Raw genomic sequence first — 57,671 nt, 5'->3', positions numbered from 1 at the left:
TTCTTAATATAGTTTCGGTGGGTTATCTGAGATGGTGGTCGGTTACTTTTGAAAATTAGTGCGCGACTCGGTGTGGCTGGCACCGCTACTCGAGTAGCGTGCTGTGTCACCGGACGACGACGACCGGCGTCGGAGATCGCCGGACGACCTTCTCTGCGACGCTGCCGAGCAGCACCCGAGAGACTCCCTCACGGCCGTGACTGCCGATGACGATCGAGTCGTACCCGCCCTCCGCAGCCTGGCCGACGATCACGTGCTCTGGCTCGCCGATGAGCAGTTCGGTCTCGAGGTCCCGACCCTGGTCCGCCGCCGTCGCTACGGCCTCGTCGAGTGTCTCTCGACCGCGTTCCTTGGCACCCTCTGCGTTCGGAATTCTGTCTTCGGGCTCCTCGAAGGAGGCCCAGTACCCCCGCGGTGCCGGAACCACGTACAGTGCAGTGAGGGCGGCGTCGGGGAACGTCTCGAGGGCGTACTCGAGTGCCTTCTCTGAGGGCGTCGAACCGTCGTACGGGAGGAGGATCTGCTCACTCATACGCGAGTGTACGTGGTGGAGCACCATAGAGGATGAGGACGTCTCCTATACGATGGGAGTCGGGTAGCAACGAATCCGTCCTTCGTGCTCATCTCAAACCGCGACTGCGTGGTGTGGTATGATGACTCCAGTGAGGAAGAGAGAAATGCAGTGAAAGAGAATCAGCAAGCTTAGTCGTCGGCTTCGGCCTCGGCTTCAGCTTCTACCACGGGTTGTGCCGCGGGCGCGACTGCGTTGCGGGTTTCGAGCCATTCCTCGGCGTCGAGCGCGGCCATACTTCCCGTTCCGGCAGCCGTAATCGCCTGTCGGTAGTCCGGGTCCATCACGTCACCGGCACCGAAGACGCCCTCGACAGCCGTCTCGGTCGTCATTCCCGGTTCGGTCCGGATGTAGCCCGCGTCGTCGAGTTCGACGGCCGTCTCCGCGAGAAACTCCGTGTTCGGGACGTGGCCGACACCGTAGAAGATGCCGCCGACGTCGACCGTCTCGCGATCGACCTCACCCGACTCGAGTTTCGCCGTGGGGTGGCCGTCGGGGTGGCGGACCAGCGTCGCACCGGTAACGCCGTCCGCCTGAGAACCGTGGATTTCGAACAGTTCGGTGTTCCAGCGGAACTCGATCGCGTCGTGGTCGCGGGCACGTTTGGCCATGATATCCGACGCGCGAAGCTCGTCGCGTCGGTGGACGACCGTCACGCTGTCGGCGAACTTCGCGAGGAAGAGCGCCTCTTCCATCGCCGAATCGCCGCCACCGATGACGAGCACGTCGTCGCCGCGGTGGAACGCGCCGTCACAGGTCGCACACGTCGAGAGTCCGTAGCCCATCAGCTCGTCCTCGCCGTCAGCGCCGACCCAGCGGGCGCTCGCACCGGTCGCGACGATCAGGGCTCGCGTTCGGATCGTCTCGCCGCTTGCCAACTCGAGTGCGAACGGCTGCTCCTCGAGTGTGGTAGTCTCGACGGTCCCGTGGGTGAACTCGGCACCGAAGCGCGTGGCCTGCTCCTTGCCGTTCTGGATGAGTTCCATGCCGCCGATTCCCTCGGGGAAGCCGAGGTAGTTCTCGACCTCGGTCGTCAGCGTCAGCTGGCCGCCGGGTTCGGGCCCCTCGAGGACGAGTGGCTCGAGGTCCGCGCGAGCGGTGTAGACGGCAGCCGAGAGGCCAGCGACGCCGGAGCCGACAATCACGACATCTCGAACGGCAGTCTCAGTTACGGGTGTGTCCGTGCTCATTCAGTGTAGTTTTCGACGAGGGTTTGCAGTCGGTCAGCCGGCAGCGCACCGGTGTGCTGTTCGACCTGCTCACCGCCGGCAAAGAGGGCAAGCGTCGGAACGCCGCGGACGCCGTACGCGCCGGCGAGTTGCTGGTGTTGGTCGACGTCGACCTTCGCGATCGTTGCGGCTGTCTCTGCCGCAAGGTCGTCGAGGACCGGTTCGAGCATCTTGCACGGCCCACACCAATCTGCGAAGAAGTCCACGAGCACGACATCGTGCTCGGCGACAACATCGTCAAGGTGATCTTTCCCGTCGATGTGAAGCGGTTCAGTCGGAGAGTGGGCCGCCGATCCGCTGTCGATATCAGTTGTCATCACGCCAGTCTATGGGCTGGTAGCGTTTAAAAGTTTTGCACGTATTGTACAATATAGGACAGAGTAGTAGCTGCCGCTGAGCGGCGACACAACGGAGTGGATACTCGAGTCCCACTCGAAACGAGACGGGAAGGCTGTCCTTTCAAACGGCGTCATGGAGGCGCGAGCGTGGCGAATTTACCCAGGAGGATCGGTAAGAGGTGATAGTGAGCCAGGCAGGAGTCAACACGTCCAACAGTGGTTCGAGTGAGGCGGTAGTGTCCGGGAGGGGCAAGACAGGGGCGACACAACTGGAGTTGGTTACAAATACTGCAGTCGCTGGAGAGACCGCCAGATTAGACCGTCGAAGCGCTCAATCGTGTGGGTGGAACCGCTTGACTGCGCGGTCGACAGCGGTTGTCTGCCCGAGGAACGTCACACGGTCGCCATCGCGCAACTCGTGATCACCCGTCGGAACCTCGGTCGCGCCGTCCCGATGGGTGAGCAGGCCGACGATAACCCCCTCGGGGATTTCGGCGTTGAGGTCGGCGATCGTCTTCCCGACGAGATCCGTCGCCGTCACCTGGATTTCCTGGACATCACCGGTTCGGCCAAGTTCGTTCATCCACGCCGACAGCGAGGGCCGTTCGATGACGTTCTCGAGTGACCACGCCGTCGCCATCGACAAATCAATGGCCCGGACGCCGAGCGATTCGAAGGCACCGACGTTGTCCGGCTGGTTGACCCGTGAGGCAACCGTTTCGACGTCGAACGTCGTTTTCGCAAGCTGGCAGACCAGCAGGTTGACGTCGTCGTCGGGTGTGGTTGCGATGACCGTTTTCGCACTGTCAGCAGCCGCCGACTCGAGGACGTCGGCGTCAGTACCGTCGCCCTCAAGTACGGTGAGCCCGCGTTTGCGGGCCGCCTTTACTGCGTCGGGATCGTGGTCGACGAGCAGTACGTTCTCTCCGTCCTGTTCGAGCCGTTCTGCGAGGGAGAGTCCGACTCGTCCCCCGCCGATGAGTATCGTGCGCATTGGTGAAACCTCGAGGTACTGTGCGAGCTGTCGTGCGAGGCCGGCCTGAAGGACGACCGTCGCGAAGATGATGAGAAAGACGGTGCCGGCGAGCAACTGCGCCTCCTGTGGCCGGCCGAGCGCCTGCAGTTCGACGGCGAACAACGTTGCGACGCTGGCCGGGATGATTCCCCGCGGGCCGACGGCGCTGAGGAACAGCCGCTCGGTATCGGTAAACCGCGCGGTAGTCGTCGAGAGATAGATGACGGCGGGTCGAAGCACAAGGGTGACTGCGACGACGATAGCAAGGCCAGCCAGCCCGAGCGCGCGGATGTCTGCGAAGTCGATCAACGCCGCTAGCGCGACGAAGATGAACGAGAGGACGACGACCGAGAGATCGTCGAGAAAACCGATCACGTCCTCGTGATACGGGAGATCCACGTTTCCGAGCACGAAACCGGCCATCGCAGCGGCAGCAATACCCGTCTCGCTGGCGATCGTTTCGGCCCCGGCGTAGGCAACCACGATCCCGGCCAGCACGATCAGGCGAGCGTGCAACGGCGCTGTGCAGGGCCGTGAGCCACCGTAGTCGAGGACCAGCCAGACGAGTCCGGCGATGACCGCGCCGAACCCGAGGCCGACGAACAGCCGCAGGACGAAGTCACCGACGAGTGTGGCCGGCGTTCCGTTCCCGGCGATGAGGACCTCGAAGACGACGACGGCCAAAATCGCCGCCGTCACGTCGTTGAGAATACCCTCGCCCTCGAGTACCGCTGCGACGTGATCCCGCACGGTGACAACCTGGAGGATGGGACCGATCACTGTTGGCCCGGTCGCGATCAACAGCGCGCCGACCAGCAGACCGACCTCGAGGCTCGTCTCGAGAAATACGACGACTGCGGCCGCAGTTCCGAGCCAGGTGATCGCAGCGCCGACGGTGACGAGTCGGAAGAGTGCCGTCGGACTCTCGCGGAGTTTCGCGAGCCGGAGGTGGTAACCTCCCTCGAAGAGGATAATCGCGACGCTCACGCCGACTATCGCCGAGAGGCCGCCGCCGAACGTCTCCCGAGAAACGAAGCCGAACACCTCGGGACCGATGGCAATCCCCGCGACGATCAGAAAGAGGACGCTCGGTATTCGAAGGCGATCCGCGAGGACGCGGGAGGCGACCCCGAGGGCGAGCACGAGCGCAACGGTCGCGACGAGCATCACTGTCGAATCCGTCCGTCGATGGCGTCCGGATTAGTCGTGTCCGTACTGTACATCATCGAGTGCATCAGTCACCACTGTCAGGGTTTGGCTGCGTACTCGTCTCGTCCGCGTTGATCGACGTGACCACCTGATAGAGGATCATCGAGGCGACGGCGAACGACGAACCGACGAGCAGGAGAACGCTCACCAGGTCGAGCGCGCCGGTTCCCAACCAGTTCGCGAGTTCGCTGAGACCAATGCCGACGCTTGCGAACACCATCATCAGCCCGAAGTAGACGATTACCTCGTCCTCGTCGACGATCGTCGTCGCCGCCGAGCCGATTCTGGCACCGAGTGCGCTGCCGATCAGCAGCAAGGAAACGACCGTCAGGTCGACGCTGCCGGACATGCCGTACGTGAAGGTCCCGAACGCACCCGAGAACAGGCCGGCGAACAGGCTGGTCCCGACCGCGGCAGTGAGCGGCGTGCCGATCAGATAGTAGATCGCAGGCATACGGATGAACCCGCCACCGACGCCGATCAGCCCCGAGATGAGACCGACGCTACCGCCGGCACCCGTGATCGTCCACGCCGACGCGCGGCCACCCGAGGAGAGGGAGATCATCGGGGGAACAGTGTACGACTGGATCTTTTGCGCAATCGGGGGTATCTCTTCGTCGTCGACAGTGTCCTCATCATCGGCCGCCTCGTCCAGATCGTCGTCCAGGTTGTACGCCCGGCGCAAGAACAGCGCCCCGATTCCCGCCAGCAAGACGACGTACGCGACGCCCGTCACGAGGTCAGCAATACCCAGCGCTTCGAGGCCGAACACGAGTCGACTGCCGAGCTCGATCCCCACCGAGAGGACGACGAACAGAATCGCACCGAGCTTGTAGTCGACCTGTCCGATGTCGTAGTGTTTCAGGACGGCAATCACGGAGGTGCCGAAATAAAACGCCAGTCCGCTGCCGATCGCGACTGATGCCGGATAGTCGAGCAACAGCAGCGTCGGCGTGATCAGGAACGAGCCGCCCATGCCGAAGAATCCGAAGAGAACGCCGACCATGAAGCCGAAGCTCACGAACAGCACCAACAGGCCCGGACTGAGTCCCAGTATTTCCATTGATTATGCGTCCGTGATCGTTTCGAGGAGCGACATTGCAACCCGCTCGAGGACGCCGTAGCCGGCATAGAGGAAAACCGCCTGTGCGAAGATGGCGCCAACGAGGAGCGTGGCCTGTACTGGGCCCGAAAGGGCAGCGGATTCGATCATGCGTCTCGACCTCCGCTCGAGTTCGGTTGTGTGCGGATCATGGATTGCTACTCACCCATCACTACCCGAGTCTGGTGTATAACGCTTTTGGGAATACAGAACAATATTACTGCAGGCTATGTAACGGCTATCCAATGGGAATATTCTCATACGTTATGGAGATACAGCTACCAGAGTTGACTGCTGCAGAACGTGTGGCGCGCCACGTCAGGCCCCGGACAGGAACGACAGTCAGTTATCGGTCAAACCGGTCGCCACAGCAGACACATCTGTCGCGCAGACTAACCCACCGTATTGTCCCACCCAAACAATATTATATCGTCAACACCTACACCCGGTATGAAAGCGGTACTCGCTACTGACCTCTCGGCTGCCAGCGAGGCGACCATCGAGAACGAAACCTGTCTCGCGTGTCTGGGCCGAATCGGCATCGAGGAGATGCACCTCGTGACGGTCATCCCGTCGAACGTCCACGCGGGCATGCCCGCGATCGACTTCGAGAAACGGCGTCGGAACGCGATTCGAAACTACGAGGGTGTCATCGAGCGCGCCGGCTTCGATGTCGAGACGCACGTGGTCCGCGGAACGCCACACCGTCGGATCCGCGGAATCGCCGAAACGGTCGGCGCGAGTCTGACCGTCGTCGGCTCACGCGGGAAGAGTCCACTCGAGAACCGCGTCATCGGGTCGACGGCGCGCAACCTCGCGCGAACGACCGAGACCCCGCTGCTCGTCAACCGAATCGAGCGCGAGGCAGACGATCCGTCCGTCGTGAGACAGCACCTCTTCCAGCGGATGTTGTACGCGACTGATTTCTCCGAAAACGCCGATCGCGCGTTCGAGGCGTTCTCGTACCTCCGGCACGCAACGCAGGAGGCAACGCTCGTTCACGTCGAGACACCGAAGGATCCGGAACCCTCCGACGACGACCCCGACACACGACTCAACGAACTGGCAGCGCAACTCGAGGAGTGGGGGATCGAGACACGGATCGAACGTCGCCAGGGAGATCCCGCCGACGAGATTCTCGCCGTCGAAGACGCCGTCGATCCGACGACGATTCTGGTTGGCTCGCGCGGCCATAGTCGGCTCCGGCGGCTTCTCCTCGGAAGCGTCTCGGAGGATCTCGTCGCGCAATCGAACGGAAACGTCCTGCTCGTGCCACCGTCCTGACGCGAAGAGAGCCAACGTTCGGGCCTGCATCGGGTCCACGGTGCACGAGTAACTCCCCGGGCAGATGTAGTGACTCACCGATACAATACTACACCCACAGAAGGCACTGTACTGACCCACCCGAACAAACCCATATTGGCGAACAAGTGCCGAGCAGCGGTGATCGATAGTCGGCAGTTATCGTCGGTAGTGCACCGGTAAAGAGCCTGAGATACGTACTTGTCATGGGTTATTCAGAGTGGGATCTCCTCAGTACTGTTCTTAGAACTGTTCCTAGAATTGTGGATAGTGCACAACACCTTTGTACTGTCCCTGCCAACCCAGTATTGTATGTCAATAGAAATACCGAGGTCGGTGGAGTTCGATTACGACTGGGAGTACTCACCCCGAGTAGCGGCATTGTTCGGCGCGTTCTCGCTCGTTGCAGTACTCGGTTGGCTCGTGACAGTGGTTCTAACGGCGATACACCTATTTGCAATCCCTGCAATACCGCCTGACGCACCGGTGCAGGGAAGCATCGAAGTGATCACCAGCCAGTGGGCCTACGTCTTCGGAATCCCGCTCGCGACCCTGGGTGGTTTCTACTACCTGACGACGATCGGACTCGCACTCTGGTGGTTCGACACTCGACACCCGCTGCTCATCAAGATTCTGACGCCGATTACGGCGAGTGGCGTCGCCTTCTCGGCGTTCTTCGTCTACCTGCAGCTAGGCATCATCGGTGAAATCTGCCCGTTCTGTATGGTGTCCGCCGGGGCGACAGTCATCCTGTTTGCACTCGAGTTGGTGATTCTTCAGCAGAGTACGACGCCATCGCTGTCGAACATGGGGAGCGACCTCGGCCGGGTGCTCGAACAGACGAACTACGCGGTCGTGCTCGTTCCGGTGCTCATGGGACTGGTCACGCTCGCGGGGCTGTTCCTCGTGCCACTGCTTCCGCTGCCGGACGCCGTCCCGTTCGTCTGAATAGGTGCGTTCGGGAAATAATCGTATAGCGCCGGTACACTTGTTTTCACAACAACTGCTTGATACCGAGCAGCGACGGGAGTGACGTTCGAACGGACACCCATACAAACAGGAACCAGCCGGTCTTCGCACTCCGTTGTGGATAACTCGAAAGAAGCGTAGAACGATACTGTTGGGGGGGTGTAGGCTGTCGACTAGCCGATCGTCAGCACGCGATCGGACGAGGTGACGATCTCGAGAAGGTCCGACATCGTCGACATCGGACAGTACTCGCGATCCTCGCTGTTTCGGATTTCGAGACACGTTCCACACGCCTGCAAGTCGCCGCCGGCATCGACGAACGCTTCCATTCGATCACGAACATCGAACTGGTCGTCTGTTATCTCTTCGGCCTCGACCCCTTCTCCCAGAAGGAACACCGACACCTCGTGGCCGTCTTCGATCGCTGTAATCCCGAAGCGAAGCGCGTTCCAGGCCCGTTCCGGGTCTGCCGTCTCGAGAACGATTCCGATACTGTCGACCGACGAGTCGGACTGCTGTGAACTCATACAATTGTTTTGTGTTCCCAATACCATAAACATCCCGCTCGAACGGGAGAACGACCAGACAGTATCGAGAGCCGCCGTCGATCAACTCGTCTGGACCGTTATATCGCCGAGTTGTGACGATTCGTGGAACGGACAGATGGAGACGGACGTCTCCTCGGAGACGACGACACCCTCAAGAGTACGTCGAGAGGAGCCACGACAGTAGCCGATGGAGTGCTACTGCAGAAAGAACCGAAACACATCGCCAATCGGTACCGACGAGGCCGTGCGGCCGCACACTCAGCCCAAGAACGAGGCGTTCCCGAGGCAGTAAAGCAACGCTCCCCACCCCACGACCAAGCCCGCGATGACGACCAGGAAGTCGGCCAAGCACGTCCCGACGACGACGCAGTATCCGATCCCGAACGTCAGGAGCACAGTGACAGACCGAACACGACGTGACACCGCCGTTCGACTACTGGATCCATACCCGACCGTATTCCAGCCGTTACCAAATAACAATAACAGCGAGTTAAGAGTATCATAGATCGTGATACGAGCGTCTCGAATACACTGCCGAGAATACACCGACGCGAGTAACAGATTTGCACAGCGACTTGCAGAAAGAGCAACCCGTAAGATATGAGGCTGTAAACGACATAACGTACAATATATCGTCACGGACAACGGGCCAGAGGAGTCGTGTCGTGTTCGCCTAGCCGTCATCGGTACACAGTCACGCTCACCCGTCGAAGCGGAGCAATCGCAAGCCGATCAGGCTGACGAGAACGGTCGACCCCTCGTGACCAACCACGGCAACCGGGAGCGGAATCCCAGCGGTGAGGATCGCAATCACCATGATCGCGATCGCACCGAACGCAATGGCGAAGTTGATGTACAACGTTCGGCGTGTCTCCTTGCTGAGCGCGAACGCGTAGGGGAGCCGATCGAGTTTGTCCGACATGAGAACGATGTCAGCGGTCTCGAGTGCCACGTCGGTGCCGGCCCCGCCCATGCCGACACTGATGTCCGCCGTCGCGAGTGCTGGTGCATCATTAACGCCGTCGCCAACCATCGCGACGGCCTCGTGGCGTTCCTGAAGCGCCTCAACGTGTTCGACTTTCTCCTCGGGGAGCAACTCCGCGTACACCTCGTCGATGCCGAGTTCCTCGGCGATATACTGGGCAACTCGTTCGTTGTCGCCAGTGAGCATGACGATCTGGTCGACGCCGCGCTCGCGAAGGTCGTCGATCATCTCGGCCGCATCCGGGCGAATCGTATCGGTGAACGCGAGCCACCCAAGGACACAGAGTCGGTCGTCAGTTTCGCTAACGACGACGACACTCGTTTTCCCGTGGGATTCGAGGTCATGGACGGCCTCGAGTCCAGCCTCACGTCCGTCGATCGGTCGCCCGTCCAGGACAGTGTGGATGTACCGTGGGTTTCCGATGTGGATCGTCCGCTCCTCGACGGTCGCGTGAACGCCCTTGCCGACGACTGCTTCGAACTCGCTCGCCGCAGGTATCTCGAGTGAGCGCTCGGTGGCCGCCTCGACAGTCGCCTCAGCGAGATGGTGCTCCGACCGTGACTGGACGGCCGCCGCGAGCGCCAGCAGTTGATCGTCGGTCAGGGTTCCGTCTTCGATGGCAGCAGTTTCGAGGAGTTCACTGTCGACGGAGCCGCCATCGGTCGAGGCAAACGCACCCTCGCGTGCGCTCACGTCCGTCAGCCGGGTGTTCCCCTCGGTCAGCGTCCCTGTCTTATCGAACGCGACCGCATCGACGTTACCCGCCGTTTCGATGTGCTCACCTCCTTTGAACAGGACACCTTGTCGGCCGCCGGCAGAGATCGCCGAGAGGACCGCTGCCGGCGTCGAGATGATGACCGCACACGGTGACGCTGCAACCATGAGCGTCATCGCGCGATAGAACGTCGGTTCGAAGGCGTGGTTCAGGAGCGCAAGCGGAAGTGCGATCGCAACGACAGTCATCGCGAAGACACCGAGGACGTAGGGCTGCTCGAATCGATCGATGAGTTGCTGGGTCGGTGCGCGTTTCTCCTGGGCTCGCTCGACCATCGTGATGAGTCTGGAGATTGCTGACTCCGTGGCTTCTCGAGTGACCCGTACCTCGAGACTGCCCGTTTCGTTGATCGTCCCGCTGAACACCTCGTCGCCTGGTTCCTTCGCCACCGGCACCGATTCGCCGGTGAGCGACGACTGATCGACCGTGCTTTCGCCGGACTCGACGACGCCGTCGAGCGGGAGCCGATCCCCTGGTCGAACGACGAAGACGTCACCGACCTCGACCGATTCGACCTTGGTCGATACTTCTCTGCCGTCGCGAAGGATCTGCGCCGACTCCGGTCGCATCTCGACCAGTGATTTGATCGCGGTTCGCGAACGGCCGATCGCGTACTCCTCGAGAACGCCCGAGAGCGAGAAGAGAAACAGCAACATCGCACCTTCGAACGGCGCGCCGATATAGAGTGCACCGAGTGCGGCGACGATCATCAAAAGGTCAATCTCGACCGCGGGCTCCCCCAGTGCTGCAACGCTTTCTTTGAGTCCATACCAACCGCCGAAGACGTAGGCTACACCATAGCAGCCCCAGACGAGCCACGGTGGCGCACCGAACCAACTACCCAGGAGCCCGCCAACCATCCCGAGAAACGTAAGCACAACGAAGACTGCCTGTCGTCTAAGATTCAGGCGCTCTGCCAGCGTTGCCGGCGTGTCGTCTGCAACCAACGGAGAGCCCGAGACGGCATTCATATCACTAGTTCAGGCTCGTGTTGAATAAGCGTTCACGTGACGACCATCGTACCGCTGGCTGCGCTGTATATTGAAACTGGGGCTGGGAGTGGAACTGAGACTGAAACTCAAACTAGAACTGAACAACAATACACCCAACACAGGCGCTATCCCCCGAGCAGTGTCGCTGCTCCACTGCGACAGACGGGGCCCGCATATCGTGCCTCAAGGTGTCTTCCTAGATGTCGTGTTCGAGACACTACATCGCTCGATGGTCCGCTGCGCCCCAACGGATCGCATCACACCAGCAGCTGAATGTCGGATTCGGCCATGTGCTGGAGCGCAGTTGCTGCACCGACACCAGTCGTGACGCCGTCGTAAAAGTCGTCCTCGTCGTAGTCCATCAGTTCGATCGTCATCTGGCACGCCTGCAGATCGACGCCGCTCTCGAGTGAGAGATCGATCAGTTCCTCGATGGTCGCGGTTCCGTTTTCGTCGATCTTCTTCTCCATCATTCGCGTCGCCATGCGGTCCATGCCGGGGATCGCAGCAAGTGCGTTCGGCATCGGCATGTTGGGGTTGCCAACGGCACTCAGTTTGAGGTTCTTCGATTTCTCCTCGTGGAGGATGTCGAGTCCCCAGAACGTGTGGAAGACGACAACATCCCAGCCGAAGGCAGCGGCCGTGCTTCCGAGTATCAGCGGCGGGTACGCCATGTCGAAGCTGCCCTGGGTAGCGACGATCGTCAGCTTCTGTTGCTCGTCGCCGTCGTCCAGTTCGCTGAGAGACGCTTCGAGCTCGTCGACCCGCTCGCGAAGTGCCTGCAGTTCGGCGGCGTCGGACGCAGGGTCGGCATCGTCCGCTGACGGCGTTTGATTGTCCGTACTCATGTTATTCCGTTTTCTTGACGTAGTGAGTGTAGAGATCGTCGCCCTCGACCTGGTCGAGGAGTTCGACCCCGCTGGTCCCAGCCGCCCAGCCCTGAATGTCGCTCATACTGCCAGAGTCAGTCGCGACAACTTCGAGAAGATCGCCGCTCTCGAGATCGTCGATCGCCTGTTTGGTTTTGACGATAGGCATTGGGCAGGACTGTCCTTTCACGTCGAGCGTCTCAGTTGCATCGTATTCCGAGCTCATAGTTGATATCTGTGCTCTGTATTGGAGCTACCACACAATATTGCCCGCGTGTATAAAAGGATACCGATTATTGTACAGGTAGCGAACATCCGCAAAGTCCTCACGGAGTTGTTCTGCCATTTAGGGACCACTACACGAGCATGCGTATGAATTACCACGTATTTCGAAATGCATTGTATTGTGTGGTTTGGGGAAAACCATACGAAGTCTTAAGTGGATACGACCGATACTGGGAGATGTACACCATGGATGAGATGGACTTTCCAACGCCGGATGTCGAAATCGAATCGGTGACGCCAGCCGATCTGAAAGCGCGTATCGACACGAACGAGGTCGTGACGCTTCTCGACGCTCGAATGGAGTCAGAGTACGACGAGTGGAAGATCGACGGCGAGCACGTCGAGTCGATCAACGTTCCGTACTTCAACTTCCTCGACGAGGAGATCGACGACGGTATTCTTGAACAGATTCCGGACAACCAGGAAATCACGGTCCTCTGTGCGAAAGGCGGTGCCAGCGAGTTCGTTGCTGGCTCCCTCAAAGAAGCGGGCTACGACGTGAACCATCTCGAAGACGGGATGAACGGCTGGGCACGCATCTACGAGGCCGTCGAAGTCGAGCGCTACGACGGCGCGGGGACGCTGCTCCAGTATCAGCGCCCCTCCTCGGGTTGTCTCGGCTACCTCCTCCACGACGGCGACGAAGCAGCCGTCATCGACCCACTACGCGCGTTTACTGACCGCTATCTTCAGGACGCCGACGAACTCGGCGTCGACCTGCAATACGCGATCGACACGCACATCCACGCGGATCACATCTCGGGCGTTCGAAACCTCGCCGCAGAAGGCGTCGAAGGCGTCATCCCTGCGGCCGCAGTCGACCGCGGCGTCACCTACGCCGACGATGTAACGGTGGCCGACGACGGCGACGAGTTCCACGTCGGTGACGCCACCATCGAAACCGTCTCCACGCCCGGCCACACGTCCGGGATGACCTCGTACCTGATCGACGGCGAACTACTCGCGACCGGCGACGGCCTGTTCGTCGAGAGCGTCGCCCGCCCCGATCTCGAAGAAGGCGACGAAGGTGCCGAAGATGCCGCCAAACAGCTCTACGAGTCCCTGCAAGAGCGCGTGCTTTCGCTCCCCGACGAGACGCTCGTCGGCGGCGCTCACGTCAGCGACTCGGCTGTCCCCGCCGAGGACGGTACCTACACCGCACCAATCGGTCAACTCGAGGAGGACATGGCTGCGCTGACGATGGGCGAAGACGACTTCGTCGAGGTGATCCTCTCGGACATGCCGCCTCGTCCGGCCAACTACGAGGAGATCATCGCGACGAACCTCGGTCAACAAGAGACCAGCGACGAGGAAGCATTCGAACTCGAGCTCGGCCCGAACAACTGCGCCGCCAGCCAGGAGTCGCTGGCCGGTGACTAACTCCCTCATCCACCAGTCGAATGGTAACTGAACTCGAACTCTTCGCACCTGCGCTGTCCGAGTCGCTGTTTCCCGCCGGCATCAGCCGGTACGCCGTCGGTGGGCTCCTCGTCGGGCTCGGTGCCGTCGTTATCTACCTCGGCACCGGCATTTCGGCCGGCGCGAGTACGTTCCTCGAATCGACGCTATCGTACGTCTCTGACCAGTCACGGTTCCAGCGATACGTCGCCTCGCGGGACTGGCGCGTCGTCTTCACGCTCGGGATCATCGCGGGCGCGTTCGTCTATGCGGTGACGTTTCAGTCGGGAGTCGTCTCGAGTGGCCTCTACGAGTCAGGAGCGACGGGCCAAGTATACGATGTCGGCGGGATCACCCTCTGGCTGACTGACGTGCAGCCGTGGCGGCTGTTCCTCGGCGGGATTCTGGTCGGGATTGGCACCCGGATCGGCAAGGGCTGTACGTCGGGCCACGGCGTCTGCGGCGTCGGGTCAGCGTCGAAGACGTCGATCGTCGGCGTGATCACCTTCCTGATCGTCGCGATCGGGACAGCCCAGGTCGTGATGGCGCTGGGGGTGAGTCCGTAGAATGACGCAGAAACGTCATCCGCTGTTCATACCCTTGATCTTCGTCGGCGGCCTGATCTTCGGCTTCGGTCTCGGCTTCAGCCACATGGCTCGCCCGGAAGTCGTCCTGAACTTCCTGCAGTTCGAGGACTTCGGGCTGCTGTTCGTCATGGGCGGTGCAGCGGTCGTCACCGGCATCGCCTTCGCGCTAGTGCCGCGACTGTTCGACCGTGCGCCGCTAACCGGCGACATCTACGGCAGACGGCTGAAATCCTTCGATCGCAACGTCCTGATCGGCGGCGCAATCTTCGGCGTTGGCTGGGGACTGTCGGGTATCTGTCCCGGCGCGGCCTACGCCAGTCTCGGCGTCGGTAACGTCACGATCCTGTGGGCGCTTGCCGGTATGTTCGTTGGCGCATACCTGCAGGGCTATTGGCGAAGCCAGCGTGCTAGCACGAACGCACGCGCGACGAGCACAGACTGACGCCAGATCGTGGCGTACTGCGTTCGTCGCCTCATTTAGGCTTCCAAAACGCTGGGAGACCCCGTCTCGGTTTAAGTATCACTCGTCGGATTGCATAGCCATGGCAACCGCTTCGAGCAATGGGACCGACGCTGCCGGCAACGCAGCCTTCAGACACCACTACGAGTCGGTCCTCTGGAACAGTATGGATCGGCTGGGGATTACGGAGAGCACCGAGCACAAGATGATGGCAGCGGTTGTGTTACAATTCCTCTCGACGATCGCCGTATTCGCACTCCCGCTCGTGTTTCTCGGGCCCGGAGAGGCGTTTGCCGTCTTCCCGACGGCACAGATCGCACTCACTGCGATCGTTTTTCTACTGGCGATTATCGCATTCGTGAACACGATGCTCATCGCCAGGAACGATATTATCCACCCACTGCAGGAGATGCAGGACGTCGCCGACGACATCGCGAGCGGCGACCTGCAAACACGGCCCACCACCACCGACCAGGCAGACGAAGTAGGCAACCTGCAAACCTCGATCAGCGAGATGCACGAGTACCTCACGACTGTCGCCGACCAGGCAGATGCGCTTGCTCGCGAAGAGTTCTCCGCACCCGTTCTCACGACGGACGTTCCCGGCGAGTTCGGCGAGTCGCTCGAACAGATGCGAACCGGACTCGAGGAGCGCATTACCGAACTCGAAGAGCGCCGCGCCGAAATCGACCAGCAGCGACAGGACGTTGAACGACGAAACGCCATGCTCGAAGCAGACGCAGAGCGGTGTCAGGCGGTGTTAGAGCAGTGTGCCAATGGCGATTTCACACACCGAGTGACGATCGAGAGCGACCACGACGCGATGGTTGAGATCGGTGACGGGCTAAACACCATGCTGGACGACGTCGCTGGAACGCTCGAGAACATCCAGGCGATGGCGGACGAAGTAGACCAGGTTGGGACGGAGGTCTCGACGAGCGTCTCCGAATTGGAGCAAGCGAGTACGGAGGTCAGCCAGTCGGCCGACGAAATCTCGGCTGCAACGGACGAACAGAACGACCGCTTCGAAGCGGTACTCGCTGAGATGACCGACCTGTCGGCGACGATCGAGGAAATCGCGTCGACGGCAGACGGCGTCGCAGACCTGTCCGATCAAGCGGCCACAGATGCACTGTCTGGACGTGAAACGGCGAACGATGCAATCGAGGCACTCGAGCGGATCGAGCACCAGACGAAGACGATTGGCGACCGGATCGAGACTCTCGACGAGGATCTCACGGAGGTCACAGAAATTGTAACCATGATCGACGAGATCGCGGAGGAAACGAACCTCCTCGCAGTCAACGCGTCGATCGAAGCAGCGCGTGCAACCGACGACGGAAAGCGATTCGCCGTCGTCGCCCAGGAGGTGAAGTCGCTGTCAGCCGAAACCGGGATCGCAACCGAGGAAGTCGACGACATCGTCAGTGACGTACAGGACTCGGCACAGGACGCCGTCCGCGAGATCCAGACGATGCAACGGGAAGTCGCCGACGGCGCGGAAACGATCGAAGAAAGCCTCGAAATCCTTGAATCCATTGCCGACAGCGTCCAGAACGCAAACGACGGTGTGCAATCGATCAACAGCGCAACGGACGAGCAGTCCCACACCAGCCAGCAAGTCGTCGCGATGGTCGACGACGCAACCGAACAAAGCGAGCGAACGCTCAGAGAGACCAGTAGCGTTGCAGCAGCCGCTGAGGAGCAAACAGCGACGGTTTCAGAGATTGCCAGTTCCGCACACTCGCTCTCCGACACCGCCGCCGAACTGAACGGCCAACTCGAGTCGTTCACAGTCGAGCGACGCAACTGAGCGAGCCGTGTTGTGAGCGGAGCACCGTTTTTGGCGTGTGCGGAAACGGGGAACGCAGCGCCTGTGCAGGGATGACTGGGAAGCGAGCGACGGGCAACAGAAACGATTGCATCGGTGGTCTGTGAACACCGATCGAGTGTTCGAAGAGAGCCGCCGGTGAGGCGTGAACAGACAGGGGAGGAGAACAGAGAGACTCGGGACTCGAGTACGGAGGACGTGAGACAACAGCCGCCGTTAGGAGTATACGTCGCTCGTGCAAAGAGTACGCAGTGACACTGGAATCGACGGAACTCTACAAGGCTCCGCGAACAGCCGTCTCGCAGGATCAGGGGAAATTCCGCACGCATTTTAACTTCCCCGGGCGGAATCGTCCGTCGCACGAGGATCACGGCTACGGTCCGCTCGCAACGGTCGTCGAGTCGTATATGGATCCCGACACGCTGATTCCGATGCATCAACACCGCAACGAGGAAATCATCTCCTGGGTTCCCGACGGTGTGATGCGCCACGACGACCAGGAGGGGAACGAACTCGTCACCGATTCGGACCACCTGATGGTGATGGGAGCGGGGCAGTCGTTCTGGCACGAGGAACGAACGCTCGCGGACGATCCGCCGCTTCGGATGCTCCAGATTTTCGTGCGCCCGCACAGTCTCGAGTTGCCGGCGACGATTCAACACGAGCCGATTCCCGAACCGGTGGCCAACGAGTGGCGACACCTTTTCGAGCCGGCTGACGGTGGTGAAACCGCTGTTACCGACGGGACGGGTACCGACAGGGCGGGCACCGATGGGACGAACACTGGGGCACCGCTTACCGTCCGCAACGACGTCCACTTCTACGATAGCCATCTGGACGACGGCGCAAGCGTGGAACTCCCTACACAGCCTGGCTGGGATACCTACTTCTACGTCTTCGATGGCGCTGTCACCGTCGCAGATACGACGTTCGAGACTGCCGAGAGCGGGCTTCTCGTCGGCGAAACAGACGCGACGGTCACAGCACAGGAAGAATCGCTGCTCGTCGCGTTTGCCATCAATCCCGACGCCCCGATCACGCGACAGGGAACGATCGGACGCTAGAACGCGCAGTCGATTCGGTCAGTTGATCCGCTCGGTTGCGATCTCCGCACCCTCGACCAGCGCCTCGAGTTTCGCCCACGCGATTTCGGGGTCGACCATGCCGATCCCTGCCTGCGTTCCGAACCCGCAGTCCGGTGCGGCGATCAGCGACGTGGAGTCGTCGACCGCGTCTGCGACGCGCTCGAGACGGTCCGCAACCGTCTCCGGGTGATCGATGATATTCGTCTTCACGTCGACGACGCCGGGAATGAGGTCCCAGCCGTCCGGAAGCGGTTGCTCGGCGAACGCACGGTACTCGTGCTGGTGGCGCGGATTCGCCTGTTCGACGCTCAGACCGGAGATATCAGCCTCGTAAATCACCGGGAGAAGGTCGACGAGATCCGTATCGAGGTGGTGTGGCCCCTCGTAGCTCCCCCAGCAGGTGTGTAGCCGAACCTGCTCGGCGGGGACGTTCTCGAGTGCCTCGTTGAGCGCCTCGACGTGGAGTCGCGTAACGTCTTTGACTTCGTCGATCGGTGCATCCGCGAACGCGGCCGTGTGGCCGGCGGTGAGGAATTCGGGTGCGTCGATCTGGATGGTCAGGCCGTTCTCCGCGAAAATTTCGTACTCCTCGGCCATCGCCTCCGCGATGTCGAAGAGGTACGCGTCGTAGTCGTCGTAGTGGTCGTTGACGTGCGTCGCGGCGACGATACTCGGCGAGGCCGACGTAATGAACGTGTCCTCGACGGAAATACCGGCGTCGTCGGCCGTTTCCTGAAGCGCGTCGCGCTCGGCGAGTGCCTCTTCCTGGCCCGTGTACTCGATCTCGTCCGTAACGACCGGATGCATCGACAGATCGAGAACATCAGTTTTGAACGTCTCCTCGGCGTACTCCGGGAACTCCTGTAAGTCCGCCCAGAGATCCTGTTCGCGCTTGCCCTCGATGCCGCTCAGTCGGTCCGCGACGTACCAGTTGAACGAGACGCGCGACTGTTCGCCGTCGTTGACGATGTCGAGACCGGAGTCTACCTGTCGCTCGACGACTGCCGTCGTTGCCTCTGCAACCGTTTCAGCCCACTCGTCTTCGTCGACAGCCTCGCCGTTCTGGCGTGCTGTAAGCAGTTCTAGCAGCTCCGGTGGCCGTGGAAGGCTCCCAATATGTGTCGTACGAATTCGATCGTCGGTCATTGTGTACTTACCATAGTAATAGTTTAGAGGTGCATTATAACTCACGGTACTCACAAAGAGGGTAGGCAGAGGAGACAGTCGTACTCGAGTACCTGAGCAACCGGCAGCCGAGCAATCGAGCAGCCAGACAACCGGTAACGCAGCACCCGAACACCCAAACAGCCGAGCAGCCGAACGCGCGAAAGCGGTAAGATGGGAAGCAAAACCAGCAACTATGATCGCACAGCCGAGTTTCTCAGTACAGACTGCTCTTAATGACGTTTCTCTCACTACTGAGACAGGAAGTATCTGGACTCTGGGGCGGCGGCAAAGGAATCGCACTCGTCGCAGTCGCCGTCGGCTGGGGGCTGTTGAACGGGACACGGATGATCTACCCCGTTATTATTCCACATCTCGAGGACGCATACGGCCTGAGCCTCGCAGTCTCCGGACTGTTGGTGACGGTGCTGTGGTTCTTCGCGGCGATCGGACAACTGCCGGGCGGCATGCTCGCCGACCGATACAGCGAGGGAAAGCTCATGGCAGTCGGCACAGCCGTCGTCGCACTCGCGCTCGGGGTTATCGTCTCTTCGTCCTCAGCACTCGCTCTGTTTCTCGCGACGGCACTCTGGGGACTCGGACACTCGCTGTACCCGATTGCGAGAATAACGTTCCTCTCGAATCTCTATCCGGGACGGCTCGGAAGCGCACTCGGCGTCACCATGGCGACGGGCGATATCGGGCAGACAGTGCTCCCACCGATCGCGACGCTGCTCGCCGCAGCCATCGCGTGGCAGGCAGGGCTCGGGTTCGTCGCCCCGCTGCTCCTTCTTGCCGGCCTCGCCGTCCTCGCCACCTCGGTCACGACAGCGACACGCTCGAGCCGACCGGAACGGGACACAGCCGAGGCCGCCGGTCGTTCCGATGCCGACGCTACTGCCGAGGGCGACTCGAGTAGCCAGTCGCTCAGCGACCTGCTCGATGTCGTCGCGGAGCTTCGACGGCCAGCGATGGGACTCATGACGGGGATTCTGTTCCTCTATATGTTCATCTGGCAGTCGTTCACCGCGTTCTATCCGACCTATCTGACGAGGACGAAGGAGATCTCGCCAACGACAGCGAGCGTGCTGTTTGGCTTTTTCTTCGCGGTGGGGGTCCTCGTCAAACCTGCGGCTGGCGCGGCGTACGACCGGATTGGAATGCGAATCGCGCTGATCAGCATTCTAACGCCAGCCGTGGCTGGCTTTCTCCTGTTGCCGTTCGTCGACAGCGTCTGGCTGCTCGTCGGGATTACAGCGTTGATCAGCACGATGCTCGGGACCGGGGCGGTCACCCAGTCCTATCTCGCAGACTCGTTCTCCAAAGAGATGCAGGGCTCCGGACTCGGCGTCGTCCGGACGGTCTCTGCGTCGCTCGCCGCCGCAGGACCCGTCATCTTCGGCGTGATCGGCGATTACGGCTACTTCGATCAGGGCTACATCGCGCTGGCCGTGATCATGGCAGTCGTGATCGCACTCACGTTCTGGATGCCCAGTGAAACAGACGCTGCGGCCGCCCCCCGTTGACAGTAACCCTATCCGAACCGTTCCGCCGGGAAGAACGTCAGAGTTCCCGTATCATTGGGCGTATGATATTTGCTGGTCTCGCACAGAATAATGGGTCTCGAACGCCACTCCAGCGGGATTTCAGTTTCACTCCGGTTGGAGAGGATATATACCACTCACGCTGGTAGAGGGAGCTATCACCCGCTCGCATGCTCTCTACATATTTCGGCCATCTGGTCGCTGCCGTTCGAGACGATAACACGATCTACGAGTGTCGACACTGCGGTGTTTCCATCGATGACGACGAGGGGACGACGTGCCCAGCGTGCGGATCAACGGAAGTCGCACAGTACGAACTCGAGTAGATGCCGCGCTCGGGTGAACGGGAGTCCCCACTGAATCGGTCTACGGACCGATCACGTTGCTCACAGCGATCGGACGGGAACCGATCGCCGATGAGCGAGCGATGGGAAGCGGTAGTCGGACGGTGACACTCGAGACGGAGAGTCCACCAAAGAAGCAAACCGAGATTCCACGGGCGCTGAGCTAGCGCTGTTTACAGTCTGTGCACCGTGTTCAGGGCGTTGATTCGACCAGCACCGAACTCCGGGCTGCTGCGTCCTGGGACGAGTTCGGCACCGTGTGCGATCGCGTTCTCGACCTGGTTCGTGTGTGCATCTGGCTCGAGTTCCCGGACGAGTCCGACCAGTCCCGCAACCTGTGGGGCAGCCATCGACGTGCCGGCCTTCCAGCCGTAGGTCCCATCTGGTTCGGTCGAGAAGACGAGATCATCGGGGATGACAGTTTCTTCTTCCACTCCCCGGCCACCGCCGGGTGCACCGACCTCGATCTCGCTCGTCCCGTAGTTCGAGTAGAACGAGAGGTTGTCCTCCGGACCGCTCGCCGAAATCGTCATCACACCCTGGACGGTTCCCGGCAGGTAGAACAGCCCACCCCGCTGAAGGTCGGTCTCGGCGTTGCCAGCAGAGACCGTCGACACCGTCCCACGACGGGCGACGTCTTGCATCACGTTCTGGACGGCGACTCGAGTACCGTCGCTGTTGGCCTCGGATGGGAACGGACCCGCACCGAGGCTATAGTTTGCGACATCCGCGCCGATCTCGGCGGTGTAGTCGGCTGCGGCGAGAATATCTGCGAACGTACTGCTGTCTTCGCCGAGAACGCGAACGGAGACGAGTTCGGCGTCAGGTGCGGTTCCGGTGACCCCCTCTGCACCGGTTGCGGCTGCGGTGCCGGCGACGTGCGTGCCGTGATCGCCGGTGTCGCCGATGTGGTCGTCCTTTTCGCCGCCGTCGACGAACGAGACGCTCAACTCCTCGTTAAAGTTGCCAGTCAGATCCGGATGCGTGCCGTCGACGCCAGTGTCGGCGATGACGATTCGCGTACCTGCACCGGTCGCGTAGTCGTGAGCGTCGAAGGTGTCCGTGATCTCCTTGTCCCACTGATTCTCGGTGTAGTCGGCGTCGTCAGTCGTCTGTGGCTCCACCTCGGAAACCGGCCCGTCGTGTTCGACTTCAAAATTCTCCGTGACCCCACTGACGCCCGAAACGGAACGCAGGTCGTCCGCAGCGCCGTCATCGGCCGAGACAATGAAGACGGATCCGTTCGCGAGTTCCCGTGTGATCGTCGCGCCCGCGTTCTCGAGGCGCGAGCGCCCTCCCCCAGTGACGACGTACGTCGACGACGACTGTGCGCTGCCAGTTCCGATCATCCCGAGCGTCAGGCCCGTTGCTGTGATTCCCCGTAGTACCCGTCGGCGTGTCTTTCGTTGGTATGCCATACCACCTCATCCGTAAGCAATCGTGTATTATAATATCCGATGGTTGTCTCAGGAATTGAGAACGACATCAGATCGCTGCGAGTGGCACCATAAGCAAGAGACCGAGGATGGCCCCAGCGGCGAGTTCTGGCTTCCCACCGCGTGGCAATCGCTCGCCGATCGAGAGCGCCTCCGGAACGAATTCGGTGAGGACCAGATAGATCATCGCACCCGCAGCAAACCCGAACCCAATCGCGAGAAACCCCCGTGCCGTCTGAACGAACGCGAACGCCATAACCGCGCCCACTGGCTGGGGGAGACTCGAGAAGACCGCCCACCAGACGAGTTTCCAGTTGGCGACACCCATTGATCGCAGCGGGATGGAGATCGCCGTTCCCTCGGGGACGTTGTGAATCGAAATCGCGACTGTCATGAAAACAGCCAACAACGGCACGGAAAACCCGAGAATCGAAAACCCACCCTCGAGTCCGAGGTCGGCAAACGCGACACCGACCGCGACTCCCTCGGGAAAGCTGTGCACCGTCAACACCCCGAGGATGAGCACGAGTTTGGTGAAATCAGCCTGCTCGTACTCGCGCGGATCAATCTCGGCGTCGAGCAGCACGTCTCGCGCGATGACGACCAGGATCACGCCCGCCCCCATACCGAGGGTGATCTCGAGGACGGTTCCCTCGGCTAACCCCTCATCGAGGAGACCAAAAACAGACGCCGAGAGCATGATTCCCGACGAAAACCCCCAGAGGAGAACGGTTCGGCGGTCGCTGATCTCGTCGAAAAAGAAAAACGGGAGTGCACCGAGGCCGGTGGCGAGCGCCGTCACGAGTCCAGCGAAAAAGACCAGCGCGAGCTGTTCGACCAACACCATCTGGACAGTATCTATCGGCGGACACCATCAAAGTACCAGTGCCGGCGTAGTGGCTGTGCGGTCGTCGCTTCAGACGGGTGGACGGTGGGCCGTGGACGACAGCAACCGGATCCAACAGGAGTCGGTAGTGGCCGTCTCCGCCCATGCAGTCTGTTCAGGACTCCCACCAGGAGCGACACGGCTCGTCAGGCTCTGCAAAGCGAGATTGCACAATACTCACACAACCCTTATACGCACACGAGCCATAGACGTGTTATCAACATGTCCAACTCACTCTCTGAACAACTCCAGCAGGATATGCAGTGTGAAGGGCTGTTAGAGTGTATTCACGGCCTGAAGCAACTGGACAAGGACTGCTTTCGTGCGATGGTCGAAAGCGAAGAACCCCTGACGATCGACGAAGTCGCAGAGCGCGTCGACCGCGAACGATCGACTGCCTACCGCTCGATCCAGCGCCTGCTACAGAGTGGCTTCATCCAGAAGGAACAGATCAACTACGACCAGGGTGGCTACTACCACGTCTACTACCCAACCGACCCGGACCAGATTGCAAGCGACATGCAGCGGATGCTGAACGACTGGTACGCCAAGATGGGCCAACTCATCCAGGAGTTCGAAGACAAGTACGACGAAACGAGCGCCGACGTTCCAGCACAGAGCTGAGTCGGGACAGCACAGCGACGCGACAACTCGCTACGGCGAAGTGCGACACGGACGACGCGGACGCTAATTTCAGGCAGTCGTTCAGGAGTGTGACAACGAGGCGAACTTCTATTCGAGTACCCTCTCGCCACACCCCTTCGTCTCCCGTCGGGTAGTCGTCCAGACACCGTCGCTCTTCGCTGTAGGACGATTCGTACGTGCGCTACGACGGAACAGGTGAGTCACCTGACCAGTATATTTAATAACGGCCGAGTGATTATATTGGGTAGAATGAGCAATACTACTATCAGCCCAGCCGACGTCTCGCGGCGTCTCCAGACCGACGACTCCGCGCCGCTGTTCGTCCTCGACGTCAGGAACGAGGCCGAGTACGGCGAGTGGCAAATCGAGAAGAGCACCAACCTCCCGATCTACGACGAGTTACTCGAGTACGATTACTCGACACTCGAGTCGCACGTAGACGAGTTGCCCGAAGAGACGGAGATTGCGGTGATGTGTGTCGCGGGGATAACGTCGGCTCGAGCGGCGGAGTTCCTTCGGACGCACGGCTTCGACGCGAAGTCGGTCGCAGACGGGATGAACGGCTGGGGTCGCGTCCATCGCCAGTACGAGGTCGACGATGTGGACGGTGTCGTCCAGATCGTTCGCCCAGGGACGGGTTGTGTCTCGTATCTCGTCCACGATGACGGAGAAGCCGTCGTTGTCGATCCGAGCCAGTACATCGACGAGTATCTGAGCGCGGCCGACGAACGCGGGCTAGAGATTGTCGGTATTGCGGACACCCACGCCCACGCAGACCACGTTTCCGGTGCCCGCCGGCTCGCCGGCGAACTCGACGTGCCGTACTATCTCCACGAGGCTGATACAGGCGCACTCGACAGCGTTACGGAGCTCGTGGATGGAGAGTCGATTGCCATCGGCGAACGCGATCTGGACGTGATCTACACGCCAGGGCACACGCCAGGCAGTGTTTCCTTCGAGTTCGGCGATGCGTTGCTCAGCGGCGACACGCTATTCCTCCGCAGCGTCGGCCGGCCGGACCTCGAAGACAGTGCGGAGGATGCCGTCCGAACGGCCGCGAGCCAGTTGTTCGACAGCCTAGAGCGCGTGACGAAACTCGACGACGAACGAGTCGTGCTGCCCGGGCACTTCAGCGACGAGTCGATCAGACCACTGGCGACCGATCTCGGTGATTTGCGAGCCGAAACGACGAACCAACTCCTGAGTTACGTCGAAGCCGGCGACGAGGAGGCGTTCGTCGAGACGATCGTCGACAGTCTGGCCGACGAACCGGCGAACTACAACGAGATCAAGCAGATCAACTGGGGCAACGAACAACCCGGTAGCGATGTCGAGGAACTCGAACTCGGACCGAACAACTGCGCTGCGAACTGATAGGAGCTCTTCTCGATCCCTGTCGCTGCGTTCGATCGGCGAGTATCTCAGTTTCCGATGCTCGATACTCTCACCCGCCGGTACTCGAGTGCCTGTGAGTTTGATTTGGCTGGGCAGTGTCCAAGTTGTATGCGAACGGACACGGGAGTCGAAACTGAATCAGAGGCAACGTCAGTGACGAAATCAAAGACGGAGACGTCGGCAGAATCAGAACCACAGACGGTCGACTTTCTCGTCATCGGCTCCGGCTCCGGCCTCGATGTCGCGAGCGTCGCAGCGAATCAGGGTCAGTCCGTCGCCGTCGTCGAAAAGGGACCGCTCGGCGGCACCTGCCTCAATCGCGGCTGTATCCCCTCGAAGAAACTGCTGTACCATGCCGAGGTGCTGACCACCATCGAGCGCGCCGATGAGTTCGGCATCCACGCCGACGTCACCGACATCGAGTTCGCCGAGATCGTTCGCGACGTGACCGACGACGTGTCAGGGAGCGCCGACTCGATCGAGCAGGGGCTCCGGTCCTCGAGGCAGCACACCCTTCTCGAGGGCGAGGGGCGCTTCGTCGACGACCGGACGGTAGAACTCGTCAGCGGCCCCGACAGCGGTGTGCGAGTGCGCGGGGAGACCGTCCTCATCGCGGCCGGAACGCGGCCGGCGATTCCAGCTATCGAGGGAATCGACGACGTGGAGTATCTGACCAGTACGGAGGCGTTGCAACTCGAGACGCCGCCGGACGATCTGGTCATCATCGGTGGCGGCTACATCGCAGTCGAACTGGCACACTTCTTCGGGACGTTCGGAAGCAATGTGTCGATCATCGGCCGGCGACCGCGGTTGCTCCCCCAGGCAGACGAGGAGGTTGGGGATGCCGTCACCGAGCAATACGCCGACCGGTTCGACGTGTACACGGGCTACGAGGCGGTCGGTGCCTCGCAGGCCGGAGAGGGCCAGACCGGGGAGGGGATAACTGTCGACGCGCGACCGTACCCGCCGGCGTGGGACGATCCTGACGGCCGAGATGCGCTCACGGTGAGCGGCGAGACGCTCCTCGTCGCAGCGGGACGCCGGCCGAACACGGACACGCTGAATCTGGACGCAACGGGTGTCGAAACCGACGAGCAGGGGTTCGTCGCAACCGACGAGTACCTTCGGACGACGGCAGAGGGAATCTGGGCGCTCGGTGACATCGTCGGCGAGTATCTGTTGAAACATAACGCGAACCACGAGGCACAGGCCGTGGCACGAAACCTGTTCGGCGACGAGTTGGAACCGGTCGACTACACGGCGATGCCGTTCGCGGTGTTCGGCTCCCCGGAAGTCGCCGGCGTCGGGATGCGAGAACAGGAGTTGCGCGAGGCGGAACGGCCGTATGCGACGGCGACGTACCAGTACGGGGACACGGCGCGCGGACAGGCGATGCACGCCGAAGGGTTCGTCAAGGTCCTCATCGAGCCACGCGGCGAGATTCTCGGCTGTCACATCGTCGGCCCCGATGCGCCGACGCTCATCGAGGAGGTCGTGGTCGCGATGAAAGCGGGCACCGGAACCGTCTGGGACATTCGAGAGTCAGTGCACGTCCACCCCGCGCTGTCGGAAGTCGTCGACCGCGCGTTTTCGGGACCGTTTACTCGGCACGGGCCCGACGGGGCAGGTCATCAACACGGAGACGGGCACGGGCACGACGATGAACACGGCCACGATCACGGACATGACCATAACCACGACCACCAGCAGGATCAACAGACGCACCAGCACCAGCATGACCATGGGCATGAACACGACCACAAACACGGACACGGACACGACCACCAGCACGACGACCACCACCAGCACGAGGGTGAGCGCAACCACGATGACGAGCATAGTCACGAGCACAACCGCGACCGCAATCCCGATGAAACGTAAACAGACCACAGCAACAGACCACAGCAGCGGTCGTAACCCGTCCCAAAGCTAGATACTCGTCGCTCCCATACCAACCACGATACGAACAAACGTGGACTCCGATTCAGCATCCCGACGATCTCTTCTCGGACTCGCGGGCGTCGCCAGTCTCTGCTGTCTCGGCACCGGCACCGCCGCACTGGCCGGCGGTACGGCTGGTGGACTCGGACTCGCCGCCGGCTTCGGGCAACTCGCCGCGACGGGCATAACACTCGCCGTCGCCGGTCTTGTGCTTCGGTTCGCCACGACCTGCTCACCGGTGCGTAGCTGTCGAGACGAGTAGTCTGCTCTCGCCGACAGGAGCACAACCCAGCAGCGCCCCATCGAAACAACACTGGCATTGATATGCCACGCGGCCGTCAGCACCGGTATGTACACCGTTTTGCTCCCCGTCGACGAAACCGAACCGCGAGTACAGGCCCAACTCGACGCCATCCTCTCCCGCCCCGGCGTTCCAGACGAGATTGCAGTCCACGTTCTCTACGTCCGCAAGGAACTCGAGTTCGCCGACACCGAGGTCCAGATCGGCGAGATCAAATTCGACTACGAGGACGTCGACCAGCTACCGGAGACAGTTTCGACGGCACTCGAGTCCTGTCGCGATGCTGGCGTCGAGACGCGGGTCCATAGCGCGACTGGGAGTCCGCCGCCGGCGATTCTGGACGTTGCGGAGCAGGTGGAGGCTGACGAGTTGGTGCTTGGATCGCGAAAGCAGTCGCCGGTCGGGAAGGTGATTTTCGGGAGTGTGACGCAGGCGGTGATTCTGGACAGCGATCGGCCGGTGACGGTGGTTTCGGCGGCCGAAAACTGAGGTACTTACTCTAGGGTTGTGTTCAGAGAAGGTGATGTGTTGTCCCCAAGGTGGTCCGTGATTGTGTGTGTTGTTCGAGCTTGTTTATAGTAGGGACGGCTGTAGTATCGAGGATTGAGGGGGACGTACATGCGATCTGGCAGCCGAAATTTCGAATCAGTTGGGTTTGTAGATGTGCCGGGTACTCGAGTTGAGAAGAGACACGCATTTTGAGACGGGGATTGTGGCTGAGGCCAAGGTTACAAATCAACCGCCCCGCCTCCGCACTGTCCTCAAGAGGGCAGCGCAAAAATTACAGCGTCCCTGTCCCGCTTTCGCACAGCAGGATTCCAGGTGAAGCACACGAAACGGGGGTGAGATCAAATCGTACTTTTAATCACGAGATGTTCGAATCGTCATTTGAATGAATCTATATCTCTGAGGAGGGGAACAATTTTGTCTGCCGGGTGAATACCATCAACACCAGAGACCCATCATGGCACAGATAGATACCATAGATCGCCAGAAAGACCTCGCTTTCATTCTCCTCCACCATGCGGACTCTGTTGAAGGGGTGACACGGCTTCAGAAGTTGTTTTTCTTAATCCAAGAGGAAACTGAGTTTTCTGACATCCACGAGAAGGCTACGTTCGAGTTTGAGGCTTACGATTACGGGCCTTTCTCCGAGGAAATCTACAACGCTATCGAGTTCCTCTTGGCAGTGGATGCTATTGAGATGGTCTCACCCGATTCAGAGGTTGACGAGATACGGGATAATGAAGATCAAAGCCAGTATTCAGGGAAACAATTCGTGATGACTGAGAAGGGTCACAAAATAACCAAGAAACTAGAGGAAGCCATGGATGACAGTGTTGAATCTGAGATAGACGAAATAATCGAGGAATACTCTAATCTCGAACTCGACGAACTTCTTGAATACGTCTACAATCAGTACCCTGAATACACCAAAAACTCGAAAATTAAGGACGAAGTCTTGGACTGAGGATGTATTGGCCAGAGAAGTACCAGCTAGGGATTGTAGCAGAATATCTTGAAAAGGAAGGGTTTGAGTTTATGACGGAGTCGCGTCTTTACTCTATTCCAATCGATATTCTGGGAACCAATGGTAAAGAGACAGTATCAGTCGAACTGAAGACTAAAGATTTTAAGCGAGGAATTCAACAAGCTGAGAGGAACCAGACTCTTGTTAATTACTCATACCTCTCCGTTTGGGAGGAATATGCCACCGAGGACCTTGTCAGCCGAATTGAGCAGTGCGACATCGGTCTGTTATCTGTGAGTGATCAAGTGAAATGTTTATCAACTCCCAATAAGAATGAGACTAGTGACCACGCAACCTCCCGGATAAACGAATATATACTACGTGATGTTCGAAAATAGTCTCCATTACAATCATCCCGGTGAAGGCCCCTCAGTAGATCGATCCTCTGAGTATATCGACTCACTCATCATCCCGGCTCACTTCGCCATAGAACACGCAGAGCAGGTTTCAGGTCGTGTTTCAAATCTGGAGCAAGAATATTACATCAATCCTTACCTGCCAACTTTTCGAGAAGGGGATAACTTCCTCGAAGACTCCGGGAATCTGAAACAATGGAGTCACAGATTGGTGGATTTCTATGAAGATATCGTAGTTAGTAAAATACAGGAGGAAGGTAATCTACGTTATCAAGATCTTAGCCGTGAGAATCAAAGGAATGTCGTGGAAACGACTGTGGATTTCCAACTGGAGATTCTTGACGAGCATGCTGATTCAACACTCAAGAGGTACTCGCTATCGGATGCTGAATACGATTTGCTCCCAAAAGCGGTTATACCGTGGTACGTGAAACTCTCTACTGAGAAAGACCTCGAATACAACAAGCAGATCATCTCAGATACGGTTGAATATACAGATCATCCAGTAAAGCCGTGCATCTTTATGAAACGGCGTTTGGTAACTGACGTGAACTTCAGAGAAGGACTCGCTAACTACCTTGGTGATGCTCCAATCAATGAGGTCTTCCTCTGGATTGAAGGCCTCGATAAGAGAGAATCCAGTAGAGGTCACTATGTAAGCACAGTAGACTTGGTCAGTCGAATCTCCGACCAAGATGTTGCACCGCATTTTTTCTACGGAAGCTATTTCTCTAACCTGCTCTCGATATTTGGACTTCAGGGAACTGGGTTCGGTATCAATTACAGCGAGTCAGCATCAGAGAAGCTGAAATCACAGGACGGAGGAGGTGGTGGAGCCTCCCGCTACTACTTCGAACCAATCAAAGAATTCGTAGGTATCGCTGAGGCGGTTCAATTGGGAGAAGATCACACCGAACCGTGTGACTGCAGAGTTTGTAGAGACTGGATGGAAGGTTGGAAAGATATCTATGCGGTTGCAGATGAGCAGAAGCGTCTTGCTCAGCACTATGCCGCAATCAGAGAGAAGCAGCAGGATGATGTAGAAAAGAAATCACTACAAGATCTACTAGAAGAACTTGAGGAGAGGCAAGACACCTTTGGAGAGGCACTGGGAGAATCCGAATCAGTCGCCACCGCGGACCATCTGGAAGAATGGAGGGAGGGAGTGAAAATCTACGTCAAAAAAGTCGAAAACTGTTCAATAACTGAATTCAACCCCTAATATCATTCTTCATCCTCATCCTCATCTTCATCTGCTATATCAATATTAATCGTAGCGTCCCCGTTCTCTATATCCTCTGAAAGCGATTCGCTTACCCGTTCAAACAGCGTGTCCAAAGTCCCCGCATCAAGTTCGATCTCTCCAGATCTAATCACTGCCTCAAGTTCATCTTCAGTCAGTGGCTCACCTGATTCGAATTTTTCGAGGAGCACCTCAAGTTCCGGCTTCTTCCTCTTGACTGAGATTTCAACCGTGACTTCATCAACGAGATATCCCTTTTCCTCCTCTGCCCCTTCGATACCAGTCTCGAGCATGGAATCCACCGGTTCGTTGGTATCCTCAATTCCCAATATAAAGAACGAGATAGCGTCTGAAATACCATTTTGGAACATAGTGGACTCAACAAACTCTCGGAAAGCTTCCCCCGAAAGCTCGTCACTATTATTTGACAATCCACTTATGCCTTCATAGGTAGAGAAAACCTGTTCTCGATCGTTCCTATCCAAGTGGTGTAGTAAAATACTGAAATCTAAGATTGCATCTTTGATTCGGCTTCTAATTCTGTATCTGGCATCTCTTTCAGACTGTTCACTCTGATATTCTTTTTCGCCTTTGAGGAATTTTCTGTCGTCTGGTGTCAGTACACCCCTATCTCTTTCGTCGTCGGGAATGATTGGTGTCTCGGGTGCCATAGTCTATTTTCGGCTATGCCATCTTCTTGTGGGGCCACGGTGTTAACAATTACGCCCTACTGGCTCGTCAAATCAGACTATCTTCCACAAAAGAACTAAGTACACCCCACCCTAGTGGATAGCTAGCGGCGTGGGAGTCAAGAACCGCGTCGTCGGCTGACCCGTTTGCACCCGCAACAGGTTGGCGCCCAGCCGGGTGCCGGGTCAAAATGCCAGCCGACGCAGGCAACAGACGGCACTGTTGCCCGAACAGTCGCTTGTTCGGGCCGGGGTGTCTTGAACGTTGTCCTGCTCGGAAACCAGCTCAACTATGACCCAAGCAATCACAGAGGTTTCAGACCTCACGGACAAGCGGCGCGAACTCCTGAAGGCCGCAGTGGCCAAGCAGGACGAACTATCGGATGAGTTCGCTCGAAGTCAGCTCAACGCTGTCCTCTACTACGAGGACATGTCGAGCGTCATCGAGGCGGATGACTCCGAGGAGGAGGCCACGCTTCAGACCACCACAAACCTCCTCAACAAGATCACAGACGAGGATGGCTACCTAGTGAAAGTGAGCCAAGGCGGCGGTTCAGCGTTCGTTCTCGACCGCAACGCCGATGAGGACGCTGGGGAGAAGGTCACTGGTGTTTCTCCCGCGGATCTGCGCGAGATGGCGGATCAAGTTCTCGACCGCAACAGCGTGACAGCCGACCTCAGCGATGTCGACTTCGGCAACTGGCAAGAGGTCATCCGAGTCGTGAACAACGCTGTCAAGAAGCGCATCCTGATGGTGAAGGCGGAACCGAACAGATACCGCCTCACCGAACGCGGCATCGAAGCGATTCGCAACTCTACGTAGGCGGCCTAACCCCGTCTCGTAGACGCTTACTCAAAGCGGCGAATTGTCATGTTTCCTGAAAAAGCTAGATACCTCTGGAGATATGCTGTCTCTCTATGGTTCAGGTTAGTTGGTCCGAGTCGGAAAACACTCTAAAAGAAATTAGCCCTGCCGATGGTCCAGGGCCACTTACCGATGACATTGGGATTCTCGAGTTGAGGGCCGCACTTTCGGAGGTAGACTATGTTGATGAAGAAATTATCTCAGGAGCTGTCGCCGCTCGATATTCGGGTCAGTTCTCTTCAGCAGAGTGTAGGGTGACTGCAGACAGCTATGAAGATGGTGAGGACACAATAACGACGATTGCTTTTGTTGAACTCGACAATCCCCAGGACCGGCAAGATAGACTATCGTGTGAAGATTGTGACCTCGAAGGAGAGAACCCTGAAATTCAATTAAGACAGGAGAACGAATGGGTATACGAGGATTTACTCTGCCCTAACTGTCAAAGGATTCTCCATACCGAACTGATTCGAATGCCCTCAGAAAATGAGACTTTGGAGTCCAAACCGTAGCTCATAGGGACTCAATAGCTAAGCACTCTTCTTTCTTGCCCACTGCTGGGATTTCAACGAGCACTGGCCGAAATAGTGCTCGCAGAACGTATCCCAGTCCTCCCATCCTTGGGGTTACACATCGACAGAATCCATTTCCTGAATATGCACACGAGCGCGGGTTGACCGTGTGTATAACTGAAACCTGTGCGCAAGGACCCCAGAGCAATTGTTCAGTTCATGTTTCACGCCAACTATACATTAGACTGTCACTGCGAGGATTGGAAAGTTGGGGGCTGTGTTCACCATCCGATAACTGCGTTCTGAGAAGAGATTCTACTCAGAATCTGCAACCGACTCGAGTTCGTTCGCGTCGAGGTCCTCATCGAGATACGCTTCCCCACTGTCGGTGATTCGATAGAGCCCTCTAGAGATTTTCGTGACGAGCCCATACTGAGCTAGCACGGGGAGACGATCACTTGCGTGCCCGGCAACGGGACCTCCAAAATCCTCAACAGCCTGTGGCGTGAGGTTTCCTTCCTCTCGAAGCAACTCAAGTATTCGATCATCACTGGGGACCATCCAATCCGCAGGCTGTCGCATCTTACGTACGGTATTCACTGTTAAACTCATAGTATTCCCGGTTACATGGAGTTAATGCTATACCCACAGCATTCATTCTTCGTAAGCCAGCATCTACTGCGCAATTCTCAGTAAATATTATGTGCCTAGCGTTACAAGATGTGGATTAGAAGCCAGGTCTGTACGGGCATGAAAACTGCCCGGCGTGCCCCCACACGCCGGACTTGGCTTCCGATCCCTGCACGGGTTCAAGAAGCCATGAAGAACGAGCAACCGAGGGGCAATGAACATTGCCCACTAGACGATGGTATAGCTGGCCAGCAGACAGGCCACGAGAACAGCGCAGACGCACCTGCCACCCGCCCACCGACAGAGTTCCCCGCAGCAATACCCACCCGCGACCCCGCCACCCACTACGACACGATTCACGTCGCGGGCGACGACGCAATCTGCTTCGAGCCGACGGACAGTGATCGCGATGCCTAACGAGCGCACCGCGATCGGCGTCGATATCGGCGAACACAACCTCTACACCGCCTGTCCGGTGACCATGCCGGACTGGACCGGCGCGTACGTGATCAGCGGCGACGATGTCTGTATCCACCTCGACGAGCTCCGCGCACAGACCGCCGCCCACCTCGCCAGCGAGGCCGATCGAGACACGATCGTCTCGGCTATCACAGCCCACCACGCCGCGATCCACACCACGATCGACGCCGCGGCGCGGACGATCTGCGAGTACGCAACCGCCTACGACGACCCCGTCCTCGTAACCGAGGATAGCAACCACGAACCCGATCTCTGGACGTGGCTGACCGACCCCGACGCACACCGCGGGACCGCGTGGCTGCTCCCGGCGGCCCACCGCCGACTCCGCGCCGTCGCTGCCGAGTACCGCCTCGAGGTCGCGACGGTTCCCGAATCGTACTCCTCGCTGGAGTGTCACGCCTGCGGCGTCATCGGTGAGCGGGTGCGAAACCGGACAGTCTGCTGTACGAACCCCGACTGCCACGTCGGCGGCGTCTACGCCGATTGCAACGCCGCGAAGGTGCTCGCCCAGCGGTACTATCCCGGCCAGCGCTGCGCCTATCGCCCGACCCGTTCAGGTTCGCCGGACGACCGACACACTGCGCCGGACGAACGACACGCCGCATCGCCCGATCAACACGCTGGACCGGATGGGCGACACGCGATGGTAGCCGACGGTGGCCGACGCGAGCACGATGGGTAGTCGCCACCATTACGATCTTCACTATCACCACCGTCGCCACTGTCACCGCCATCGCCACTGTCGCCACCGCAACCACTGCCGACCCGGCACCAAACGGGCTCGCAGTGAGACCGCCAAGCCACAGTGGTACCGGCAAACCGCAGTGACGCTGTCAAACCGCACGACACCGTCAAACCGCGGTGGCACCGGCAGTACCAACACCCGGCCGCGGGTTCGACCACCCATTTTCGCCGACCGGTGTCCACACCAATCGCATCGATCGACGGGACAGCACCGGCTCCCAGCGACACACCGCCGACCCACGACACAGCATCGACCGACAGCACACCACCCACCTGCAGCGACACAGCGCCGACTCTCGGTTACACGCGCCGAACACACCACCCCACACCAGACATGAGTACACAACACCAGCACTCCGACGCAAACGCACTGCACGCACTGACTGCCGAACTCGAAGCCCTGCGCGAGCGGGTGACCACCCTCGAGGACGAACTCGAGAAGAAAGACACGCGACTCGAGACGCTCGAGACGGCACTCGACCGAGCGCGGACGACAAACGACCGGCTCCGGACTCGTATCGACGACCTCGAAGACGCACAGCCGCCCGTCGAGGCGCGACTGGACGCCCACGCGAAGAAACTCGCCGCGAACAAAGCGCGCATCACCGAACTCCAGGCCCGCGAACTCGAGAAGGGTGCCCATCTGCTCGAAACGCACGTCGACGAAACCGAGGTCGACGTCGCCGATGACCGTCTCGAGCGCATCTGCAAGGACGACGGCAGACAGTACTTCCGACTCCCCGAGAGCGATGACCCGCTCGGGCGTGGCGGTAACGTCGCGCTCGCACACGGTGATCTCCTGCCGATTCAGCAACTCGCGACCATGGACGACGATATGCTCCACGCGACGGTCTCCTCGCTGCCGTCGCGACTTGCGGCGCGGCTCTGGAAGGCACGGACTGACCCGGGCGTTGGCGACAACCCCTGGGAGAACGGCTGTGCCGGCGTTCGCGAATACGTCACGGCGAGCGAGATGAAACACTGGATCCGCAGACAGGAGACGGGCATTAGCGAGAGCTACGCGAAGAAACTCGTCTCCAGGACGATCGACGCCCTGCTCGATCTCTCGAAGCATCGGCTCGCGATCAGACGGAAGCGCCAGCGCAAGAACGGACTCGAGTACACCGAACGACGCGTGCTCCTGATGGCGGATGCGGAGATTCCTGGCGACAGTTCCGGCGAGAGGACAGTGACAGGAAGAGGGACTGGGATTGGAATTGGAACTGAAACTGGCGCAGAAACAGGAACAGAAACAGAAACAGAGACCGCGAAACGGGCTAGTCCGGCGACAACTGCTGTCGACAGGTGAGACTGTCCCCGGGTTGCTCACACCCTCCTGAGAAGGAGTGCACTCTCTACAGCGAAGAAGCCACACCCCACGACGATCAGCACTGCCACGCGATGGCGGGTGGATGCGCGTCTCGGTACTTGCAAGGCTGTCGCTCGATCGGTCGTCGTCGGTCCAGAACCACCGACGAACCGAGAGCGGTCACCGAGGACGGCAGGTGTCACCGGACACTCGCAACGAGTTGGGAAACTGGCCGAGCTGCTGACGGCAACACGCGAGTGCGGAGCGTGATACGACCAGGTCAGTGACTGGAATCACCGGCAACACACGACAACGATTGTATCAGTCGGCATCAAATGGGTGTTCCCGGACGAAATGTATCCGGTTCGTCCGGTAGTAGCCCGCGGGAGCCGGCGTCGAAAACGGCCGTCGATGGAGGTACCTACAACGCCACTATATAAACACCCCCTCAAATAAAGGAAAATCACTCACCCGTATTCCGCCCCTCTGTACAAATACAAGAGGTCAATCGATCATGTCCACTACTACTCGAAACAGACTCGAAAGCCGGTATGGAGGAATCACGCTCGAAGGACAACCCCACGCGCTGTCAGCGTGGTTCATCGTCGCCCTGCGGTTCGTGATGGGCGGAATGATACTGTTCGCCGGACTCGGCAAGTTCGCGTTCATCAGCGGTGAGGCGTTCGACGCCAGCGGCTTCTTGCTCCACGGCGTCGACCCGGCCAGCCCAGTTAGCGGCCTCTTCGCCGCGATGGCCGGCAACGCCGCCCTGCTCGAGATTATCAACGTCGTCGTCCCGGTCACCCAGGTGCTGATCGGCGTCGCGCTGATCACCGGTGCGTTCGTCCGCCTGGCCGCCCTCGGCGGGGCCATGCAGATGACGATGTTCTACCTCGGCGGGTGGGAGGGCCAGTGGCTCGCAGCGTTCGACTACACGCTGATCTACGCCATCGTCTTCCTGGCCATCGCGGCCTTCGGTGCCGGCCGGATCCTCGGCCTCGACCGCTACATCGAACAGATCGACGTCGGTGGGCAGGCGCTCGTCGAGCGCTTCCCAGCGCTTCGATACATCCTTGGCTAACTCCGATTCTTTTTCCAGGGTTCTCGTTCTAGAAACCGGGAGAACCGGACAGCGGACAGCCGTCACACGCAACACGTCTTCTCGGCGGCCAACAGTGAATCGATCGTTGCTTCCAACCCGTTTCTCTGCCCTGGGCTACCGCTGTCACAGACAGAACTGGAACGCCTGCGATCCAGTGAGCAACGACTGACTGCCCCTTCGGTTCCGAAACCACCGTCGGAACACGAGTTTCTGACCGGAACAAAGACAGTGTCCGTCTGTGTCGTGGCACGTATGGCACAAACCGTCGATGAACTTCGAAATGAGATCAGGGTAGCTGTCGGTCGATTTGAGCGAGCGCGATCGGCAGCGTTTACGAAAGAGGACCTCGCTGCAGTGTGTGATGCAGTGGGGTACGAGATTGAGACGAGCGGCCGTTTGCCTCCGAAAGCAGAAATGAGAGCAGGAGTCCTGTGGAAGGTGGGTGTTACAGAAGAAGCGACCCCGGAGACGGCACCGTCATCGTTCCGAAAGGACGAACTGGAAGCGATCGTGGCAGCCGTTCAGTAGGTGGTTCGGCAGGAGAACCGGCGAGCGATCCGTTCGCAGGGGTGGAGCCGAACGGTCACTGTCTCCGAAATATGATAAACGAAGCCGTCGGGCTGCAGTGCTGCGGTACGTTTTGTACACGAATCGAAACACACACCCGTTACACCTCGTTCCGTCTCGGTTTGCCTTGCTCCACCCCGTTCAGTCGACCTGCTCCGCAGTCACCGTCGAATCGTCGTACACCAACTCAGTACGCCGAGTCACGCTGACGCGAGCTCGTCGTACAGTGTCTGCAGTTGCGCCAGCGAATGCGTCACCGAAATCATCTCCCGACGACGCAAACAGAGATCGCGCAGTCGCTTCCGCTCGGCGAGCGTCCGGTCGATCGCCTCCCGGAGCGCAACCGTCTCGCCCGGCGGGTAGTGATACCCCGTCTCGCCGTCCAACACCGTCCGCGTCAGCGCGCCCGCCGCCGCGGCGACGACCGGCGTTCCACAGGCGTTCGCCTCCAGCGCCACGAGCCCCTGGGTCTCCAACCGCCCCGGAAAGACGAACACGTCGAGCGCCGAGTAAAACGCCGGTAACTCCTCGCGATCGAGAAAGCCGAGAAAGGTGACGTCGCACTCGAGTGCATCGGCCTGCGCCTCGAGCGCAGGTCGGGAGGGGCCGTCGCCAGCGATGACGACCGTCAGGTCCGTCTCGGCGGCCGCATCGATCAGTTCCGAGAGATATTTTTCCGGACTGTGGCGGCCCGTGTAGCCGACGATGGGAGCGCTGTCGTCGATGTCGTAGGTGTCGATGAACGAGGACGGATCGACCGGCCGGAACGTCGTCGTGTCGATGCCGTTGGGGACGATTTCGATGGGCGTCTCCGGCCGTATTCGCTCGCGAATCTCACGACGAGCGACGGCCGTCGGTGCGGTGATGAGATCGACTGCGTCGTAGAACTGGCGCTCGTAGGCGAGACAGCCGTCCTCGAGTCGCGAAACGGGAACGATATCGGGGACTCGCTGTTCGATGCGATCGGCGAGGATGGTGTGATACGTGGCGACGACGGGGACGTCCGCCCGTGTTCCGAACCGGAGGCCGGCCAGTCCAAGAGTGAACGGGGAGTGGACGTGGACGATGTCCGGCGTCGGAAGATCCGTGGGGACCACCGGCAGCCCGAGCCTGTACTGGCGGTAGATCGGTGCCTGAACGCTTGGGACCGGAAACTCGTCCGAGCGTGGCTCGTAGGTACTCGAGTGGGGGTAGACGACAGACAGGCGGCCGAACCGGTCGTTCCAGCGCGAGCGCCAGAGCGAAATCGTGTAGGTCACGCCGTTGACCGTCGGCAGGTAGGTGTCGGTGAAGGCGGCGACGTTCCGAACCACTGGCGGATCGTTCGACGCCGACCAAGATACGATTACGGTCGCGATTCACGGAACGAGATTCCGTGCGTTCGCAAGAGGGTGCGCATCGTCTCGACGCCGGCGGACGTATCCCAGCCGCTGGCTCGGTAGTGGTCGATCGGATGGCGAATCCAGGAGTGCTCCCAGTGGGCGTACGTCTCGACCGAGGACTCGCCTGCGAAAAACAGCGTCACGTGCAGCTGTTTCTCGGCGAGCAGCGAGTGACGATGGACCCAGCTACCGGCGGATTGGCGGCCGTCTCGGTGGCGCTTCAGCGCCGCGACCGGTTCCGGCCGAAAGGCCATCGACCGAAGGTCAGTACGGAACTGCTCGAGCGATCGATCGACGGTCCCGACGTACTCCGAGGGGTGCATCGTACACTGGACGTAGCCGCCGAACTGCTGTGCAACATCGTGTAGGGCGGGACAGACGCGCCGTCGAAGCGCGGTGAGACGGTCGAGGCGCTCGTGTCGATCGACGTGGTCGGACGGTGCATCACCAGCCATCGAAATCAGTGTCACAGGTAGGCACTCATCCATCAATAGCGTACCGAAATGCGCCGTTTCAGACCAAGAGACTGTCTAGATCGACTGACTCCAACCGGTGAATAGTTTATACATTTCGCTGTGGTCCGTCCAGGATACGATGCCCGCCCGCGACGAGATTCGCGACCGACTGACCGCACTGCGCCGGACGAGAGACGCCTGTGACTACTACGACCCCCGATCGAAGCACCTCGACGGAAAGATAGACGCACTCGAGTGGGTGCTCGCAGAACTCGAGGGGACGGAGTCAGAGGAGAGCGAGCGCTGAGCTGCCGCCGTCCAGTGTCATCGGCCGTTACTGACGTGGGTAGTGATAGACACATACAACCACTGTGGGAACGTAGAGAAGGTGAGAGGAAGAGGGATGTTCACCGATCGAACGGACGCCGGCGAGCAGCTAGGCGCACACCTCGCGGCGGAAGGGGCCGAGGCAGACGTGGTGCTCGGGATTCCACGCGGTGCGCTTCCGGTCGCACGACCGGTCGCAGACGAACTGGGAGCGACGCTCGACGTCGTCGTCGCATCGAAGATTGGCGCACCAGGGAATCCGGAACTGGCACTCGGTGCTGTCGCGAGCGACGGGACCCTGTGGCTCAACGACGATCTCGTCGAGCAGTTGCGGGTTGAAGACGACTACATCGACCGCGAACGGACGCGCGAAGCCGAGGCCGCACGCGAGAAAGTGAACCAGTACCGAGGCGGTAACGGGTCGATACCGGCAGTCGACGGGAAACGGGTGGTCGTCGTCGACGATGGAGTGGCGACCGGTGCGACGGCAATCGCGTGTCTCAGACAGGTCGCCGACGCGGGCGCGACGGCCGTTACCCTGGCGGTGCCGGTTGGCTCGCCGCGGTCGCTCGAGACACTCGAGAACGAAGCGCCGGTAGATTCGGTTATCGCGCTCGAGCGGCCAGCGGATTTCAGCGCCGTTGGACAGTACTACGAGGATTTCCGGCAGGTGAGCGACGAGCGTGCGCGCTCGTATCTCGATGAGCAGTGAGTGGGCGAGCGACCTCAGTGATCAGTGAGTAGACGGTGACACAACAACCGAGGTCGATGAAAGGAACGGAACGTGATCGATAGACTGACAAAAAGAGGATAACAGCCCTATGACTCTATCTTTCACACACGTCTGGGTTCAGAGAACCCGCGTCCTTATTCCGTTGTGTCTGGTACGGAGTCGATACTGACACCCACGGTGATCGTAGCCGAGATGCCACCCGCACGCTTGCCCGTCGCCCGTCACGACGGCGATCATCCGCCGAACAGTGTACCATCGACTGCGACGACACAAAACCACAAGTTCGGGCCTGATACCGACACCCCTCTATCACCGCGACCGGTCGACCGTTTCCTCCGTGAGCGGTCGGCCCCGCTGTGGATGGTGGGCTGTAGGCTGCGATCATCGATCGCTCTCCACTACTATGAGTTATCCGACACAACGTGCTGATGACACTGACAGTCTCGGTTTCGAACGAGAACGCAGCACACGACAGCCGGCAGCGAATCCGATAGCTGAGCCAAACCCACACCAACTCGAGAGCCGCGGGCAACACGAACACCACGGCTCACACGACCACCTCGCTCTCGTCTATGAGTCCGACGACGAGCAGTTCGAGACGGCGCTGCCGTTCATCAAACGAGGACTCGAGCGCGGCGAGAAGTGTCTCTACATCGTCGACGAAACCGACCGGGACGAGATTCTCGACCGGCTGCGTGAGGCAGGCGTCGAAACCGACACTGCGCGCGAAACGGGTGCGCTGACGGTATGGACTGCCGAAGAGTCGTACCTTCGAAACGGGGCGTTCGACGCCGACGAGATGATCGACCTCCTCACCGACCTCATCGACGACGTCACGAGCGAGTACGACGGGCTCCGCATCACGGACGAGATGAGTTGGGCGACCGACGGCGGCTGCCCACACACCGAACTCATCGACTACGAGAACAAGCTCAATCGGCTGCTGCCAGAGACGGATATGATCGCGCTCTGCCAGTACGACCGGGCGCAGTTCCCGGCGGACACCGTCCAGAAGGTCATCAAGACACACCCACACATCGTCTACGACGACATCGCCTGCAAGAATTTCTACTATACGCCACCCGAGGAGTTCTTCGGCCCCGAGCAGCTCAAACGTGAGAACGACCGGATGATGGGGACGCTGCTCGATCGCACCAGGGCGAACAACAGACTGCACGAGAACCAACAGTATCTCGAGCGCCAGAACCGGATCACCGGCGACCCCAACCGCTCGTTCCAAGAGAAACTGCAGTCGCTGTTCGAACTCGGCTGTGACCGGTTCGACCTCGAACTCGGTGCGATGGCCCGCATTGATATCGAGAACGATCAGTTCGAACTCGAGTACGTCAGCGATGACCACGAGCACTTCGAGGCGGGACTCGAGTTAGCGCTCTCTGAAACCTACTGTGCGGCAGCAACCGAGAGCACCAGCAGTTCGGAGGAAAGCACAGCCACTGGAAGTTCGATTGGGGGTGACAGAACTGGAGAGCCAGCGACGGAGTCAACCACGGCTCTGAACGCGACGGGCATCACCGATCCTCGAGCGGAGGGGTACGACGAGAGTCGCATCTACAACGAGTTCGGGATTCGCGCCTATCTCGGCACGCACATCGAGATCCAGGGTGGGACCGACCGAACGTTCTTCTTCGTCTCTAGCGAGGAGCGCGAGAGCGGGTTCAGCAGCGACGAACTGACGTTCCACCAGCTACTCGGTCAATGGGTTACGTTCCAGTTTGAACGCGACAGACGCGAAGACGCCAAGCAGCGCCTCGGCGAAATCGCAGCCGACGCAGACCGGACCTTCGAGGAGAAGTTACAGCGAATGTTCGACCTCGGCTGTGATCGGTTCGATCTCGAGTTCGGTGCGCTCTCACGAATCGATCAGACGACGGAAACGATCGAAATCAAGGCTGCAAGTGACGACCACGAACAGCTCTCACCGGGCACGACGATCCCACTCGCCGAAACCTACTGCAAACTCACGACCGACAGCGAAACCACAATCGGCGTCACCACACCGCAAAACGCCGGCGTCGAAGGGACAATCGCACACGAGACGGTCGGCGTCGAGTCCTATCTCGGCGCGCGGATCGAACTCGAGAACAGCGCCGATCGGACGTTCTTCTTCGTCAGTTCAGACTCACGAGAGCAGCCGTTCACCGACGCCGAGCGGACCTTCCACGAGCTCATGACGCAGTGGGTCGCCTACGAACTCGAGCAACGCCAACGCGAGCACGCACTCGAGGAGTCGAACGAGCGCCTCGAACAGTTCGCCTACGCGGCTAGCCACGACCTGCAGGAACCGCTGCGGATGGTCACAAGTTACCTGCAGCTACTCGAAAGCCGATACGGTGACGAGTTCGACGATGACGGCGAGGAGTTCCTCGCGTACGCTGTCGACGGGGCAGACCGGATGCGCGGGATGATCGACGGCCTTCTGACGTACTCACGGATCGAAACGCGAGGGAATCCTATCGAACCGATCGATCTGGGGCCGGTCGTCGACGACGTCCGCGAGGACCTGCAGCTGTGTATCGAGGAACGTGGAGCCAAGATTTCGACCGGGCGCCTCCCGCGAGTCGAGGGCGACGCCAGTCAGCTCCGACAGGTCTTCCAGAATCTGCTCGAGAACGCGATAACCTACAGTGGCGAGCAGGAGCCACAGATAGAGATCGACTCGAGACGACGTGGTGGAGAGTGGGTGCTCTCGGTTACGGACAACGGGATCGGGATCGACCACGACGATCAAGAGCGCGTGTTCACCGTCTTCGACCGACTACACAGTCGCCACGAGTACGAAGGAACCGGGATAGGCCTTGCGCTGTGTCAGCGGATCGTCGAACGCCACGGCGGAGAGATCTGGGTCGAGTCGGAGCCGGGCGACGGGGCGACGTTTTCGTTCACACTGCCTGCAACAGCCAGACCGGCGTAGTCTCGGGTATGTACAAGTCGGTAGTTATCGGCGAACTGGCCTCGCCCGGTCGATGGCTGGGAGCGAGACTCGCGTGCGAACCTGTCGACGGAGGCGACCGGTAACGTTTTTCGCGAGAATCCGGCCGGCAAACGACGGGCTGCGGCGCATCGACCGCGGGTAAAACGCACCGAGCTGGTCGTCGGGAACAGTGGTCGGCTCAAACGACGGGTCGCACACGCGTTCGATGCCGTCCGGTAACAACTGTATCTGGAGTGAGACGAGTCGGTCGAAAACGTCCCAGAGCGTGTGACAGTCACTGATATCGACCTCGTCGTACGCGATGACCTCTCCACCGTCGATCGACTCGGTGAGTCGCTGCAGTGTCGAACCGGCCGTCGACTGGCCGTCGTGGAAGATCGGTGGTGGCCCCATCCCACGGTACGAGCGGATATCGGCGGGGTGAAAGCTCAAAATGCCGTGTTCAGTTGCGGTGAGAACCGCCCCCTTCAGGAGACCGAACCCGAAGAGGACCAACACATCGCACTGGTCAGCGAGTCGTGACACAACGTCGTCGGGAAACTCGTACCAGCTCCCGTCGCGGCGGGGCTCACACTCGAGATGGGCTGCGTCCTCGAGTTGGTCGATTGCATCGATCGAGTGGCGATGCCAGAGATGCTGGTCATCCCCAAGCCGTCTCGCAAACGCCCGTTCGGCGAGGACCAGTGCCCACGCCTGCTCCTGACGAAGAACGTCGACGAATCGCCGTACGTCTGCGGCTTCGAATCGAGAGTCGTTCCACGACTCTGCTGTACAGTCTTCTTTCTCGGCGTTCGTGACCACGACCGAAATTTCTGCGTCGGTCTGTGTCTGTACCCGGTCGAGTGCACGAACCTGCCACTCGTAGAGGAACGGATCCGCCAGAACACCGATCGTTGTCCGCTCGGGCATTGGTATCCGTGTTGCAGACGCAGCCACACTTAGTTACCAATGGCGTTCACGCCTGGTCAGTGTCCAGAAAGCCAGCAATACGGGATAACTCAGCTAAATCGTAGCTTCGGCCGGCGATGACACTACTGCCCGGTGATGCCCTCGTGTAGCTAGCAGTGCGGATTCGACAGGACCACCGGTCGTCACGTGATCGGCAGGGGAACAGCAACCACTCACCGAACAGACGTGAGGGGGGATACGACCACTCACCGAACGATACTCGGGAAACAACCCATTACCGAACGATCATCGGCGGCAACCTATTACCGAACGATCATCGGCGGCAACCCATCACCGAACAATCGTCACCGGAACAGACGCACGGCGTGACACCGTATTTGCAACACTCCCGAGAAGCAACTTCTCAACGCGCGAGCGGCCGTGGCTCCCCATAACGATCCCGTCGACCGCCTCATCACGTTCGTACTCGAGTATCGCTCGCGCTGGCTGGCCAAAGGTGACTGCCGTTTCGATCGACCGATCGCGCTCCGCCGCGAGAGTAGTCGCGCGCTCGAAGACCGCCTCGGAGTTGTCGTGCCACGCTGACTGCTCACCACTGAACTCGAGTGGTGCATCTGTGGGAACAGTTGCGACGTGGAGAACGGTAAGGCGTGCGTTCGGGTGGTGGTCGAACGCATATGAGAGGGTGTCCTCGAGAAGTGGTGTTTCGTCGAGGGGGACGAGGATGTGATCACGGTCGGGTTCGGGATCGGTGTCGTGATTGTGGGGTGGGTGGTGGTTGTGGCCGTGGTCGTTGTCGAGGTTATGGCCGGTGTCAGTGTCGCGATCGTTGTCGTTGTCGGGATTCTGGCCGGTGTCAGTGTCGTGATCGTTGTTGTTATTGTTGTTAGGGTTGTGGCTGGTGTCAGTATCGTGGTCGGTATTGCTGTTGTGACCGGTGTCAGTACCGTGGTCGTGGCCATTGTGAGAGTCGCCCATACAGATGAGAACGCGCGTGAAAAGCATAAACCGGTGCCCCCAGTTCCGCTATCACGGCTACCATCGACACAACTGAGCCGCTCAAATTCCGAAATAGAGAGAGTTGTTGCGGGCAGTCACGGGACAAATTGCCCGAATTGAGGGCGAAGCCGGGCTGGTCCCAGCGAACGAACTGGCAAGGCCAGAAGAAAGCGTACCCTACGGGAGTGCGCTGACGGGTGCAAGCAGTGCTGAACCGGTTGGCCGATCAGACCAGATCCGAAACGTACTGCTCCTCCCAGTCACGCCGATCTTCGAGTTCGCGACGGCCGCGACGCGTAACGCTGTAGACGTTCGTCCGTCGGTCAGCCGTCCCTTTCTCGATGAGACCCTTGTCGACGAGCGTATCCAGGTTCGGGTAGAGTCGGCCGTGGTGGATTTCGCTCTCGTAGTAGTTCTCGAGTTCTTCTTTGATTGCGAGGCCGTGTGGTTCATCGAGACCTGCAGCGACGTACAGGAGGTCACGCTGGAACCCAGTTAGGTCATACATACAATTCGGTATGGAACTAGATATAATAAATATAGTGGAAACAGAACGACGAGAAAGAGGATTTGCCCACCGAAACCCAGTCTCGACCCAGTTCCGTATTCGGTGCAACAAGACCAATGCAAGAACGACATACCTGCATGACAGAGCAGGTAACAACTGATTGATAGCAGAGAAGGTGACTCGACGATGATGGGAAAGCCGGGAGACAAAAGCGGCGAAAGTGGCCGTGTGAGACAGTCACAGTAGCGTAGGCAAGGTCAACACGTAATTCCTGTACCCCCCAATGGAGAACTACAGATGGGAGTTGAAACAGTTCGACGACTGAATCTCGATCCGCCAGAATCGCCCCCGTTGCGAGTCGCCTTTCTCTCGTTATGGTTTATCGACATGGTCGCTGCAACGTTGTTTTTCGTCGTCCCCTATGCCAACGAACTCAATCCGGTGACTGTCCTATTCTTCGAATCTCTCGGCTTTGCAGGCGTTCCGCTGGCAGCGAGCCTCTATGCGGTGATTATTATGGGAATCGGCCACCTCCTCTCACATCCCCGAGATATCCAGTTCATTGGAACGATGGTCGCGCTGTACACGTTGTTCGTCGTGAACAACGTCCTGCTCCTCGTCTCAGGAGAGCCACTCGTTGCGATTCTGGGAGTGTAGGATACCCGCGCTGTCGGTTATCGATCTATCGACTCTAATGTATCCAGTCGCAAGTGGACAAACAGAGTCACAACCGACCGAAAAACACCCCACCGGACACAGAACCGAGGTGGCATGTTCGTGCACGGTACTTACGATTGCTGCCCGCCAACACGGAGTATGGAAACACCACCAGAGCTAGAAGCAGCAGCGGGAGAACAGGACGAGATTACGATCACGAACCGCCAGTACGACGAAGAACAGGTTATCGCCGTCGACTTCGGACAAGTCGCTGGCCAACCGACGCTCGATATCGTCGGCGAAACGGCAATCGTCGTCATCGATGGGGCTCAGTTCGAATTCGGCATCCCGACCGACGCAAACGAGGTGAAAATAAACGATGGGATTCTAACAATCAGAGATTGACGAAGAGCATCACGAGTGCTGGAGACGCTCTGTCGGTACTATTCGTCCTCGTCGATTTCCTCACCTTGTCGACGCACCCCAGCCCTGATCGGTAGCTCCGGGATAATCAACTTCGAAACATAGCAGACACTCGGACACAGCGGGAATCTAACCCAGCAGATACCCCCACGCAGCAGGCACCCTAACAGAATAGATACGCTAACGCAGCAGGCACCCAACACAGAAGACACACCAACGAAACAGCACGGACCACACTAGGTTTCCGGTGAAACAGTCATCAGGGCCGCCACAGCGACCACCGGGTACTCGAGTCCCCCTCTTCAAAACAAGTCAGTTCGAAGCACCGACCCTGAATCGAACAACCCACGAAAAGCAACTATAGAGAACAATTACCATCCGTTTTCACCGGAAATGGGGTGTGCTCAGGAGGGAAAGGCAGTATTCTCGGCTGCGAAGAGAACACAGAGCGACAGGACACCGGGTTTCCGGTAAAACGGATTCGGCGTACGGCTACCCACACCACATTTCCGGTGAACGGACACGAGATGAGGTACGGTCACAGTGGTGAGAAGAGGACACCAGGTTTCCGGTGGAATCGTCCGACTTGCGGTCGGCTTCCGATAGGTGAGAACGGAGTTCACGGAACACAATCGCGGAACACAACTGCTGAGAGAGTGCTACTCGACAGTGTCGGCTAAAACGTCTCGAACAACTTCCGGGTCCTCGAGAAGCGTGTGCTCGGTATAGCTCCCTTCCGCGCTCCCGCCGCTGTGGCGCGATTGCTCGAGGATATCCAGAAACGCGTGTTCTTTGAGCAAGTCACGAACGCGACGAAGCGACAGTGTGTCGGCACCCTCCTGCCGGCAGATCTGTTCGTAGACGTCGTAGATCCGCGTCGTTCGAAAGCCATCGTTCTCGCCAGCGGAATCACTGTACGCTCCGTCGGGGCGGTGTTCGAGCGAGAGAACCGTCAACGCCTGGAGGACGTACCGGGAGTGGGGCGTCGAGCCGCGGATGAGTTCACGGAACCGATCGACTTCCGCGCGTTCACGAGCCTGAACGACGAACTCCTCGCGAACAGTAGCCGCCCCCTCGGCCTGTGCAATTTCGCCGGCGTAGCGTAGAATGTCGATCGCCTTTCGGGCGTCACCGTGCTCCCGCGCTGCGAGTGCGGCCGCTCGCGGGATCACCGCGTCCTGGAGGACACCGTCGCGAAACGCATCATTGCGCGCCGCCATGATGTTGTTCAACTGGCTCGCGTTGTACGGCGGGAAGACGAACTCGCGTTCACAGAGGCTCGATTTGACCCGCTCGTCCATTCGATCCTTGTACTTGATTTTGTTACTGATGCCGATCACACCGATCTTGCAGTCGGTTACTTTCCCAGCCTCGCCGGCCCGAGAAAGTTGCATCAAAATCGCGTCGTCCTCGAGTTTGTCGATCTCGTCGAGGATGATGAGTGCGACGTCGTACTCCCTGTTGAGAATACGCCAGAGACGCTTGTAGTAGGTCGCTGTGCTAATCCCCTTATCTGGAATGTAGATCTCAGTCGCGTCGGTGTTGACCGAGCTCGCGATCGTTTGGACGGCCTGGGTTTCGGTCGTGTCCTGTGCACAGTCGACGTAGGCAAAGACCGCGCTGACACCTTCCTCTTCTGCCGTATCGACGAGGCGTCGGGAGACGTACTTGGCACACAACGACTTTCCGGTACCGGTTTTGCCGTAGATGAGAACGTTGCTGGGGCTCTGACCGAAAATCGCGGGGTTGACCGCGTTCGCGAGCTGCCCGATCTCTTCGTCCCGACCGACGATCCGCCCCTCATCGGGAAGGTGACTGATCTCGAGGAGTTCCTTGTTGACGAAGATCGGATCCTCCCGAATGAAGAGGTCGTCGGACTCAGACATATACCTTGGACACCGTGTTTCCGGTGAATCATCTTGAACGTTTCGTCACCGATGGCACCGGGAATCACGCCGAGACACCTGGAAATTACGCCAGTGCACCTAGTAGCAGCGATGCGAAAGAACGAGTAGATACCACACCTGTCGGACCCAGTAGCACAGTTCACGTAAGCACCGAGTTCGGTGGATTCAGAGAGGCAGTTCTCGCAGAGGGACAGTACTCGAGTCCTCCACGTGAGTACACACAAATGAGAGCGGGATCTGGTGTGGTGAGACGAGGCGACGAACGAAGGGTGAATGTGGGTTGGCACACACACACACCGGGTTTCCGGTGAAATGGGGTGAAATGGTGTGGTGGGTGCAGTGGAAACGGGGGTAGTGGAAGGCAAGCGGAGAGAAAAAAGTTGGTCGCAGACAAGAGTGCAGCACTGATCACAGGCAAAAGTACAGCGCAGAGATAAAGATCGGGGCACAAAATAACAGGAGAATAGCAGTGATCGGGAGAAACAAAATTCAAAGGCTCAAAATTCAATGATCAGGAGCAGGATTCAAAGGTACAGAATTCGAAAAACGATCAAGTAAGAAGCGGTCAGTCAAGATTGGAGTTTCTTCGGAAGATCTCTGAGATACAGAAGTGGGCGGGAAAGGTGAAGAAGTGGGATAGAGGTATGAAATGGAGAACTACGAGATGGAGAACTGACGTGGAGCAGTTCTTTTGGAATAAGAGAGCTTTATGCGACGATGTCTCAATAAGCGTTTGCGACTGAATCAATGGACTTTACTCCTATCTATGTTATATATCTATCTATCCCTCCCCATCAACTTTTGAGAGAAATAGAAGAATACAAGAGATGTTAGGGAACTCCTCAGCCCATTTCACCGGAAACCCGGTGTGTGTGTCCGATGTGTATTCAATACGGGTTCAATATCTGTCTGTCCTATCACCATCTCTTTCTGCAACCCCTGTTTTTGCAGTCTCTGTTTCTGTTCCCACCACCTTTCCTTTCCACATCGGCAGTCTTTCCTTCTCCTCTCCCGTCGATCATCTCAACACTCCAACGGCAACTCGATGGTTCTTTCACCGGAAATCCGGTGTGTCTGTCTTTAGGGTGGCAACGTCTGCGGAACCTTCGCAACGTCTATAAAACCTACTTCTGATACTTCTCTCCGGAGGAGACGAGTTAACCTCCAGAGGAGACGATCCAATGTCGTGGTGGATCGGGCTATCTGCAGTCTCGTATCGTATCCGGCACGCTACAGTGTCGCGGCCGATACCAACGAGGGAACTACCGAGGTTTCACTCACCGTACCGATCATAGCTGTCCAACTCACAATGTCCAACTCAAAAGCGAGTATCACCGAACAGGTGAATGAACGGAGTGACCCTTCTTAGGGCCCGGTATTCACCGGAAACCCGGTGTGTTCGTGTTCCGGGCGCTGTCAGCGGTTCCAGTCGTTGCCCCACTTTGAGACTAGCACATTTGAGATTGGAACTCGAGTACACTCACATCTCTCCTGTGAATGCCGTTTGGTCACTCTCCCGTGTAGCCTCTCCTTCACGTATAGTTTCTCATTCACGTGCAGCCTCTCGTTTTCATAGGTGTTGCTCCTCACGGTCTCTGCGTTCGAGTGCCTCGAGGAGTCGCGCTCGAAGCACGAGCAAACACGGCAAGACCGTCAGACACGCGACCAGCGCGAAGATGATACTGAGTCCGGTGACGAGTCCGAAGCGGCGAAGCGGTGGCGAAAGTGAGAGTGCGAGAACGCCGAACCCGGCTGCTGTCGTCGCCGCACTTCCCAGGAGCGCACCGCCGGTCCCGGTTATTGTCGCCCTCACTGCTTCGGAAAGTGGCGTTCCGTTTGTGCGCTCGTCGATGAATCGTTCGCTGACGTGAATACTGTAGTCGACACCGAGACCGATCGCGAGGCTCGTCATCACGACCGTCTCAGTGTTGAACGGGACGTCGAGGAGTGCCATCGCACCGAGGAGCCACGCCAGTGCTACGACGACCGGTGCAAGTGTGAGTGCGCCAAGCGATGGTGCTCGGTGGCGAACCCAGTAGAGGAGCGTCAGGAAGACGAGGATCACGACGACGGTGATCGTGAACGCCTGAACGAGCGTCTCGAGGAGCGCATCCTGGACGACGGCAGTCGTCACAACACCGCCGGTTGCAGTTGCCGTTACAGGAGCCGAACTCGAAATCGCCGCTGCAACAGTCTTCGTATCCGATGCGACGCTCTGTGACGCGGCATCGCTACGAACGGAGAGGAGCAGTCGTGCTGACTCGTACTCGCCGTCATCTGTCCGGTAGAGCACCGATGCGGCCGCTTCTTCGTCTGCATCGAACAGGATGTCGTAGAACCCGTCGACGTCCTCGTCGGGAAGTCCGTTTCCGGTCGCGTCTCGCTGTTCGAGCTCGGATGCAACCGTCTCGTTCTCCGCGCTGAGCGACGCGATGAGTGTCTGTGGGCCATCGATCGCTGCAGTTCCGTCGGCGCGAACGTCAATCGTCGTGTTCGCGTCTGTACTATTCTCTCCATCCACTCCTCCGCCGCCATCTCCATCTTCTCCTCCACCTCCAACGGTCGCAGTAGCGCTCCGTACTGCGGTGAGCGTTTCCGGATCGGTTACATCACCCTGTATCAGTATCTGTGACTGTGAGTCCGGGCCGTGATCTGCGAAGTGTTCACCAAGGTACGACAGATCGTCGCTCACCGTGTAGGTGTCCGGAGCAAGCGGTCCGGGAAGTGCCTTCGCCCACTCTGGTGCGTCTTCCGGCAGGAAGTCAGCCTGGTTGAACTCCGTATCCAGCCCGGTTGCACCGTACGCCCCCGCACTCGCAAGCAAGAACGCGACGACAATCACGCCGACCGGGGCCGTTCGAACGAGTGAGACGATGCGCTCGAGTGCACCGTGAACGATGCCGGCGTCCATTCCGAACGGCTGCTTCGCGCGCGTCCGGTCGAACCGCTTCTCGAGTTGCTCGTCGATCTCGGTTTTCACTGCGGGCACGAACGCACCGAAGGCGATGAACGTCGCGAGAATGCCGCTTGCGCTCAACACTGCGAAGTTCTGGATGGCGGGCAGTGGACTGACGACGTTCGAGAAGAACCCGACGCCGGTCGAGACCGTCGCGGCAGCGAGTGCGAGGACGACGCCGGCGAACCCGCGGCGCATGCCGTCAGCGGCCGTCACTGCTGTCTCGGTGGTCGTAACTGCTGCGTCGTTCCCCGCTACAGCCGCACTCTGTGCAGGCCCACCACCTCTCGCTTCTCGGTACCGCATTACGACGTGTAACGAGTAGTCGATGGATAACCCGACCAGCAAGAACGGTACGGCAATCAGCATCGAATCGCCGGGTATCGCGAGCCAGCCCTGAACCCCACCGATCCAGGCCATCACGACCCCGATTCCGAGGAATCCGATGAGTACGTCGACGAGGTCACGATACGTGACTGCGAGGACGAACAACACCAACACGAACGCGACGGGCGTGATGATCGCGAAACTGTCGCCAACTGCGCTCGCACTCGCGGCGTCGGTGATCCCCTCACCGAAGACGAAGCCATCGTCGAAGCGCTCCTCGAACACCGATTCGATCGCTAGCTGTGCGTCGGCGACGACGGGTGCCGTTTCGCCGTCACTCGTCCCGTCAGTTGTCCCGCTCGGTCCGCTATCTGTTCCGCTCGGTCCACCATCTGTCCCGTCATCCCCCTCGTGGAACAACAACACGAGTCGGGATTCAGACTCGACAGAACCGGGTTCGTACGAGGTCGGAAGGAACGCATACGGATCGTCGCCGCCTCGCAGCTCCTGCTCCTGCTCCTGCTCCGGATCCGGATCCGGGTCCAAAACCCTCCCCAGCAACCCTTCGACTTCTTCAGCAGACCGGGACTCGAGTGCCTGCCGTTGCTCCTCGAGTGTCGGCTCGCTGGTATCGTGTGCGCCGTTTGCATCACTCCCAACCGCGCGATCCTCGAAGACGGCGACCGTCGCGACGACGTTTTCGAGGCCGACTGTGCCGTTCTCTTCCAGGGTCTGATTAATCGACTCTGTCTCCTGAAGCTCTTGTTGAAACCGGAGTCCTTCGAGTAGCGACTCGCGGGTGAGAACGTCACCACCATCGTCTCGAACGACAACCTGGGTGAGCGGCTGCGTGTCGGCTGCGTAGGTTTCTTCGATCTCCTCGAGTGCTGCCGTTTCCGGTGAGTCAACATCAAATTGAGCACCATCGTCATCGACTGGGTCATCACCCAGCACGATACCGGCCGCCACGACAGCGGTCAGCAGGAGCACGAAGACGATGATCCATCGCCGGTACGAAATAACTGCATCCGCATATCGATTCGAGAGCGTTTCGCTCATCAATCACCTCTCCGTATGGTGTAACTAAGGAGTCACTGTGGGGTCCCACGTGGTGGGACAACCGGTTCCGTGGTTCTGTGGATGAACCGGCTCTGTAGACGACCCAGTTATGTAGACGACCTGGTTCTGTGAACGAGGTGGTAACTGTAGCAGAGCGTTCTGGTCGCACGTGGTCCAAACACGTGGTCTACACTCCAGCAGTACGTTCAGTGTGGTAGCACGTTCAGTATCCGTACAATGCGTAGATCATCACCAGGAATCCACTGCAGATAATCAGACTCTCCAGTAGCATTCCCGCTGTAACTGAGATGCCGACGATGTGATGCAAGAACCCGACCAGGAACGTCCCGACTGTGATGATCACGAACCCGATCGAAAAGTACTGTAGCCCATCGATTTGGGTCCGAACGTAGGCTCGATATGCGAGCAGCGCAACGATACCTCCCAGTACGAGGACCGTGAGTTTGACGACGGCGAGCAGTGTCGTCAGTAGCTCCGTCATGATTCTCGTTTCATTTCTGTCCAGAAGGTAGCCATGCGATCTTCCGGCTGTTCTGCCGGCCGTTTCACCTGTACGGTAAATTCGTCTGCATCGTCGATTCCGACGGCAATCGTCGTGAAATTTCGCTCGTACAGGGTCGCATTTGGACCATCACGTCGAACTTCAGTGTATTCCTCGACGAGTGCTGCCTCGCGAAGTAGGTCTAACTTGCGGTACATCGTCGAACTGGGTACGTCACACTCCTCACAGAGCGCAGTTGCTGCTTTCGGTTCGTCGAGGGCCGTCAGTATCTGCCGACAGGTGTCGTCGTCGAGGGTTTGCAGTACGGTTTCGACAGGCGGTTGCTCTTCATCGGGGGTGTCGTCGGCCGACGATGATTCGTGGTCCATGTCGAACGCTGCCGTCTCTTTGTCGTTTGCTGCGGGGATCAGACAGAGTCGATCCCACGATACGTGCTTTTTCGTCATGTCTGTAGGGTCCCCGCCCTCTGAAATTCTCGACGTACCTGACACGTCTGGACTCTCTGAGAACCCTGTAGCCGCTGAACGGAACTGACCCACCTCATCGGATCACCTGTTGCGGGTACTGTCGGAGTTCTCCTGTTCCCGCAACGAGACGTGACTGAACTGGTTCGTAGACAGCGGCAGTAGCGTGGCTGTGAGCCTGCCTATAGAGACACCCGCAAACCCTGATCGCAGATACCCTGTCAACAGCGGGGCGTGTTCCAACACAAACAGCACGAACTGCACACATGTTCTTCTCCACTCGTATTCATCAGTGCAGGATTATAGGCCTCGTGGGTGTTCCCAAGATGTAGGACTAGTAGCCGTCTTGCGTCTTCGATCAGGGAACTGTCCGATTTGCTGACCGCCGACTCTGTTCTCGAGTTGTGTTCTCCGTCTACTGCGTTTCTGAATCTGGTTTGCCGACAATTTCTCCGCCGCTTTCTCTGTCTGACAGCACTGTCATTCCCGCGCCATCACAGCAGCCATCCGGATGCCCAATCGGCTGTATTGTACCGCCATCCCGTTCAATCGCTGCATAGGCTGTTCCACAGCCATCGCACATTGCTGCAACTTTCCGTTGGTTGTTCCCCTTCTCCATTAGCCATTCCAGGACACCAGCGTACTTAGTGCTCTCGCCTGTTGTCTCGTTCGTACTCACAGTATTTCGCTTTCGTGTCTCCCACTTCGACATCACTCACTTTCACACCCTTCACTTTCGTGCGTCTCTCCTTCTTTTCACCTCAAATACACACCTCTCCTTCCTATCCCCAGCACTTTCTCACTCTTTACCGCTGCTGGTCCTTGATACTAGTCTGCCCTCGGTACGAATCTCTGGTCGACAGATCCCTCTCAAATCGATTCCCGTGCCTCGTCCTCGATCGTCGCTGCCAGCGCGGCAAAGCGATCGAGCATATCCACGGACGAATCGTAGGCTGCAAGTGGAACTCCCTCTCGATACGACCGCCGGAAGGCAACCCGCTCACGAATCCCTGGCCCAGGCCCCGGCGACTCGTATGCAGTTGCTCTCGCAAACGACGGGAGATACGACTCGAACTGGCTGTCCTCGAGTGCGTTCAAGACGTGTTTCTCCTCATTGTCTCCTTTCACTCGGTTTGGCACGATCGCAAGAATTTCGACGGGGTCGGATTCTGAGAGCCGTCCATTGAGGACGAACAACTGATTCGTTACCGTCCGGAGGAGCGCATCAGCGCTTGGCTTCGACAACTGCATCGGAACCACCACCTGCCGCGTCGCAACCACCGCAGCGTTCGATACCGGGCCGATCGTCGGCGGCGCATCGAAGACCACCCAATCGTAGGTCGACTCGAGTGGAGCAACGATCTGTCGGTAGAACGCTGCCTCGCCGTTGTCGGCTTCGTAGAGTTCGTGACTAACGCGCTGGAGTCTCCTATTCGACGGAACGAGATCGAACTGATTCGGCCCAGAGACAGTTCTGATTACGTCTGTTGGTGTTGTTGGATCGTCCTCGTCGAGTACGTGTTTCAGATATGTATCCGCTGTATACGCGTCGTTGCAGCCAACACCATCGGTGGCACTCCCCTGGGGATCGACATCAACTAGAAGTACATCGTTTCCCGCTGCTGCGAGTCGCTCTGCGAGATTGATTGCGACTGTCGTCTTTCCAACTCCGCCTTTTTGTAGCGTTACTGTTACTCCGTTCATCGATTACCTGCAGCTCACGTTCGTGCTGCGACACAGCCTCTAACTGATTGTTATTTCACTGACTACATTCTCTGGCTACGCTATTCACATAGATTTTCTGTAGCCTCTAGTCTTTTCTGGCTATTCGCCGTTTCACTCTCACTTGGAGTGATTCTGTTCTAAATTGTATCTTTCCCTACCCTGTACTAGTTGCCGATTTTCACAGATCGGTTCATATTGAACGCTGTCTGACTATGGACGGTTCACCCGTCTGCCCGTACACGGGTGCGTATCAACTAGATGTATATATCGCCAAGCCTTTTTCACCTGTATAGAGAGAACGTTGCACCTGTGGTAGTGGTTGCTACCCGTTTCACAGTGGCGTCCACCAAATCGTATCGCCATGACCGGCTCTTTCATTGAACACTGTTCTATTCTGCCACGCGTGGCACTCCCTGTCTGTGACGGTTCAGTTCGTAGGCCTTAAGTAGTGGTCGGGCACTACAGTATAGTAGACGGAAGATGAGGATCTCACCCCTGCGGTCCGCCGTACAGATGGGATCTGATGTGAGCTTCGACAGTTCGGTGACGCCCGATCGGTTCACGATCGTGGCTGGTCACCGAACGTGGACCCATGTGTGAGTGCACGAGACATAGCATTCACCGCCAACCCCCCAGCCTTGCGCTGGGGAGACCATTCCGGTTGATCCTGCCGGAGGTCATTGCTATTGGAGTCCGATTTAGCCATGCTAGTTGTACGAGTTCAGGCTCGTAGCAGATAGCTCAGTAACACGTGGCCAAACTACCCTATGGATCCAGACAACCTCGGGAAACTGAGGCTAATCTGGAATAGGGCTCTCATCCTGGAGTGGAGAGAGCCTGAAATGCTCCGGCGCCATAGGATGTGGCTGCGGCCGATTAGGTAGACGGTGGGGTAACGGCCCACCGTGCCAGTAATCGGTACGGGTTGTGAGAGCAAGAGCCCGGAGACGGTATCTGAGACAAGATACCGGGCCCTACGGGGCGCAGCAGGCGCGAAACCTTTACACTGCACGCCAGTGCGATAAGGGGACTCCAAGTGCGAGGGCATATAGTCCTCGCTTTTTGCGACCGTAAGGTGGTCGCGGAATAAGTGCTGGGCAAGACCGGTGCCAGCCGCCGCGGTAATACCGGCAGCACGAGTGATGACCGCTGTTATTGGGCCTAAAGCGTCCGTAGCTGGCCGCGCAAGTCTATCGGGAAATCTCTCCGCTTAACGGAGAGGCGTCCGGTGGAAACTGTGTGGCTTGGGACCGGAAGACCAGAGGGGTACGTCTGGGGTAGGAGTGAAATCCCGTAATCCTGGACGGACCACCGGTGGCGAAAGCGCCTCTGGAAGACGGATCCGACGGTGAGGGACGAAAGCTCGGGTCACGAACCGGATTAGATACCCGGGTAGTCCGAGCTGTAAACGATGTCTGCTAGGTGTGACACAGGCTACGAGCCTGTGTTGTGCCGTAGGGAAGCCGTGAAGCAGACCGCCTGGGAAGTACGTCCGCAAGGATGAAACTTAAAGGAATTGGCGGGGGAGCACTACAACCGGAGGAGCCTGCGGTTTAATTGGACTCAACGCCGGACATCTCACCAGCATCGACAATGTGCAGTGACGGTCAGTGTGATGAGCTTACCTGAGCCATTGAGAGGAGGTGCATGGCCGCCGTCAGCTCGTACCGTGAGGCGTCCTGTTAAGTCAGGCAACGAGCGAGACCCGCACTCCTAATTGCCAGCAACACCCTTGTGGTGGTTGGGTACATTAGGAGGACTGCCAGTGCCAAACTGGAGGAAGGAACGGGCAACGGTAGGTCAGTATGCCCCGAATGTGCTGGGCGACACGCGGGCTACAATGGCCACGACAGTGGGATGCAACGCCGAAAGGCGACGCTAATCTCCGAAACGTGGTCGTAGTTCGGATTGAGGGCTGAAACTCGCCCTCATGAAGCTGGATTCGGTAGTAATCGCGCCTCAGAAGGGCGCGGTGAATACGTCCCTGCTCCTTGCACACACCGCCCGTCAAAGCACCCGAGTGGGGTCCGGATGAGGCCCGGTTTCCGGGTCGAATCTGGGCTCCGCAAGGGGGCTTAAGTCGTAACAAGGTAGCCGTAGGGGAATCTGCGGCTGGATCACCTCCACAGA

Annotated in this window: 52 protein-coding genes and 1 rRNA gene; 28 read left to right on the top strand and 25 right to left on the bottom strand. The window is 58.9% G+C overall.

The window, feature by feature from the left end:
• Positions 1-106 precede the first annotated feature (106 nt).
• From BBD46_RS06980 to BBD46_RS22590, 6 genes are all read right to left on the bottom strand, one after another.
• The gene (locus BBD46_RS06980; protein ID WP_071401052.1) at positions 107-532 is read right to left on the bottom strand and encodes a universal stress protein; all 426 of its coding nucleotides are present in this window, start codon (positions 530-532) and stop codon (positions 107-109) included.
• Positions 533-702: 170 nt separating this feature from the next.
• Positions 703-1,761, bottom strand: a complete 1,059-nt coding sequence (locus tag BBD46_RS06975; RefSeq protein ID WP_071401010.1) for an NAD(P)/FAD-dependent oxidoreductase — start codon at positions 1,759-1,761, stop codon at positions 703-705.
• Positions 1,758-2,117 (bottom strand): thioredoxin, encoded by a 360-nt coding sequence (trxA, locus tag BBD46_RS06970; protein WP_071401009.1) that lies wholly within the window; start codon positions 2,115-2,117, stop codon positions 1,758-1,760. Before trxA ends, BBD46_RS06975 begins: the two co-directional genes overlap by 4 nt.
• Positions 2,118-2,469: 352 nt before the next feature.
• Positions 2,470-4,320: a cation:proton antiporter gene (locus BBD46_RS06965; RefSeq protein WP_071401008.1), complete on the bottom strand. Its 1,851-nt coding sequence runs from the start codon at positions 4,318-4,320 to the stop codon at positions 2,470-2,472.
• Between the two features lie 67 nt (positions 4,321-4,387).
• Positions 4,388-5,425 carry a sulfite exporter TauE/SafE family protein gene (locus BBD46_RS06960; protein ID WP_071401007.1) on the bottom strand — a complete coding sequence of 346 codons (1,038 nt, stop codon included), beginning with the start codon at positions 5,423-5,425 and terminating at the stop codon, positions 4,388-4,390.
• Between the two features lie 3 nt (positions 5,426-5,428).
• Positions 5,429-5,575: a DUF7512 family protein gene (locus BBD46_RS22590; protein WP_006168733.1), complete on the bottom strand. Its 147-nt coding sequence runs from the start codon at positions 5,573-5,575 to the stop codon at positions 5,429-5,431.
• A gap of 339 nt (positions 5,576-5,914) precedes the next feature.
• On the opposite strand from BBD46_RS22590, the gene BBD46_RS06955 reads away from it, so the two are divergent.
• Together BBD46_RS06955 and BBD46_RS06950 are read left to right on the top strand one after the other, a co-directional pair.
• Positions 5,915-6,748 carry a universal stress protein gene (locus tag BBD46_RS06955; protein WP_071401006.1) on the top strand — a complete coding sequence of 278 codons (834 nt, stop codon included), beginning with the start codon at positions 5,915-5,917 and terminating at the stop codon, positions 6,746-6,748.
• 330 nt (positions 6,749-7,078) lie between these two features.
• Positions 7,079-7,714 carry a vitamin K epoxide reductase family protein gene (locus BBD46_RS06950; protein ID WP_071401005.1) on the top strand — a complete coding sequence of 212 codons (636 nt, stop codon included), beginning with the start codon at positions 7,079-7,081 and terminating at the stop codon, positions 7,712-7,714.
• 194 nt (positions 7,715-7,908) lie between these two features.
• Here the strand turns inward: BBD46_RS06950 and BBD46_RS06945 are convergent, their stop codons facing one another.
• From BBD46_RS06945 to BBD46_RS06925, 4 genes are all read right to left on the bottom strand, one after another.
• Positions 7,909-8,262, bottom strand: coding sequence for a DsrE family protein (locus tag BBD46_RS06945; protein ID WP_171908171.1), 354 nt, complete (start codon positions 8,260-8,262; stop codon positions 7,909-7,911).
• A 721-nt stretch (positions 8,263-8,983) separates the two neighbouring features.
• The gene (locus tag BBD46_RS06935; protein ID WP_071401004.1) at positions 8,984-11,014 is read right to left on the bottom strand and encodes a heavy metal translocating P-type ATPase; all 2,031 of its coding nucleotides are present in this window, start codon (positions 11,012-11,014) and stop codon (positions 8,984-8,986) included.
• A gap of 278 nt (positions 11,015-11,292) precedes the next feature.
• Positions 11,293-11,883 (bottom strand): DsrE/DsrF/DrsH-like family protein, encoded by a 591-nt coding sequence (locus BBD46_RS06930; protein ID WP_071401003.1) that lies wholly within the window; start codon positions 11,881-11,883, stop codon positions 11,293-11,295.
• 1 nt (position 11,884) lies between these two features.
• A complete protein-coding gene (locus tag BBD46_RS06925) occupies positions 11,885-12,130 on the bottom strand; it encodes a sulfurtransferase TusA family protein (protein WP_071401002.1) in 246 nt (81 codons plus the stop codon).
• Positions 12,131-12,375: 245 nt separating this feature from the next.
• Between BBD46_RS06925 and BBD46_RS06920 the strand changes: the two genes are divergently transcribed.
• The 5 genes from BBD46_RS06920 (at position 12,376) to BBD46_RS06900 (ending at position 17,529) form a co-directional block, all read left to right on the top strand.
• Positions 12,376-13,569 carry an MBL fold metallo-hydrolase gene (locus BBD46_RS06920; protein ID WP_071401001.1) on the top strand — a complete coding sequence of 398 codons (1,194 nt, stop codon included), beginning with the start codon at positions 12,376-12,378 and terminating at the stop codon, positions 13,567-13,569.
• Between the two features lie 20 nt (positions 13,570-13,589).
• Positions 13,590-14,153, top strand: coding sequence for a YeeE/YedE family protein (locus tag BBD46_RS06915; protein WP_071401000.1), 564 nt, complete (start codon positions 13,590-13,592; stop codon positions 14,151-14,153).
• 1 nt (position 14,154) lies between these two features.
• Positions 14,155-14,616: a YeeE/YedE family protein gene (locus BBD46_RS06910; protein WP_071400999.1), complete on the top strand. Its 462-nt coding sequence runs from the start codon at positions 14,155-14,157 to the stop codon at positions 14,614-14,616.
• Positions 14,617-14,716: 100 nt separating this feature from the next.
• Positions 14,717-16,447: a methyl-accepting chemotaxis protein gene (locus tag BBD46_RS06905; protein ID WP_071400998.1), complete on the top strand. Its 1,731-nt coding sequence runs from the start codon at positions 14,717-14,719 to the stop codon at positions 16,445-16,447.
• Positions 16,448-16,716: 269 nt separating this feature from the next.
• On the top strand, positions 16,717-17,529 hold the full coding sequence (locus BBD46_RS06900) for a pirin family protein (protein WP_071400997.1): 813 nt from the start codon (positions 16,717-16,719) through the stop codon (positions 17,527-17,529).
• 18 nt (positions 17,530-17,547) lie between these two features.
• Here BBD46_RS06900 and BBD46_RS06895 read toward each other — a convergent pair whose 3' ends face one another.
• Positions 17,548-18,696, bottom strand: coding sequence for a cobalamin-independent methionine synthase II family protein (locus BBD46_RS06895; protein ID WP_071400996.1), 1,149 nt, complete (start codon positions 18,694-18,696; stop codon positions 17,548-17,550).
• Between the two features lie 254 nt (positions 18,697-18,950).
• On the opposite strand from BBD46_RS06895, the gene BBD46_RS06890 reads away from it, so the two are divergent.
• Positions 18,951-20,240, top strand: a complete 1,290-nt coding sequence (locus BBD46_RS06890) for an MFS transporter (protein ID WP_171908170.1) — start codon at positions 18,951-18,953, stop codon at positions 20,238-20,240.
• Positions 20,241-20,428: 188 nt separating this feature from the next.
• On the top strand, positions 20,429-20,584 hold the full coding sequence (locus BBD46_RS22585) for a hypothetical protein (RefSeq protein WP_171908169.1): 156 nt from the start codon (positions 20,429-20,431) through the stop codon (positions 20,582-20,584).
• A 191-nt stretch (positions 20,585-20,775) separates the two neighbouring features.
• Here BBD46_RS22585 and BBD46_RS06885 read toward each other — a convergent pair whose 3' ends face one another.
• Positions 20,776-22,020, bottom strand: coding sequence for a S8 family peptidase (locus tag BBD46_RS06885; protein WP_084777701.1), 1,245 nt, complete (start codon positions 22,018-22,020; stop codon positions 20,776-20,778).
• A gap of 67 nt (positions 22,021-22,087) precedes the next feature.
• A complete protein-coding gene (locus tag BBD46_RS06880; protein ID WP_071400995.1) occupies positions 22,088-22,885 on the bottom strand; it encodes a ZIP family metal transporter in 798 nt (265 codons plus the stop codon).
• Between the two features lie 261 nt (positions 22,886-23,146).
• On the opposite strand from BBD46_RS06880, the gene BBD46_RS06875 reads away from it, so the two are divergent.
• The 7 genes from BBD46_RS06875 (at position 23,147) to BBD46_RS06840 (ending at position 30,315) form a co-directional block, all read left to right on the top strand.
• Positions 23,147-23,548: a helix-turn-helix domain-containing protein gene (locus BBD46_RS06875; RefSeq protein ID WP_071400994.1), complete on the top strand. Its 402-nt coding sequence runs from the start codon at positions 23,147-23,149 to the stop codon at positions 23,546-23,548.
• A gap of 270 nt (positions 23,549-23,818) precedes the next feature.
• Positions 23,819-24,943 carry an MBL fold metallo-hydrolase gene (locus BBD46_RS06870; protein WP_071400993.1) on the top strand — a complete coding sequence of 375 codons (1,125 nt, stop codon included), beginning with the start codon at positions 23,819-23,821 and terminating at the stop codon, positions 24,941-24,943.
• A gap of 129 nt (positions 24,944-25,072) precedes the next feature.
• Entirely contained in the window at positions 25,073-26,845 is a 1,773-nt protein-coding gene (locus tag BBD46_RS06865) for a dihydrolipoyl dehydrogenase (RefSeq protein WP_071400992.1), read from the top strand.
• Between the two features lie 91 nt (positions 26,846-26,936).
• Positions 26,937-27,167, top strand: a complete 231-nt coding sequence (locus BBD46_RS06860) for a hypothetical protein (protein WP_071400991.1) — start codon at positions 26,937-26,939, stop codon at positions 27,165-27,167.
• Between the two features lie 87 nt (positions 27,168-27,254).
• Positions 27,255-27,695 (top strand): universal stress protein, encoded by a 441-nt coding sequence (locus BBD46_RS06855; RefSeq protein WP_071400990.1) that lies wholly within the window; start codon positions 27,255-27,257, stop codon positions 27,693-27,695.
• Positions 27,696-28,170: 475 nt separating this feature from the next.
• Positions 28,171-28,677, top strand: a complete 507-nt coding sequence (locus tag BBD46_RS06850) for a type II toxin-antitoxin system antitoxin SocA domain-containing protein (protein ID WP_071400989.1) — start codon at positions 28,171-28,173, stop codon at positions 28,675-28,677.
• A gap of 384 nt (positions 28,678-29,061) precedes the next feature.
• A complete protein-coding gene (locus BBD46_RS06840; protein ID WP_071400987.1) occupies positions 29,062-30,315 on the top strand; it encodes a hypothetical protein in 1,254 nt (417 codons plus the stop codon).
• A gap of 2 nt (positions 30,316-30,317) precedes the next feature.
• Here the strand turns inward: BBD46_RS06840 and BBD46_RS06835 are convergent, their stop codons facing one another.
• Positions 30,318-31,007 (bottom strand): hypothetical protein, encoded by a 690-nt coding sequence (locus BBD46_RS06835; RefSeq protein ID WP_071400986.1) that lies wholly within the window; start codon positions 31,005-31,007, stop codon positions 30,318-30,320.
• Between the two features lie 310 nt (positions 31,008-31,317).
• On the opposite strand from BBD46_RS06835, the gene BBD46_RS06830 reads away from it, so the two are divergent.
• The gene (locus BBD46_RS06830) at positions 31,318-31,848 is read left to right on the top strand and encodes a hypothetical protein (RefSeq protein ID WP_071400985.1); all 531 of its coding nucleotides are present in this window, start codon (positions 31,318-31,320) and stop codon (positions 31,846-31,848) included.
• Between the two features lie 95 nt (positions 31,849-31,943).
• Entirely contained in the window at positions 31,944-32,402 is a 459-nt protein-coding gene (locus BBD46_RS06825; RefSeq protein WP_071400984.1) for a hypothetical protein, read from the top strand.
• Between the two features lie 315 nt (positions 32,403-32,717).
• Here the strand turns inward: BBD46_RS06825 and BBD46_RS06820 are convergent, their stop codons facing one another.
• Positions 32,718-32,984: a PhiH1 repressor gene (locus BBD46_RS06820; protein ID WP_394326820.1), complete on the bottom strand. Its 267-nt coding sequence runs from the start codon at positions 32,982-32,984 to the stop codon at positions 32,718-32,720.
• 457 nt (positions 32,985-33,441) lie between these two features.
• Here BBD46_RS06820 and BBD46_RS06810 point away from each other — a divergent pair, with 457 nt between their 5' ends.
• From BBD46_RS06810 to BBD46_RS06795, 4 genes are all read left to right on the top strand, one after another.
• Positions 33,442-34,194, top strand: a complete 753-nt coding sequence (locus BBD46_RS06810) for a zinc ribbon domain-containing protein (protein ID WP_071400981.1) — start codon at positions 33,442-33,444, stop codon at positions 34,192-34,194.
• A 396-nt stretch (positions 34,195-34,590) separates the two neighbouring features.
• The gene (locus tag BBD46_RS06805) at positions 34,591-35,565 is read left to right on the top strand and encodes a hypothetical protein (RefSeq protein WP_071400980.1); all 975 of its coding nucleotides are present in this window, start codon (positions 34,591-34,593) and stop codon (positions 35,563-35,565) included.
• A gap of 514 nt (positions 35,566-36,079) precedes the next feature.
• A complete protein-coding gene (locus BBD46_RS06800; protein WP_071400979.1) occupies positions 36,080-36,646 on the top strand; it encodes a DoxX family protein in 567 nt (188 codons plus the stop codon).
• Between the two features lie 273 nt (positions 36,647-36,919).
• A complete protein-coding gene (locus tag BBD46_RS06795; RefSeq protein ID WP_071400978.1) occupies positions 36,920-37,195 on the top strand; it encodes a hypothetical protein in 276 nt (91 codons plus the stop codon).
• Positions 37,196-37,434: 239 nt separating this feature from the next.
• On the opposite strand, the gene BBD46_RS06790 is transcribed toward BBD46_RS06795, so the two are convergent.
• Together BBD46_RS06790 and BBD46_RS06785 are read right to left on the bottom strand one after the other, a co-directional pair.
• A complete protein-coding gene (locus BBD46_RS06790; RefSeq protein ID WP_071400977.1) occupies positions 37,435-38,547 on the bottom strand; it encodes a glycosyltransferase in 1,113 nt (370 codons plus the stop codon).
• A 32-nt stretch (positions 38,548-38,579) separates the two neighbouring features.
• Positions 38,580-39,071 (bottom strand): hypothetical protein, encoded by a 492-nt coding sequence (locus tag BBD46_RS06785; RefSeq protein WP_071400976.1) that lies wholly within the window; start codon positions 39,069-39,071, stop codon positions 38,580-38,582.
• 139 nt (positions 39,072-39,210) lie between these two features.
• On the opposite strand from BBD46_RS06785, the gene BBD46_RS22580 reads away from it, so the two are divergent.
• The 3 genes from BBD46_RS22580 to BBD46_RS06775 all read left to right on the top strand — a co-directional run bounded on the left by BBD46_RS22580 (position 39,211) and on the right by BBD46_RS06775 (position 43,063).
• The gene (locus BBD46_RS22580; RefSeq protein ID WP_171908168.1) at positions 39,211-39,378 is read left to right on the top strand and encodes a hypothetical protein; all 168 of its coding nucleotides are present in this window, start codon (positions 39,211-39,213) and stop codon (positions 39,376-39,378) included.
• A 96-nt stretch (positions 39,379-39,474) separates the two neighbouring features.
• The gene (locus tag BBD46_RS06780) at positions 39,475-40,110 is read left to right on the top strand and encodes a phosphoribosyltransferase (RefSeq protein ID WP_071400975.1); all 636 of its coding nucleotides are present in this window, start codon (positions 39,475-39,477) and stop codon (positions 40,108-40,110) included.
• A gap of 424 nt (positions 40,111-40,534) precedes the next feature.
• A complete protein-coding gene (locus tag BBD46_RS06775) occupies positions 40,535-43,063 on the top strand; it encodes an MEDS domain-containing protein (protein ID WP_071400974.1) in 2,529 nt (842 codons plus the stop codon).
• 24 nt (positions 43,064-43,087) lie between these two features.
• Here BBD46_RS06775 and BBD46_RS06770 read toward each other — a convergent pair whose 3' ends face one another.
• From BBD46_RS06770 to BBD46_RS06760, 3 genes are all read right to left on the bottom strand, one after another.
• A complete protein-coding gene (locus BBD46_RS06770; protein WP_071400973.1) occupies positions 43,088-43,993 on the bottom strand; it encodes a formyltransferase family protein in 906 nt (301 codons plus the stop codon).
• A gap of 330 nt (positions 43,994-44,323) precedes the next feature.
• Positions 44,324-44,971 carry a universal stress protein gene (locus BBD46_RS06765; protein ID WP_071400972.1) on the bottom strand — a complete coding sequence of 216 codons (648 nt, stop codon included), beginning with the start codon at positions 44,969-44,971 and terminating at the stop codon, positions 44,324-44,326.
• Positions 44,972-45,218: 247 nt separating this feature from the next.
• Positions 45,219-45,500, bottom strand: a complete 282-nt coding sequence (locus BBD46_RS06760; protein ID WP_071400971.1) for a PadR family transcriptional regulator — start codon at positions 45,498-45,500, stop codon at positions 45,219-45,221.
• A 297-nt stretch (positions 45,501-45,797) separates the two neighbouring features.
• Here BBD46_RS06760 and BBD46_RS06755 point away from each other — a divergent pair, with 297 nt between their 5' ends.
• Together BBD46_RS06755 and BBD46_RS06750 are read left to right on the top strand one after the other, a co-directional pair.
• Entirely contained in the window at positions 45,798-46,157 is a 360-nt protein-coding gene (locus tag BBD46_RS06755) for a hypothetical protein (RefSeq protein WP_071400970.1), read from the top strand.
• A 159-nt stretch (positions 46,158-46,316) separates the two neighbouring features.
• Positions 46,317-46,562, top strand: a complete 246-nt coding sequence (locus tag BBD46_RS06750) for a DUF7127 family protein (protein WP_071400969.1) — start codon at positions 46,317-46,319, stop codon at positions 46,560-46,562.
• A gap of 677 nt (positions 46,563-47,239) precedes the next feature.
• Here BBD46_RS06750 and BBD46_RS06745 read toward each other — a convergent pair.
• From BBD46_RS06745 to BBD46_RS06725, 5 genes are all read right to left on the bottom strand, one after another.
• The gene (locus BBD46_RS06745) at positions 47,240-48,466 is read right to left on the bottom strand and encodes a Cdc6/Cdc18 family protein (protein ID WP_071400968.1); all 1,227 of its coding nucleotides are present in this window, start codon (positions 48,464-48,466) and stop codon (positions 47,240-47,242) included.
• A 1,591-nt stretch (positions 48,467-50,057) separates the two neighbouring features.
• The gene (locus tag BBD46_RS06740) at positions 50,058-52,829 is read right to left on the bottom strand and encodes an efflux RND transporter permease subunit (protein ID WP_071400967.1); all 2,772 of its coding nucleotides are present in this window, start codon (positions 52,827-52,829) and stop codon (positions 50,058-50,060) included.
• 223 nt (positions 52,830-53,052) lie between these two features.
• A complete protein-coding gene (locus tag BBD46_RS06735) occupies positions 53,053-53,331 on the bottom strand; it encodes a DUF7521 family protein (protein WP_071400966.1) in 279 nt (92 codons plus the stop codon).
• A complete protein-coding gene (locus tag BBD46_RS06730; RefSeq protein ID WP_071400965.1) occupies positions 53,328-53,798 on the bottom strand; it encodes a winged helix-turn-helix domain-containing protein in 471 nt (156 codons plus the stop codon). The genes BBD46_RS06735 and BBD46_RS06730 overlap by 4 nt, the downstream gene beginning before the upstream one ends.
• A gap of 888 nt (positions 53,799-54,686) precedes the next feature.
• Positions 54,687-55,520 (bottom strand): ParA family protein, encoded by an 834-nt coding sequence (locus BBD46_RS06725; protein ID WP_071400964.1) that lies wholly within the window; start codon positions 55,518-55,520, stop codon positions 54,687-54,689.
• Positions 55,521-56,195: 675 nt separating this feature from the next.
• Between BBD46_RS06725 and BBD46_RS06720 the strand changes: the two genes are divergently transcribed.
• A 16S ribosomal RNA gene (locus tag BBD46_RS06720) occupies positions 56,196-57,667 on the top strand.
• Positions 57,668-57,671: the final 4 nt, after the last annotated feature.

Origin of the sequence: Natrialba sp. SSL1 (genome assembly GCF_001861355.1) — an archaeon.
Classification (GTDB): domain Archaea; phylum Halobacteriota; class Halobacteria; order Halobacteriales; family Natrialbaceae; genus Natrialba.
The sequence above is the reverse complement of the archived record's forward strand: the minus strand, read 5'-3'. Positions and strand labels throughout refer to the sequence as shown.

Coding starts and splice junctions, on each gene's coding strand:
- BBD46_RS06810 (WP_071400981.1), top strand. CDS start 33,442: ATGCCTAACGAGCGCACCGCGATCGGCGTCGATATCGGCGAACACAAC.
- BBD46_RS06865 (WP_071400992.1), top strand. CDS start 25,073: ATGCGAACGGACACGGGAGTCGAAACTGAATCAGAGGCAACGTCAGTG.
- trxA (WP_071401009.1), bottom strand. CDS start 2,117: ATGACAACTGATATCGACAGCGGATCGGCGGCCCACTCTCCGACTGAA.
- BBD46_RS06950 (WP_071401005.1), top strand. CDS start 7,079: ATGTCAATAGAAATACCGAGGTCGGTGGAGTTCGATTACGACTGGGAG.
- BBD46_RS06825 (WP_071400984.1), top strand. CDS start 31,944: ATGGTTCAGGTTAGTTGGTCCGAGTCGGAAAACACTCTAAAAGAAATT.
- BBD46_RS06960 (WP_071401007.1), bottom strand. CDS start 5,425: ATGGAAATACTGGGACTCAGTCCGGGCCTGTTGGTGCTGTTCGTGAGC.
- BBD46_RS06780 (WP_071400975.1), top strand. CDS start 39,475: ATGTTCACCGATCGAACGGACGCCGGCGAGCAGCTAGGCGCACACCTC.
- BBD46_RS06980 (WP_071401052.1), bottom strand. CDS start 532: ATGAGTGAGCAGATCCTCCTCCCGTACGACGGTTCGACGCCCTCAGAG.
- BBD46_RS06795 (WP_071400978.1), top strand. CDS start 36,920: ATGGCACAAACCGTCGATGAACTTCGAAATGAGATCAGGGTAGCTGTC.
- BBD46_RS22590 (WP_006168733.1), bottom strand. CDS start 5,575: ATGATCGAATCCGCTGCCCTTTCGGGCCCAGTACAGGCCACGCTCCTC.
- BBD46_RS06870 (WP_071400993.1), top strand. CDS start 23,819: ATGAGCAATACTACTATCAGCCCAGCCGACGTCTCGCGGCGTCTCCAG.
- BBD46_RS06855 (WP_071400990.1), top strand. CDS start 27,255: ATGTACACCGTTTTGCTCCCCGTCGACGAAACCGAACCGCGAGTACAG.
- BBD46_RS22580 (WP_171908168.1), top strand. CDS start 39,211: ATGCCCGCCCGCGACGAGATTCGCGACCGACTGACCGCACTGCGCCGG.
- BBD46_RS06955 (WP_071401006.1), top strand. CDS start 5,915: ATGAAAGCGGTACTCGCTACTGACCTCTCGGCTGCCAGCGAGGCGACC.
- BBD46_RS06890 (WP_171908170.1), top strand. CDS start 18,951: ATGACGTTTCTCTCACTACTGAGACAGGAAGTATCTGGACTCTGGGGC.
- BBD46_RS06880 (WP_071400995.1), bottom strand. CDS start 22,885: ATGGTGTTGGTCGAACAGCTCGCGCTGGTCTTTTTCGCTGGACTCGTG.
- BBD46_RS06895 (WP_071400996.1), bottom strand. CDS start 18,696: ATGACCGACGATCGAATTCGTACGACACATATTGGGAGCCTTCCACGG.
- BBD46_RS06920 (WP_071401001.1), top strand. CDS start 12,376: ATGGATGAGATGGACTTTCCAACGCCGGATGTCGAAATCGAATCGGTG.
- BBD46_RS06875 (WP_071400994.1), top strand. CDS start 23,147: ATGTCCAACTCACTCTCTGAACAACTCCAGCAGGATATGCAGTGTGAA.
- BBD46_RS06725 (WP_071400964.1), bottom strand. CDS start 55,520: ATGAACGGAGTAACAGTAACGCTACAAAAAGGCGGAGTTGGAAAGACG.
- BBD46_RS06905 (WP_071400998.1), top strand. CDS start 14,717: ATGGCAACCGCTTCGAGCAATGGGACCGACGCTGCCGGCAACGCAGCC.
- BBD46_RS06745 (WP_071400968.1), bottom strand. CDS start 48,466: ATGTCTGAGTCCGACGACCTCTTCATTCGGGAGGATCCGATCTTCGTC.
- BBD46_RS06945 (WP_171908171.1), bottom strand. CDS start 8,262: ATGAGTTCACAGCAGTCCGACTCGTCGGTCGACAGTATCGGAATCGTT.
- BBD46_RS06820 (WP_394326820.1), bottom strand. CDS start 32,984: ATGCGACAGCCTGCGGATTGGATGGTCCCCAGTGATGATCGAATACTT.
- BBD46_RS06750 (WP_071400969.1), top strand. CDS start 46,317: ATGGAAACACCACCAGAGCTAGAAGCAGCAGCGGGAGAACAGGACGAG.
- BBD46_RS06730 (WP_071400965.1), bottom strand. CDS start 53,798: ATGACGAAAAAGCACGTATCGTGGGATCGACTCTGTCTGATCCCCGCA.
- BBD46_RS06800 (WP_071400979.1), top strand. CDS start 36,080: ATGTCCACTACTACTCGAAACAGACTCGAAAGCCGGTATGGAGGAATC.
- BBD46_RS06735 (WP_071400966.1), bottom strand. CDS start 53,331: ATGACGGAGCTACTGACGACACTGCTCGCCGTCGTCAAACTCACGGTC.
- BBD46_RS06770 (WP_071400973.1), bottom strand. CDS start 43,993: ATGCCCGAGCGGACAACGATCGGTGTTCTGGCGGATCCGTTCCTCTAC.
- BBD46_RS06755 (WP_071400970.1), top strand. CDS start 45,798: ATGGGAGTTGAAACAGTTCGACGACTGAATCTCGATCCGCCAGAATCG.
- BBD46_RS06760 (WP_071400971.1), bottom strand. CDS start 45,500: ATGTATGACCTAACTGGGTTCCAGCGTGACCTCCTGTACGTCGCTGCA.
- BBD46_RS06910 (WP_071400999.1), top strand. CDS start 14,155: ATGACGCAGAAACGTCATCCGCTGTTCATACCCTTGATCTTCGTCGGC.
- BBD46_RS06975 (WP_071401010.1), bottom strand. CDS start 1,761: ATGAGCACGGACACACCCGTAACTGAGACTGCCGTTCGAGATGTCGTG.
- BBD46_RS06885 (WP_084777701.1), bottom strand. CDS start 22,020: ATGGCATACCAACGAAAGACACGCCGACGGGTACTACGGGGAATCACA.
- BBD46_RS06830 (WP_071400985.1), top strand. CDS start 31,318: ATGACCCAAGCAATCACAGAGGTTTCAGACCTCACGGACAAGCGGCGC.
- BBD46_RS06835 (WP_071400986.1), bottom strand. CDS start 31,007: ATGGCACCCGAGACACCAATCATTCCCGACGACGAAAGAGATAGGGGT.
- BBD46_RS06935 (WP_071401004.1), bottom strand. CDS start 11,014: ATGAATGCCGTCTCGGGCTCTCCGTTGGTTGCAGACGACACGCCGGCA.
- BBD46_RS06925 (WP_071401002.1), bottom strand. CDS start 12,130: ATGAGCTCGGAATACGATGCAACTGAGACGCTCGACGTGAAAGGACAG.
- BBD46_RS06850 (WP_071400989.1), top strand. CDS start 28,171: ATGGCACAGATAGATACCATAGATCGCCAGAAAGACCTCGCTTTCATT.
- BBD46_RS22585 (WP_171908169.1), top strand. CDS start 20,429: ATGCTCTCTACATATTTCGGCCATCTGGTCGCTGCCGTTCGAGACGAT.
- BBD46_RS06840 (WP_071400987.1), top strand. CDS start 29,062: ATGTTCGAAAATAGTCTCCATTACAATCATCCCGGTGAAGGCCCCTCA.
- BBD46_RS06915 (WP_071401000.1), top strand. CDS start 13,590: ATGGTAACTGAACTCGAACTCTTCGCACCTGCGCTGTCCGAGTCGCTG.
- BBD46_RS06740 (WP_071400967.1), bottom strand. CDS start 52,829: ATGAGCGAAACGCTCTCGAATCGATATGCGGATGCAGTTATTTCGTAC.
- BBD46_RS06765 (WP_071400972.1), bottom strand. CDS start 44,971: ATGGGCGACTCTCACAATGGCCACGACCACGGTACTGACACCGGTCAC.
- BBD46_RS06930 (WP_071401003.1), bottom strand. CDS start 11,883: ATGAGTACGGACAATCAAACGCCGTCAGCGGACGATGCCGACCCTGCG.
- BBD46_RS06775 (WP_071400974.1), top strand. CDS start 40,535: ATGAGTTATCCGACACAACGTGCTGATGACACTGACAGTCTCGGTTTC.
- BBD46_RS06785 (WP_071400976.1), bottom strand. CDS start 39,071: ATGGCTGGTGATGCACCGTCCGACCACGTCGATCGACACGAGCGCCTC.
- BBD46_RS06805 (WP_071400980.1), top strand. CDS start 34,591: ATGAGTACACAACACCAGCACTCCGACGCAAACGCACTGCACGCACTG.
- BBD46_RS06965 (WP_071401008.1), bottom strand. CDS start 4,320: ATGCTCGTCGCGACCGTTGCGCTCGTGCTCGCCCTCGGGGTCGCCTCC.